General features: G+C 64.0%; 56 protein-coding genes and 5 tRNA genes (2 of these 61 only partly in view). 22 read left to right on the top strand and 39 right to left on the bottom strand.

Annotated elements, in window-relative coordinates:
- From CXK94_RS08730 to ttcA, 7 genes are all read right to left on the bottom strand, one after another.
- On the bottom strand, positions 1-548 hold the beginning of the coding sequence (locus CXK94_RS08730) for a cytochrome ubiquinol oxidase subunit I (protein WP_102894015.1). 1,036 nt of this gene lie to the left of the window's left edge; only the first 548 of its 1,584 coding nucleotides appear in the window; its start codon is at positions 546-548; the stop codon falls past the left edge of the window.
- On the bottom strand, positions 545-724 hold the full coding sequence (cydP, locus tag CXK94_RS08725) for a cytochrome oxidase putative small subunit CydP (RefSeq protein WP_037039697.1): 180 nt from the start codon (positions 722-724) through the stop codon (positions 545-547). The genes CXK94_RS08730 and cydP overlap by 4 nt, the downstream gene beginning before the upstream one ends.
- A gap of 434 nt (positions 725-1,158) precedes the next feature.
- The gene (locus CXK94_RS08720) at positions 1,159-1,713 is read right to left on the bottom strand and encodes a putative natural product biosynthesis protein (protein WP_102894014.1); all 555 of its coding nucleotides are present in this window, start codon (positions 1,711-1,713) and stop codon (positions 1,159-1,161) included.
- A gap of 108 nt (positions 1,714-1,821) precedes the next feature.
- The gene (locus CXK94_RS08715) at positions 1,822-2,187 is read right to left on the bottom strand and encodes a DUF2946 domain-containing protein (RefSeq protein WP_102894013.1); all 366 of its coding nucleotides are present in this window, start codon (positions 2,185-2,187) and stop codon (positions 1,822-1,824) included.
- 58 nt (positions 2,188-2,245) lie between these two features.
- Complete coding sequence (locus CXK94_RS08710) at positions 2,246-2,917, bottom strand: DNA-3-methyladenine glycosylase I (protein WP_102894012.1); 672 nt, start codon at positions 2,915-2,917, stop codon at positions 2,246-2,248.
- 78 nt (positions 2,918-2,995) lie between these two features.
- Positions 2,996-4,090 carry a 3-deoxy-7-phosphoheptulonate synthase gene (locus CXK94_RS08705; protein ID WP_102894011.1) on the bottom strand — a complete coding sequence of 365 codons (1,095 nt, stop codon included), beginning with the start codon at positions 4,088-4,090 and terminating at the stop codon, positions 2,996-2,998.
- 593 nt (positions 4,091-4,683) lie between these two features.
- Complete coding sequence (ttcA, locus tag CXK94_RS08695) at positions 4,684-5,508, bottom strand: tRNA 2-thiocytidine(32) synthetase TtcA (RefSeq protein ID WP_102894010.1); 825 nt, start codon at positions 5,506-5,508, stop codon at positions 4,684-4,686.
- A 136-nt stretch (positions 5,509-5,644) separates the two neighbouring features.
- Here ttcA and CXK94_RS08690 point away from each other — a divergent pair, with 136 nt between their 5' ends.
- The 4 genes from CXK94_RS08690 to CXK94_RS08675 all read left to right on the top strand — a co-directional run bounded on the left by CXK94_RS08690 (position 5,645) and on the right by CXK94_RS08675 (position 8,360).
- Positions 5,645-6,241: a DNA-J related domain-containing protein gene (locus tag CXK94_RS08690; protein ID WP_102894009.1), complete on the top strand. Its 597-nt coding sequence runs from the start codon at positions 5,645-5,647 to the stop codon at positions 6,239-6,241.
- Positions 6,242-6,381: 140 nt separating this feature from the next.
- Entirely contained in the window at positions 6,382-6,981 is a 600-nt protein-coding gene (locus tag CXK94_RS08685) for a Yip1 family protein (RefSeq protein WP_037039710.1), read from the top strand.
- 170 nt (positions 6,982-7,151) lie between these two features.
- Positions 7,152-7,823 (top strand): Yip1 family protein, encoded by a 672-nt coding sequence (locus CXK94_RS08680; RefSeq protein WP_037039713.1) that lies wholly within the window; start codon positions 7,152-7,154, stop codon positions 7,821-7,823.
- Between the two features lie 42 nt (positions 7,824-7,865).
- Positions 7,866-8,360 carry a SprT family zinc-dependent metalloprotease gene (locus CXK94_RS08675; protein ID WP_037039715.1) on the top strand — a complete coding sequence of 165 codons (495 nt, stop codon included), beginning with the start codon at positions 7,866-7,868 and terminating at the stop codon, positions 8,358-8,360.
- A 167-nt stretch (positions 8,361-8,527) separates the two neighbouring features.
- Here the strand turns inward: CXK94_RS08675 and CXK94_RS08670 are convergent, their stop codons facing one another.
- The gene (locus tag CXK94_RS08670) at positions 8,528-9,715 is read right to left on the bottom strand and encodes an MFS transporter (protein ID WP_102894008.1); all 1,188 of its coding nucleotides are present in this window, start codon (positions 9,713-9,715) and stop codon (positions 8,528-8,530) included.
- Positions 9,716-9,983: 268 nt separating this feature from the next.
- Between CXK94_RS08670 and napE the strand changes: the two genes are divergently transcribed.
- The 8 genes from napE to CXK94_RS08630 all read left to right on the top strand — a co-directional run bounded on the left by napE (position 9,984) and on the right by CXK94_RS08630 (position 16,241).
- Positions 9,984-10,163: a periplasmic nitrate reductase, NapE protein gene (napE, locus tag CXK94_RS08665; protein ID WP_037039719.1), complete on the top strand. Its 180-nt coding sequence runs from the start codon at positions 9,984-9,986 to the stop codon at positions 10,161-10,163.
- Positions 10,164-10,223: 60 nt separating this feature from the next.
- A complete protein-coding gene (locus CXK94_RS08660) occupies positions 10,224-10,478 on the top strand; it encodes a chaperone NapD (RefSeq protein ID WP_102894007.1) in 255 nt (84 codons plus the stop codon).
- Positions 10,478-12,985 (top strand): nitrate reductase catalytic subunit NapA, encoded by a 2,508-nt coding sequence (gene napA, locus CXK94_RS08655; protein WP_102894006.1) that lies wholly within the window; start codon positions 10,478-10,480, stop codon positions 12,983-12,985. The genes CXK94_RS08660 and napA overlap by 1 nt, the downstream gene beginning before the upstream one ends.
- An 11-nt stretch (positions 12,986-12,996) precedes the next feature.
- Positions 12,997-13,485, top strand: coding sequence for a nitrate reductase cytochrome c-type subunit (locus CXK94_RS08650; protein WP_037039725.1), 489 nt, complete (start codon positions 12,997-12,999; stop codon positions 13,483-13,485).
- Positions 13,486-13,495: 10 nt separating this feature from the next.
- Positions 13,496-14,092: a cytochrome c3 family protein gene (locus tag CXK94_RS08645; RefSeq protein ID WP_102894005.1), complete on the top strand. Its 597-nt coding sequence runs from the start codon at positions 13,496-13,498 to the stop codon at positions 14,090-14,092.
- Positions 14,093-14,438: 346 nt separating this feature from the next.
- Complete coding sequence (locus CXK94_RS08640; RefSeq protein WP_102894004.1) at positions 14,439-15,224, top strand: dienelactone hydrolase family protein; 786 nt, start codon at positions 14,439-14,441, stop codon at positions 15,222-15,224.
- A gap of 184 nt (positions 15,225-15,408) precedes the next feature.
- Complete coding sequence (locus CXK94_RS08635) at positions 15,409-15,846, top strand: hypothetical protein (RefSeq protein WP_102894003.1); 438 nt, start codon at positions 15,409-15,411, stop codon at positions 15,844-15,846.
- On the top strand, positions 15,843-16,241 hold the full coding sequence (locus tag CXK94_RS08630; protein ID WP_102894002.1) for an META domain-containing protein: 399 nt from the start codon (positions 15,843-15,845) through the stop codon (positions 16,239-16,241). Before CXK94_RS08635 ends, CXK94_RS08630 begins: the two co-directional genes overlap by 4 nt.
- A gap of 315 nt (positions 16,242-16,556) precedes the next feature.
- On the opposite strand, the gene CXK94_RS08625 is transcribed toward CXK94_RS08630, so the two are convergent.
- The 17 genes from CXK94_RS08625 to dinB form a co-directional block, all read right to left on the bottom strand.
- Positions 16,557-20,276 (bottom strand): DUF6701 domain-containing protein, encoded by a 3,720-nt coding sequence (locus tag CXK94_RS08625; protein WP_102894001.1) that lies wholly within the window; start codon positions 20,274-20,276, stop codon positions 16,557-16,559.
- Entirely contained in the window at positions 20,273-20,680 is a 408-nt protein-coding gene (locus CXK94_RS08620; RefSeq protein WP_256046150.1) for a pilus assembly protein MshP, read from the bottom strand. Before CXK94_RS08620 ends, CXK94_RS08625 begins: the two co-directional genes overlap by 4 nt.
- A 124-nt stretch (positions 20,681-20,804) precedes the next feature.
- Positions 20,805-21,632, bottom strand: coding sequence for a PilW family protein (locus tag CXK94_RS08615; RefSeq protein ID WP_102893999.1), 828 nt, complete (start codon positions 21,630-21,632; stop codon positions 20,805-20,807).
- Complete coding sequence (locus CXK94_RS08610) at positions 21,632-22,024, bottom strand: prepilin-type N-terminal cleavage/methylation domain-containing protein (RefSeq protein ID WP_037039740.1); 393 nt, start codon at positions 22,022-22,024, stop codon at positions 21,632-21,634. The genes CXK94_RS08615 and CXK94_RS08610 overlap by 1 nt, the downstream gene beginning before the upstream one ends.
- A 166-nt stretch (positions 22,025-22,190) precedes the next feature.
- Positions 22,191-22,646 carry a pilus assembly FimT family protein gene (locus CXK94_RS08605; protein WP_051497103.1) on the bottom strand — a complete coding sequence of 152 codons (456 nt, stop codon included), beginning with the start codon at positions 22,644-22,646 and terminating at the stop codon, positions 22,191-22,193.
- A gap of 162 nt (positions 22,647-22,808) precedes the next feature.
- A complete protein-coding gene (locus CXK94_RS08600; protein ID WP_102893998.1) occupies positions 22,809-23,258 on the bottom strand; it encodes a type II secretion system protein in 450 nt (149 codons plus the stop codon).
- A gap of 21 nt (positions 23,259-23,279) precedes the next feature.
- On the bottom strand, positions 23,280-23,804 hold the full coding sequence (locus CXK94_RS08595; RefSeq protein ID WP_037039743.1) for a prepilin-type N-terminal cleavage/methylation domain-containing protein: 525 nt from the start codon (positions 23,802-23,804) through the stop codon (positions 23,280-23,282).
- Positions 23,805-23,848: 44 nt separating this feature from the next.
- Positions 23,849-25,087 (bottom strand): type II secretion system F family protein, encoded by a 1,239-nt coding sequence (locus CXK94_RS08590; protein WP_102893997.1) that lies wholly within the window; start codon positions 25,085-25,087, stop codon positions 23,849-23,851.
- 462 nt (positions 25,088-25,549) lie between these two features.
- Positions 25,550-27,277, bottom strand: a complete 1,728-nt coding sequence (locus CXK94_RS08585; RefSeq protein ID WP_102893996.1) for a GspE/PulE family protein — start codon at positions 27,275-27,277, stop codon at positions 25,550-25,552.
- Positions 27,274-28,647, bottom strand: a complete 1,374-nt coding sequence (locus CXK94_RS08580; protein ID WP_102893995.1) for a tetratricopeptide repeat protein — start codon at positions 28,645-28,647, stop codon at positions 27,274-27,276. The genes CXK94_RS08585 and CXK94_RS08580 overlap by 4 nt, the downstream gene beginning before the upstream one ends.
- A complete protein-coding gene (locus CXK94_RS08575) occupies positions 28,644-29,573 on the bottom strand; it encodes an ExeA family protein (RefSeq protein WP_102893994.1) in 930 nt (309 codons plus the stop codon). Before CXK94_RS08575 ends, CXK94_RS08580 begins: the two co-directional genes overlap by 4 nt.
- A 7-nt stretch (positions 29,574-29,580) precedes the next feature.
- Positions 29,581-31,182 carry a pilus (MSHA type) biogenesis protein MshL gene (mshL, locus tag CXK94_RS08570; protein WP_102893993.1) on the bottom strand — a complete coding sequence of 534 codons (1,602 nt, stop codon included), beginning with the start codon at positions 31,180-31,182 and terminating at the stop codon, positions 29,581-29,583.
- Positions 31,179-31,505 (bottom strand): Type II secretory pathway component, encoded by a 327-nt coding sequence (locus tag CXK94_RS08565; protein ID WP_256046170.1) that lies wholly within the window; start codon positions 31,503-31,505, stop codon positions 31,179-31,181. The genes mshL and CXK94_RS08565 overlap by 4 nt, the downstream gene beginning before the upstream one ends.
- Positions 31,498-32,163 (bottom strand): MSHA biogenesis protein MshJ, encoded by a 666-nt coding sequence (locus tag CXK94_RS08560; RefSeq protein WP_102893992.1) that lies wholly within the window; start codon positions 32,161-32,163, stop codon positions 31,498-31,500. The genes CXK94_RS08565 and CXK94_RS08560 overlap by 8 nt, the downstream gene beginning before the upstream one ends.
- Entirely contained in the window at positions 32,156-32,761 is a 606-nt protein-coding gene (locus CXK94_RS08555) for a PilN domain-containing protein (RefSeq protein WP_102893991.1), read from the bottom strand. The genes CXK94_RS08560 and CXK94_RS08555 overlap by 8 nt, the downstream gene beginning before the upstream one ends.
- Positions 32,761-33,639 carry an MSHA biogenesis protein MshI gene (locus CXK94_RS08550; protein WP_256046169.1) on the bottom strand — a complete coding sequence of 293 codons (879 nt, stop codon included), beginning with the start codon at positions 33,637-33,639 and terminating at the stop codon, positions 32,761-32,763. Before CXK94_RS08550 ends, CXK94_RS08555 begins: the two co-directional genes overlap by 1 nt.
- A gap of 389 nt (positions 33,640-34,028) precedes the next feature.
- Positions 34,029-35,084, bottom strand: coding sequence for a DNA polymerase IV (dinB, locus tag CXK94_RS08545; protein ID WP_102893989.1), 1,056 nt, complete (start codon positions 35,082-35,084; stop codon positions 34,029-34,031).
- Positions 35,085-35,266: 182 nt separating this feature from the next.
- On the opposite strand from dinB, the gene CXK94_RS08540 reads away from it, so the two are divergent.
- Positions 35,267-35,455: a hypothetical protein gene (locus tag CXK94_RS08540; RefSeq protein WP_102893988.1), complete on the top strand. Its 189-nt coding sequence runs from the start codon at positions 35,267-35,269 to the stop codon at positions 35,453-35,455.
- Positions 35,456-35,546: 91 nt separating this feature from the next.
- Here CXK94_RS08540 and CXK94_RS08535 read toward each other — a convergent pair whose 3' ends face one another.
- From CXK94_RS08535 to gltX, 6 genes are all read right to left on the bottom strand, one after another.
- On the bottom strand, positions 35,547-35,996 hold the full coding sequence (locus CXK94_RS08535) for an acyl-CoA thioesterase (protein WP_037039769.1): 450 nt from the start codon (positions 35,994-35,996) through the stop codon (positions 35,547-35,549).
- A 324-nt stretch (positions 35,997-36,320) separates the two neighbouring features.
- Positions 36,321-36,396 (bottom strand) — tRNA-Glu (locus tag CXK94_RS08530).
- A 45-nt stretch (positions 36,397-36,441) separates the two neighbouring features.
- Positions 36,442-36,517: transfer RNA gene (locus CXK94_RS08525), tRNA-Ala, on the bottom strand.
- A gap of 49 nt (positions 36,518-36,566) precedes the next feature.
- A tRNA-Glu gene (locus CXK94_RS08520) sits at positions 36,567-36,642 on the bottom strand.
- A 51-nt stretch (positions 36,643-36,693) separates the two neighbouring features.
- Positions 36,694-36,769 (bottom strand) — tRNA-Ala (locus tag CXK94_RS08515).
- A 216-nt stretch (positions 36,770-36,985) separates the two neighbouring features.
- Positions 36,986-38,485: a glutamate--tRNA ligase gene (gene gltX / locus CXK94_RS08510; protein WP_102893987.1), complete on the bottom strand. Its 1,500-nt coding sequence runs from the start codon at positions 38,483-38,485 to the stop codon at positions 36,986-36,988.
- Between the two features lie 264 nt (positions 38,486-38,749).
- Here gltX and CXK94_RS08505 point away from each other — a divergent pair, with 264 nt between their 5' ends.
- A complete protein-coding gene (locus CXK94_RS08505; RefSeq protein ID WP_102893986.1) occupies positions 38,750-39,784 on the top strand; it encodes an HlyD family secretion protein in 1,035 nt (344 codons plus the stop codon).
- A complete protein-coding gene (locus tag CXK94_RS08500) occupies positions 39,774-41,327 on the top strand; it encodes an MDR family MFS transporter (protein WP_102893985.1) in 1,554 nt (517 codons plus the stop codon). Before CXK94_RS08505 ends, CXK94_RS08500 begins: the two co-directional genes overlap by 11 nt.
- A gap of 348 nt (positions 41,328-41,675) precedes the next feature.
- Here CXK94_RS08500 and uvrB read toward each other — a convergent pair whose 3' ends face one another.
- Positions 41,676-43,691, bottom strand: a complete 2,016-nt coding sequence (uvrB, locus tag CXK94_RS08495; RefSeq protein WP_102893984.1) for an excinuclease ABC subunit UvrB — start codon at positions 43,689-43,691, stop codon at positions 41,676-41,678.
- A gap of 192 nt (positions 43,692-43,883) precedes the next feature.
- Here uvrB and CXK94_RS08490 point away from each other — a divergent pair, with 192 nt between their 5' ends.
- Together CXK94_RS08490 and CXK94_RS08485 are read left to right on the top strand one after the other, a co-directional pair.
- Positions 43,884-45,080 carry an amino acid aminotransferase gene (locus tag CXK94_RS08490; protein ID WP_102893983.1) on the top strand — a complete coding sequence of 399 codons (1,197 nt, stop codon included), beginning with the start codon at positions 43,884-43,886 and terminating at the stop codon, positions 45,078-45,080.
- Positions 45,081-45,184: 104 nt separating this feature from the next.
- Positions 45,185-45,260 (top strand) — tRNA-Asn (locus CXK94_RS08485).
- Positions 45,261-45,423: 163 nt separating this feature from the next.
- On the opposite strand, the gene CXK94_RS08480 is transcribed toward CXK94_RS08485, so the two are convergent.
- Positions 45,424-46,323 carry a LysR family transcriptional regulator gene (locus CXK94_RS08480; protein ID WP_102894073.1) on the bottom strand — a complete coding sequence of 300 codons (900 nt, stop codon included), beginning with the start codon at positions 46,321-46,323 and terminating at the stop codon, positions 45,424-45,426.
- Positions 46,324-46,447: 124 nt separating this feature from the next.
- Between CXK94_RS08480 and CXK94_RS08475 the strand changes: the two genes are divergently transcribed.
- From CXK94_RS08475 to CXK94_RS08465, 3 genes are read left to right on the top strand one after another with little or no spacing between them, the layout of a single operon-like run.
- Positions 46,448-47,527 (top strand): alkene reductase, encoded by a 1,080-nt coding sequence (locus tag CXK94_RS08475; protein ID WP_102893982.1) that lies wholly within the window; start codon positions 46,448-46,450, stop codon positions 47,525-47,527.
- Positions 47,528-47,566: 39 nt separating this feature from the next.
- A complete protein-coding gene (locus CXK94_RS08470; protein ID WP_102894072.1) occupies positions 47,567-47,986 on the top strand; it encodes a cupin domain-containing protein in 420 nt (139 codons plus the stop codon).
- 17 nt (positions 47,987-48,003) lie between these two features.
- A complete protein-coding gene (locus tag CXK94_RS08465; protein ID WP_102894071.1) occupies positions 48,004-48,459 on the top strand; it encodes a carboxymuconolactone decarboxylase family protein in 456 nt (151 codons plus the stop codon).
- A gap of 164 nt (positions 48,460-48,623) precedes the next feature.
- Here CXK94_RS08465 and CXK94_RS08460 read toward each other — a convergent pair whose 3' ends face one another.
- Together CXK94_RS08460 and grxD are read right to left on the bottom strand one after the other, a co-directional pair.
- Positions 48,624-48,986, bottom strand: a complete 363-nt coding sequence (locus CXK94_RS08460; protein WP_102893981.1) for a VanZ family protein — start codon at positions 48,984-48,986, stop codon at positions 48,624-48,626.
- Between the two features lie 244 nt (positions 48,987-49,230).
- Positions 49,231-49,557 (bottom strand): Grx4 family monothiol glutaredoxin, encoded by a 327-nt coding sequence (grxD, locus tag CXK94_RS08455; protein WP_102893980.1) that lies wholly within the window; start codon positions 49,555-49,557, stop codon positions 49,231-49,233.
- Positions 49,558-49,831: 274 nt separating this feature from the next.
- Here grxD and argF point away from each other — a divergent pair, with 274 nt between their 5' ends.
- Both argF and CXK94_RS08445 read left to right on the top strand, forming a co-directional pair.
- Entirely contained in the window at positions 49,832-50,752 is a 921-nt protein-coding gene (gene argF, locus CXK94_RS08450) for an ornithine carbamoyltransferase (RefSeq protein ID WP_102893979.1), read from the top strand.
- Positions 50,749-51,846 carry an ABC transporter ATP-binding protein gene (locus CXK94_RS08445; RefSeq protein ID WP_102893978.1) on the top strand — a complete coding sequence of 366 codons (1,098 nt, stop codon included), beginning with the start codon at positions 50,749-50,751 and terminating at the stop codon, positions 51,844-51,846. Before argF ends, CXK94_RS08445 begins: the two co-directional genes overlap by 4 nt.
- A 135-nt stretch (positions 51,847-51,981) precedes the next feature.
- Here CXK94_RS08445 and tadA read toward each other — a convergent pair whose 3' ends face one another.
- The 4 genes from tadA to CXK94_RS08425 all read right to left on the bottom strand — a co-directional run.
- Complete coding sequence (tadA, locus tag CXK94_RS08440) at positions 51,982-52,488, bottom strand: tRNA adenosine(34) deaminase TadA (protein WP_102893977.1); 507 nt, start codon at positions 52,486-52,488, stop codon at positions 51,982-51,984.
- Between the two features lie 22 nt (positions 52,489-52,510).
- On the bottom strand, positions 52,511-53,881 hold the full coding sequence (locus CXK94_RS08435; protein WP_102893976.1) for a multicopper oxidase family protein: 1,371 nt from the start codon (positions 53,879-53,881) through the stop codon (positions 52,511-52,513).
- Positions 53,882-54,010: 129 nt separating this feature from the next.
- Entirely contained in the window at positions 54,011-54,772 is a 762-nt protein-coding gene (locus tag CXK94_RS08430; RefSeq protein WP_102893975.1) for a DUF2182 domain-containing protein, read from the bottom strand.
- A protein-coding gene (locus tag CXK94_RS08425; protein WP_102893974.1) for a DUF1326 domain-containing protein crosses the window boundary here: on the bottom strand, positions 54,753-54,935 show its end. Its footprint extends 456 nt past the window's final position; the window shows 183 of its 639 coding nt (coding positions 457-639); its start codon lies off the right edge, out of view; its stop codon occupies positions 54,753-54,755. Before CXK94_RS08425 ends, CXK94_RS08430 begins: the two co-directional genes overlap by 20 nt.

The following is a 54,935-nucleotide window of genomic DNA, read 5'->3' as shown; positions in this document are numbered from 1 at the left end:
TGTGCCACCGGGTTGAACAGCAGCGCGGCGAAGTCGACCAGTTCCATGCGCATGGTTTCGAAGTTGAACTCCGAACCCACCGGATACTGCATCCAGCCGTTGGCGATGAGAATCCACAGCGCCGAGAGGTTCGAGCCCAGCGCCACCAGCCAGGTGATGGACAGGTGCTGCACCTTGCTCAAGCGATCCCAGCCGAAGAAGAACAGGCCGATGAAGGTGGACTCGAGGAAGAAGGCCATCAGCCCCTCGATGGCCAGCGGCGCCCCGAAGATGTCACCGACGTAGTGGCTGTAATAGGCCCAGTTGGTACCGAACTGGAACTCCATGGTCAGCCCGGTGGTGACGCCGAGGGCGAAGTTGATGCCGAACAACTTGCCCCAGAATTGGGTCATGTCCTTGTAGACCTGCTTGCCGGTCATGACGTAGACCGACTCCATGATGGCAAGCAGGAAGGACAGCCCCAACGTCAGCGGCACGAACAGAAAGTGATACATCGCCGTCATGGCGAATTGCAGGCGTGATAGATCGACAACGCTTTCCGAGATCATCTCGGCCCTCCCTCGGGGATCGAACCCCGCGAATCAAGCAAATATCCGGCAACCCGCGCCGAACCGTTCTCGGGAATGCTGGGAGCATCGAACCAGATGTTTTTTATGATTATGAGGATCGCGACCTTGACCAGCAGTACCAGCACGACATCCCGTCTGAGCGACGACTTGAACATGCCTACCTCCTCTTGCTCGCCTGCCCGAGCGCTTCCCGCTCCGGCGGCATGCTGCGATTGAAGGCCCCCGTTGGGGCGGGGGCCGGAACCCGGGCATTGCGGCCCGGGCTCAATCGCTCCACCTCGAATCCACCCGTGGAAGCGCTGCTCGGATTCGAGGCCTGCAAAGTGTCCCGCCCACCTCCAGCGGCGACAACTGCGACAGCCTGCCCCACCCCGCCTCCGCTGGCGCTTGCAGCCCTGTCGCTTCGCTTGAAGAGCATAGCTGCTGGCCGAGCCCTGCTGCGAAACACCGGCACGCCCCCTGCAGTCGGGCAGAACATCCCGCCCGGGCCTGTCCTGCTCCGGTTGCGGGGCGAGTGCGGCCATCGCTGCCGGCCTTGTGTCATGCTCCACCAAGGATGGCAGTACGACACTGTGGCGGGCTGTCGCAGTCAGGGCACCCTGAGCCAGCGACGAAAACCGTTGCCAGCGGTGCTCGAAAGCGGGCTCCAGGCGAAATCCCAGGGCGCCGGCGGCAGTTCCTCGGCCTCGGCCGCGAGCGGGCGCCCGCCCTGGCGCACCCGTGGTTTCCAGTCGAAGACGTGGTCGCCACCGCCCTGCCAGCCGAGCACGATGCCAAGCGCCGGGCTGTCGTCGCTGGCGACCCAGCGCGCCGCCGCGGCGATCATCATGGCTTCGATATGATCCGGCTCGACCAGCTCGCGGTAGCCCGAGACCAGCAACCAACGACAGACGCTGAGGTGGAAGGTCCAGTCGAGCGCCAGTTGGCAGCCGTAGGCCCAGGTCATGAACTGGCGGAAGATCTTCAGGCCGTCCGGCGGGTCCAGCTTGAGCAGCTGCGGGCAGACATCGAACAAGGCGTGCCAGTACGGCAGCAGCTTGGCATCCAGGTGCACGAAGCTGCGAGCGTTGCTGGGGTAATCCGGGAAGGGCAGCCGATAGCGGGTGTGGCTCTCGGCGCGGGTGAAGCGCTCCATCATGGTCATGTTGGAAATCCCCTGTTTGAGCGTGCCGTCGGAAGGCTCCGACAGTTGCCGTCCAGCGCGCAGCTCAGGGCCGCGGCGCATGGACACCGTGGTCTGCGGTCAGGGGATTCAGGGTGCGCGCGGGTTCAGCGCCGGCCAGTGGTGGCGCGGACCGAGCCGCTCCGGTTGCCGCAGCCGCGGCGCGACCGTCGCCCCCTGGCCCAGCCAGGCCAGGGCGAGCAGTACGACGATGCCGAGGAACACCGAGCTGCACAGCGGGCAGTCGAACGCGTGCTCGGACAAGCCGTGAACATCCGCGGGAAGTGCGCTAGCGCCGGAGGAGGAGTCGTCGCTGAGGCAGAAGGCATCCTGCCCCATGGCCAGGCCGAAGCCCACGTGGGTGGCATGGTTCAGGCTGCAAACGAAGGCATTGATCAGGATGCAGGTGAGCAGCACCCATACGATCCGCGCGCGTTTGTCTTTGACGATGGTCATGATTCGACTTTACACCGCAGGCGCAACGCCGGCGCTGCGCCAAACCGTCGCAGCAGCGTCAGTGGTTGACGGTGAAAGCCAGCATCGCCGAGAGCTGGCACAGCGGTCGGCCGCTTTCGGCCTGCCACTGGTTGAAGACGGCCTGCATCGCGGCCTGGTCGCGCTGGCTGCTGGGCGTCTTGTCGATGACTTCCTGCGCCTTCAGTGCGGCGACCACGTCGTTGCTGGGGACGAAGGTATCCTTGCCGGCCATGCGCAGCAGGCGCGGCGCCGACGCCCCGCCGAGCTGGTTGCCGTGCTTGGCCAGGTAGCGCCACAAGCCGACGATGTCGCTGCTCGGCCAGTCGGCGAGCAGGTTGCCGAAACCGCCCTTCTCTCTCGCCACGTCGAGTACGAACTGGGCGTTGCGCGGCACGCTCTTGAGCTTGCCGAGGTGACGGATCAGCTGTGTGTTGTGCATCAGCCGCTCGATGTGCTCGCCGCCCATGAGCACCACCTTCTGCGGGTCGAAGCCGAAGAAGGCCTGCTCGAAGGCCGGCCACTTGGCATCCACCAGGCTGTGCTTGAGCCCGGCGCGGAAGATGCGCAGGGCGATCAGCGACAGGTAGCGGTCATCGGGCATCGCCCGCAGCTGTTCGGCGCTGGACGGCTGCGGCAGGCGCGCCTCCAGCGCGGCCGCCGAGCCGAAGCGGTTGAGGCAGTACTCGTGCAGCCATTTGTAGTCACGCATGGTCGGTCCATCCGATCGGGAAAGGCAGCGGCACAGGGTGCCGCCGAGTGGGCGGCCCCGCAAGCCCGTCCACCGCCTTCAGCCGCGCAGGCGCCGGGCAGCGTCGCGCAGCAGCTGCTCGGTGCTGCTCCAGCCCAGGCAGCCATCGGTGATCGACACGCCGTAGCGCAGCTCGCCACCCAGCGGCTGGCAGCCGTCGAACAGATGGCTCTCCAGCATCACGCCGCGCAGGCTGCTATCGCCGGCCAGACGCTGTGCGAGCACGCTGCCGAGCACTTCCGGCTGGCGCAGCGGGTCCTTGCCGCTGTTGGCGTGGCTGCAATCGACCATGATCCGCGGGGCGATGCCCTGCTTCTCCAGCGCGGCGCGCGCGGCAGCGACGCTGGCGGCATCGTAGTTGGGCGCGCCATGGCCGCCCCGCAGCACCAGGTGGGTATCCGGGTTGCCGTGGGTTTCCAGCAGGGCCGGATGGCCCAGCGCGTCCATGCCGAAATGCCGGTGCGGATGCGCCGCCGAGCGCATGGCGTCGCAGGCGATGCCCAGGCTGCCGTCGGTGCCGTTCTTGAAGCCCACCGGCAGGTCCAGCCCGCTGACCATCTCGCGGTGGATCTGCGACTCGCTGGTACGTGCGCCGATGGCGGCCCAGCCGAGCAGGTCGTCGAAGTAGCCGGCGGCCAGCGGTTGCAACAGCTCGCTGGCGAGCGGCAGGCCGGTGGCGAGGATGTCCAGCATCAGCCGGCGCGACAGGCGCAGGCCTTCGGCCATGTCGCCGCTGCCGTCCAGCTGCGGATCGTAGACCAGGCCCTTCCAGCCGACGGTGGTGCGCGGTTTCTCCACGTAGGCGCGCATCACCAGCAGCAGCTGGTCGTCGACTTCAGGCGCGAGATCGGCCAGACGCTCGGCGTATTCCAGCGCGGCGACCGGATCGTGCAGCGAACAGGGGCCGACGACCACCAGCAGACGCGGATCGCGACCGTCGAGCACGGCGCGGATGGCATTGCGGTCGTTGTGGATGCGTTCGGCCAGCGCGGCGTCGAGCGGCAGGCGCTGGCGCAATACGGCGGGGCTGGGCAGCGGCTGGGCGGTGCGGCGGGCGGGAAGCGAGTCGAGCGGAGCGGATTCGCTGATGGCGAGCTGGAGAGCGGTGTGCTGGGCGGTGGCGGATGCATTCATGATCTGGCGGTTCCTTCTGCCGGCGCGGGTGGTCCCGCGACGGCGCTAGTCGAGTGTTCGTTCGCGTGGTGTCAGGGCGGCGTCGAAGCGGCTAAATCGCCAGTCGTAGCGGTAATAGCGGTCGGTGCGGTAAGTGCTCATGCGTATTTTCCTCGTTGCGTTCGGCCGCAGGCGGCCGGAAAAAACAAAACCCCCGGTCGGGTGGCCGACCGGGGGTTCGAAAACTGCTCTGGTGGCGACCCTGCTTGCTAGGGGCGCCTGTGGGGTATCAGGCGCGCCCGTGGCTAAACCAGTACCCGAAGTAATAACCGCCAGCCGCGACCACCCGGCCACGCAGCCGCGCGGCGCATGCGGCACCGGCGTGGGCGAGGGACAGGGAAGCGAGGCTGAGGGACATGCTGTTCTCCGAAAGATGTCCGAACCATACTCCAGCGCACCGCCGGGTTTCAACCGCAATATCCGGCGGGGTGGTGTCGGTTGGGTTGGGCGCACGTGTGACGTTGGGCTTCGGCGCCATGCGCCTCAACCCAACCTACGGTCATCGCGCCGAGCCTCGGCGCTACACGCCCCAACGGAGCGCCGCCCGCCCCGCCCTACAGGCTCATCACGTCGACGAAGCGCGGCGTGGCGTCGTTGTCGATGCGCAGGCTCTTGAAGTCGAACAGGTTGCGGTCGGCCAGTTGCGACGGCACCACGTTCTGCAGCGCGCGGAACATGATCTCGGTGCGCCCCGGCGACTTGCGCTCCCACTCCTGCAGCATCTCCTTGACCACCTGACGCTGCAGGTTCTCCTGCGAGCCGCAGAGGTTGCAGGGGATGATCGGGAACTCCTTCATCTTCGCGTAGGCCTCGATGTCGACCTCGCTGCAGTAGGCCAGCGGGCGGATCACCACGTTGCGGCCGTCGTCGGAGAGCAGCTTGGGCGGCATCGCCTTGAGCGTGCCGCCGTAGAACATGTTGAGGAAGAAGGTCTCGAGGATGTCGTCGCGATGGTGCCCGAGCGCCATCTTGGTCGCGCCGATCTCGTCGGCGAAGGTGTACAGCGTGCCGCGGCGCAGGCGCGAGCACAGCGAACAGGTGGTCTTGCCTTCCGGGATCTTCTCCTTGACCACCGAATAGGTGTCCTTCTCGACGATGTGGTACTCGACGCCGATGGACTGCAGGTAGTCAGGCAGCACGTGCTCGGGGAAGCCCGGCTGCTTCTGGTCCATGTTCACCGCCACGATCTCGAACTGGATCGGCGCAACCTTCTGCAGGTACAGCAGCACGTCGAGCATGGTGTAGCTGTCCTTGCCGCCGGACAGGCAGACCATCACCTTGTCGCCATCCTCGATCATGTTGAAGTCGGTGACGGCCTCGCCGGCCAGGCGGCGCAGGCGCTTCTGCAGTTTGTTCTGGTTGACCGAAAGGGTACCCATGGCGAAAGTCCGGAAGAGATGTACGAAAGCCGGGCATTTTACGCGCAAAGCGCGGCCGGCCCCAGCCCGTTCGCCGCCCGCTCGTTAATGTGACGCGCAGCCGGGTCGCGTGCTGGCGCTGTGATAGGGTCTGGCGATGACCGAAGACCTCTCCCCAGCCCTGGATCTGCCCGAACAGCTGCTGACCCTGTTGCGCGAGCACCCCGCAGGCTGCAGCGAATATCAGCTGATCCAGCTACTCAAGGGCCGTCACAGCACGCATATCCCGAACCTGCCGCTGACCGACAAGCTGGTGCTGTTCCGCACCCATTTCCTGGTGTTCAACGCGCTCTACCTGCTGCGCGACCGCCTCTGGGAGCAGGCCAGCGGCCATCTGCAGATCAATCCGCTGTGCATCCGCCTGCACCCCTACGTGGCGGGCGAGCGGGCACTCAGCGAGCAGGACGCCCTGCGTGACTACTACCTGGACCTCGGCAACCTCAAGGACACCGGCGAGGACGACGTCGAGCGGCTGTTGGCCAGCTTCTGGACGCGCATGCAGGGCAGCGACGAGAAGCGCGCCGCGCTGGAGCTGTTCGAGCTGGACCGTCACGCGCAACCGCTCACCCTGGCGGTGATCAAGCACCGCTACCGGCAGTTGGTCGGCCTGCATCATCCCGACCGTGGCGGCAGCACCCAGCGCCTGCAATCGATCAACCTGGCCATGGAAATTCTCCAGCGCTATTACCGCTGATTGCCTAGCTTCGAATTACTCTAAACCGGTGGATGTAAGCCGACGGCCTATTCCTATACTGCGACATAAGGTCGCACGCGCCGTCCTCGATGACGACCCGCCAGGCGAAGCGACCCTCCATAAGCAGAGGAGACGCTGGCATGATCAATCACGTTTGGGGCCTGTTCACTCATCCCGGTCAGGAATGGAGAGAAATCCGCGGCGAAGAAGAAACCGTCAGCCACATGTACCTGACGCATGTCCTGCTGTTGGCGGCGATTCCAGCCATATCCGCCTACATCGGCGCCACCCAGGTCGGCTGGAGCATCAACGGCGGCGAGCCGGTCAGGCTGACCCAGGCCAGTTGCATGCAACTGGCGATCCTCTCGTACTTCGCCATGCTCGCCGGGGTCGCCGTGATGGGTGGTTTCATCCACTGGATGGCACGCACCTACGACGCCAGCCCGACCCTCACCCAGTGCATCGTGTTCGCCGCGTATACCGCGACGCCGTTGTTCATCGGCGGCTTGGCCGGACTCTATCCGCACCTGTGGCTGGGCATGCTGGTGGGCACCGCGGCGGTCTGCTACACGGCCTACCTGCTCTATGTCGGCCTGCCGAAGTTCATGAACATTCCCGAAGAAGAAGGCTTCATGTTCTCCAGTTCGGTGCTGGCGGTGGGGCTGGTGGTGCTGGTGGCGATCATCGCGCTGTCGGTGATCACCTGGGGTATGGGCATCGGCCCGGTCTACGTACGCTGACCCCTTGCCCGCCACCCGAGGCCGCCTTGCAGGGCGGCCTTTTCATTTCCCGCCGTGGCCAAACGCCTACGGTCGCAGGCGAAACCCTCGTCACATCTGCCGCTCTAAAACCATGACGCCACTTGTTTTGCAGCCATGGCCAGCCCTCGAAAGGCAGATGGAGACTCGTTATGACCTCGCACCTTGTCACCCTGTTGACCCGCCCCGACCAGGCATGGGCCGACATCCGCCGCGAAGAAGAAAGAAACAGCTCCAACTACCTCGTCCACCTGCTGCTCTGGGCCCTGCTGCCTGCCGTGTGCATGTTCATCGGCACCCGCTACGTGGGCTGGAGCCTGGTGGAAGACGAGCGGATCCGGCTCGATACCCGCAGTGCCGTGCAACTCTGCGTGCTGATCTATTTCACCATCATCCTTGGCACCTTCATCATGGGCTTCTTCCTGCGCTGGATGTCGCGCACCTTCGAGGCCCGCCCCACGTTCAACCAGTGCGTGGGGTTCGTCGCCTATATGATCACGCCGTTCTTCATCGCCGGCCTCGGCGCGCTCTACCCGACCCGCTTCATCGCCATCGCGGTCCTGGTGGCGGCGGGCATCTACACGACCTACCTGCTGTTCGTCGGCCTGCCCACCTTCATGCGCATCGACAGCCGCAATACCTTCCTCTATGGCGCCAGCACCTGGGCCGTGGGGCTGCTGGTGCTGGTCAACCTCAAGGTGCCGATGATCCTGTTCTGGATGCTCGTGCTGAACCCCACCTACGAGCGCGACATCCTCCAGGACCAGAGCTACGGCACCCAGCAGGAACGTCCGCAGGAGGAGCCAGGCGGTCTGCAGCGCTGAGCGCGCCTTTGGCATAATGCGGCGCTCTTTCTGGAGTGCCCCATGCCCGAGCGACTCAATGCCCGCGTCGAAGCCTGCTACCAACTGGCCGAAGCGTTCTTCCAGCAACGCTTCGAACGACCGCGGGTGAGCTTCAAGCTTCGCGGCCAGAAGGCCGGCGTGGCACACCTGAACGACAACCTGCTGCGCTTCAACCCGCAGCTGTATCGGGAAAACCGCGAGCACTTCCTGCAGCAGACCGTGGCCCACGAAGTGGCGCACCTGATCGCCCATCGCCTGTTCGGCCCACGCATCCAGCCCCATGGCGAGGAATGGCAATTGATCATGCGCGGCGTCTACGAGCTGACGCCGGAGCGCTGCCACAGCTACGCGATCGAACGCCGGCCGAGCACCCGTTATGTCTATCGCTGCCGCTGCGACGAGCAGGATTTCGCCTTCACCGCCCAGCGCCACGCCCTGGTCGGCAAGGGCCGCCGCTACTTCTGCCGCCGCTGCAAGGGCACGCTGGTCTTCACCGGCGAGCAGCGCATCGAATAGCCCCCCCCTGGCAATCGCCGCGCAGGTATGCACCGGGACCTGCAGGAGCGGCGTTCGCGAGCATGGCTCGCGCCTACGCTATCGAAAGCCGCCCGTGTAAGAGCCCGCCCTCTGCTGCGGACCACCCCGCACCGGAACGCGTGGAAAACGCTTCGCGGTTTTCCACCCTACAGGCTCCGCGCACGCCAGCCGGCGATGACGAACAACCCCGCCAGCACCACCATCAGCGGCAGCCAGCCGGCATGCTGCCAGACATAGCCCGCCACGTAGCCCACCAGGCTGGAGCCAAGATAGTAGGCGCACAGGTAAAGCGCGGAAGCCTGGGCCTTGGCGCCCCTGGCGTGATAGCCGACCTGCCCGCTGGCCACCGCGTGGGCAGCGAAGAACCCCAGGGTGAAGAGTGCGAGCCCGCAGATGATGACCGCCAGCCAGGGACTGGCACATAGCGCCACCCCCAGCAGCATCAGCGCCACCCCGCCCTGCAGCACCTGGCGCGCACCGAAGCGCGGCACCAGTCGCCCCGCCCAGCCGGCACTGAAGATGCCGGCCAGGTAGACGATGAAGAGCATGCCGATCACCGTCGCGGACAGCCCGAACGGCGCGCCGGCCAGGCGGAAGCCGATGTAGTTGAACAGCGCGACGAAGCCGCCCATCAGCAGGAACGCCTGCAGGAACAGCCCGCGCAGCACCGGATTGCCCAGATGCCGGCGGAAGTTGCCGAGCAGCACGCCCGGCGACAGCGGTTGGGCCTTGAAATGGCGCGACGGCGGCAGCAACCAGAGGAACAGCAGCAGCGCCAGCAACCCCATCGACGCGATGCCGCCCAGCGCCAGTTCCCAGCCACCCAGGTCGCTCAGCAGGCCGGACAGCAGCCGCCCGAGCAGCCCGCCCAGCGCAGTCCCGCCGATATACAGCCCCATCGCCGCCGGCAGCGATTCGGGTTCGAACTCCTCGCCGACATAGGCCATGGCCAGTGCCGGCAGCCCGCTCAGGGCCAGGCCGAGCGAGGCGCGCAGCGCCAGCAGCAGGTTCCATGACTCGGCCAGCACGCAGGCCAGGCCCAGCAGGCTGGCCAGGCCAAGCGCCGCCGCCATGACCGGCTTGCGCCCCCAGCTCTCGGCCAGCGCGCCGGAAAGCAGCAGGCACAACGCCAGGCTCAGGGTGGTCAGCGACAACGCCAGGCTGCTGCTGGCGGCGGATACCGAGAAATGCGCCGCCAGCATCGGCAGCAACGGTTGCACGCAATACAGCAGTGCGAAGGTGGCGAAACCCGCGCAGAACAGTGCCAGCGTGGCCCGCCGATAAGCCGGGGTGCCGCGGCGCAGATGAGTGAAAGCATGCTCTGGAGTGCTCATATCGCCGTTCCGGATCGGCCCACGGCCGCAAAAAGCGGCGAAGGCTAGCACAACCTGCCGGCCGCCATGCGGCTCTTCCTGCAACGAGCCGGCGGTCGCTAAAAACCGGCCTCGCGGTGATTTCCTTACGAATCGCGTTGGTTATTGCGAAGTTCCCTGTCTAGGCTCTCTATGGACGTTCCATTGCGTGCCGGCGTTGCAACGGCAGGAAGATATCCCGGCCACGCCGAGCCTGGGCGACGCCTCATATGCCAGTCGGAGTAGAAGAATGAAAGTAGCGCCGAATGACATCGACCCCAGCGGAAGTTCGAGCAAACGGGACGAAACCCGTCTTTTCGTCTTTCTCATCGTCTTCCTGTTTCCCATCCTCAGCGTCCTGCTGGTCTCGGGCTACGGCTTCGCCGTCTGGATCGTGCAGATGATCTTCGGCCCGCCGGGACCATCCTGATCGTTCCAGCGAACCGAAAAGCACACCATCGCTCCCCTGTCCCGAGACGGAACCCTATCGATGGACACAACCCTGCATATCGCCAGCCTGTTGGTGCATTGCCGCCCGGAACTGCTGGCCGCGGTGAAGGCCAACCTGATCCTGCTGCCCGGCCTGGAACTGCACCAGCAAAGCCCCAGCGGCAAGCTGGTGGTGGTCCTGGAAGCCGAACATGAAAGCCGCATCCTCGATGCGATCGAGCACATCCAGCAGTTGCCCGGCGTACTCAATGCCGCATTGATCTACCACGAAGAACTCCTCGAAGGAGACGTCTGATGAGCCTGACCCGACGCCAATTCGCCAAGGCCAATGCCGCCGCCATCGCCGCGACCGTGGCCGGCCTGCCGATCGCCAGCAACGCCGCCAGCAACTTGATCACCGAAGCCGATGCCACCAACCTCAAGTGGGACAAGGCGCCCTGCCGCTTCTGCGGCACCGGCTGCAGCGTCATGGTGGCGACCCGCGAGAACCGCGTCGTGGCGACCCACGGCGACGTCAAGGCCGAGGTCAACCGCGGCATCAACTGCGTCAAGGGCTACTTCCTGTCGAAGATCATGTACGGCTCGGATCGCCTGACCCGGCCGCTGCTGCGCATGAAGGACGGCCAGTACGACAAGCAGGGCGAGTTCCAGCCGGTCAGCTGGGACCAGGCCTTCGACATCATGGCCGAGAAGTACAAGGCCGCACTCAAGGAAGGCGGCCCGGAAGCGGTGGGCATGTTCGGCTCCGGGCAATGGACCATCTGGGAAGGCTACGCGGCCAACAAGCTGATGAAGGGCGGCTTCCGCTCCAACAACATCGACCCCAACGCCCGCCACTGCATGGCCTCGGCAGCCTTCGGCTTCATGCGCACCTTCGGCATGGACGAGCCGATGGGCTGCTACGACGACATCGAGGCCGCCGATGCCTTCGTGCTCTGGGGCTCGAACATGGCCGAGATGCACCCGGTGCTCTGGACCCGGGTCACCGACCGCCGCCTCAGCGCGCCGCACGTGAAGGTCGCGGTGATGTCCACCTTCGAGCACCGCAGCTTCGAGCTGGCCGACATCCCGATGGTCTTCAACCCGCAGACCGACCTGGTGATCCTCAACTACATCGCCAACCACATCATCCAGAGCGGCGCGGTGAACAGGGATTTCGTCGACAAGCACACCCGCTTCGCCCAGGGCGCGGCCAATATCGGCTACGGCCTGCGCCCGACCGACCCGCTGGAGCTCAAGGCGGAAAACCGTGGGGTGGCCAACACCTGGACCGATATCGGCTTCGACGACTACGCCAAATTCCTCGAGCCCTACACCCTCGAACACGCCGCGCAGGAAAGCGGCGTGCCGGCCGAGCGCCTCAAGGCACTGGCCGAACTCTATGCCGACCCGAAGACCAAGGTCATGTCGTTCTGGACCATGGGGTTCAACCAGCACACCCGCGGTGTCTGGGCCAACAACATGATCTACAACATCCACCTGCTCACCGGGAAGATCAGCGAGCCGGGCAACAGCCCGTTCTCCCTCACCGGTCAGCCCTCGGCCTGCGGCACAGCGCGGGAAGTCGGCACCTTCTCCCACCGCCTGCCGGCGGACATGGCGGTCACCAATCCCAAGCACCGCGCCACCACCGAGAAGATCTGGAAGCTGCCGCCCGGCACCATCCAGGAGAAACCCGGCTTCCATGCCGTCGAGCAGAGCCGCATGCTCAAGGACGGCGTGCTCAAGGTCTACTGGACCCAGGTCACCAACAACATGCAGGCCGGCCCCAACGTCATGCAGGAAATCCTCCCCGGCTGGCGCAACCCGGACGCCTTCGTCATCGTTTCGGACGTGTACCCCACGGTATCCGCCCAGGCCGCCGACCTGATCCTGCCCGCCGCCATGTGGGTGGAGAAGGAAGGCGCCTACGGCAACGCCGAGCGGCGCACGCACTTCTGGCACCAGCTGGTAAGCGCGCCGGGCGAGGCACGCTCCGACCTCTGGCAACTGGTCGAGTTTTCCAAGCGCTTCACCACCGACGAGGTCTGGCCGGCGGAGCTGCTGGGCAAGGCACCGGAACTCAAGGGCAAGACGTTGTTCGAGGTGCTGTTCAGGAACGGCCAGGTCGACCGCTTCCCCAACAGCGACATCACCCAGGGCTACACCAACCAGGAGGCCGAGGCCTTCGGCTTCTACCTGCAGAAGGGGCTGTTCGAGGAATACGCCGAATTCGGCCGCGGCCATGGCCACGACCTTGCCGACTTCGATCGCTACCACCAGGAACGCGGCCTGCGCTGGCCGGTGGTGGATGGCAAGGAGACTCGCTGGCGCTACCGCGAAGGCTATGACCCCTACGTGGAAAAAGGCAGCGGGGTGCAGTTCTACGGCTACCCGGACAAGAAGGCGATCATCTTCGCCCTGCCCTACGAAGTCCCGGCGGAGGTCCCGGACCAGGACTATCCGTTCTGGCTCAGCACCGGGCGCGTGCTGGAGCACTGGCACACCGGCAGCATGACCCAGCGCGTCGACGAGCTGCATCGCGCCATTCCCGATGCCCTCGTCTACATGCATCCCGAGGATGCCCGCAAGCTCAACGCCCGGCGTGGCAGCGTGGTCAAGGTGATCAGCCGGCGCGGCGAGATGCAGGCGCGGGTGGAGACCCGCGGGCGCAACAGGCCGCCGATGGGGCTGGTCTTCGTGCCCTTCTTCGACGCCAACAAGCTGATCAACAAAGTCACCCTCGACGCCACCGACCCGATCTCCAAGCAGACCGATTACAAGAAATGCGCCGTGAAGATCGAAGTGGTCAGCATCGCCTGAGGAGAGCCGCCATGACATTCCGCTTACTGCCGCTGGTCCTGCTCGCGGTGTTCGGCCTGGCCATCGCCGCCGAAACCGACTATCCGCTGGACGCCCCCGCCCCCGATGGCCGCCGCCCGGGCGGCACCATCAGCCGAGAATTCACTCCCCCGCCACTGCACGATGAGGAAAACAAGGACATCAGGCGCGAACGCAACTACCCCGAGCAACCGCCGACCATCCCCCACACCATCCGTGGCTACCAGGTCGACAAGAACGGCAACCGCTGCCTCACCTGCCACAGCCGCGCCAACAGCGCCCGGGCCCAGGCACCGATGATCAGCATCACCCACTACACCGACCGCGACAGCCAGACCCTGGCCGCCGTCGCGCCCCGGCGCTACTTCTGCACCCAGTGCCATGTGCCGCAGCAGGATGTGAAACCACTGGTGGAAAACCAGTTCAAGAACATCGACGAGCTGCTGTACCGGGAAACCTCGCCATCCACCGACGGAAATTGAGGGGGCCCGGATGAAGTCGCTACTGTCATTCCTCAAACGCTACTGGGACGTACTGCGCCGGCCCAGCGTGCACTTCAGCCTGGGCGTGCTCGCCCTGGGCGGATTCATCGCCGGCATCGTCTTCTGGGGCGGTTTCAACACCGCCCTGGAAGCGACCAATACCGAAACCTTCTGCATCTCCTGCCACGAGATGGAAGACAACGTGTTCATGGAACTCAAGGAGACCATCCACTACAGCAACCGCTCCGGTGTGCGCGCCACCTGCCCGGACTGCCACGTGCCGCACCAGTGGACCGACAAGATCGCGCGCAAGATGCAGGCCTCCAAGGAGGTCTGGGGCAAGATCTTCGGCACCATCAGCACCCGCGAGAAGTTCCTCGGCAAGCGCCGCGAGCTGGCCGAACACGAGTGGGCGCGGCTGAAGGCCAACGACTCGCTGGAATGCCGCAACTGCCATGCCTTCGACTTCATGGACTTCACCCGCCAGAGCAAGCGCGCCGCGCAGTTCCACTCCACCGCCCTGGCCAGCGGCGAGGCCACCTGCATCGACTGCCACAAAGGCATCGCCCACAAGCTGCCGGACATGCGTGGCGTGCCGGGCTGGTAACCCGGAGCCCGGCCACGCGGCAATGCCGTTCGTAGGGTGGAAAACCGCGAAGCGTTTTCCACCAGGTCCCGGCCGCCAGACGCTTGATCCGGCGAGCCGTGGACAGCAGCGAGCCCGACGCGTGGATGAGGCTGCGCCGTCATCCACCCTACACGCCGAAAAGCACCGCCCCGGCCAGTAACAATGCCAAACCCGGTGGGCGCGCCCTCGCGGCGATTGCAGGCCGCAGGCCTGCCCTGACCGATCGATGCCCAGAACCGTTCTCCTGCCGGCGGGTCGAAGAACCGCTATCCTTCCGTGACCTATTACTCATTCGCCCGCCGTATTGCCCGTCAAGGAGACCCCGATGCGCCACTGCCTGTTCGGCCTGCTCATGGCTGCCAGCGTCGCTGCCAACGCCGAAATCCAGACCCAGGAAATCCCCTACACCGCCGCCGACGGCACCCAGATGGTGGGTTACTACGCCTACGACGATGCCATCGAGGGCAAGCGCCCCGGCATCGTCGTGGTCCATGAATGGTGGGGCCTGAACGACTATGCCAAGCAACGCGCCCGCGACCTCGCCGGGCTGGGCTACAGCGCCCTGGCCATCGACATGTACGGCGAAGGCAAGCACACCGAGCATCCCAAGGACGCCATGGGCTTCATGCAGGCCGCGCTGAAGGACGCCGACGCCGCCAAGGGCCGCTTCAACGCCGGCCTGGACCTGCTCAAGGCACAACCGCAGACCGACGACGCCAAGCTGGGCGCAGTCGGCTACTGCTTCGGCGGCAAGGTGGTGCTGGACATGGCCCGCCAGGGCGTACCGCTGGAAGGCGTGGTCAGCTTCCACGGTGCCCTGGCCACCGAAACCCGCGCCGCGCCGGGCAGCGTCAAGGCGCGCGTGCTGGTCGAGCACGGCAGCGAAGACAGCATGATCAGCACCGACGACATCGCCGCGCTGAACGTCGAGATGGTCAAGGCCGGCGCCGACTACCAGTTCGTCAGCCTGCCCGGCGCCAAGCACGGCTTCACCAACCCCGGGGCCGACAAATTCCAGGAACAGGGCATGGACCTGGCCTACCAGAAGCAAGCCGACGAACGCTCCTGGCGCGACATGCAGCGCTTCTTCAAGGAAACGTTCGACCGATAGGCAGACGCCGGGCTTCGGCACGCGCCTCGACCACAACCTGCGGTCACCACACGGTAGGTTGCGGTTGAGCGCAGCGAAGCCCAACGAGCGCCCATGCCCTCATGCATCTCGACACACGCCCCGACCGCAACCGTTCCCTTCATCGTGCTAGCATGCGCACATTTTCCAGCCGTCGAATCCAGACATGGCCGAACACGATTTCCGCTACACCCTGCTCAACCCCGCCCACACCCTCACGGAATGCCGCGCACTGGCACCGGGCCGCTACCAGGTCACCGGCAATGGCGGCTCAATCCGCACCGGCGACGTCCTGATCGTCACCCTCAAAGGCAGCCGCGACCTGTCCCAGCGCCTGACCGTCGAGAAAGTGCGCCACCTGATCAACCCGCCCGGGCAATGGATGGCGGTGGCCAGCGGGCCGGTGTTCCGCGAACTGGCGATTCTCAACTGGCAGGTCGACTGCGACGGTTGCGGCAAGCAGCTGGACTTCGAATTCGCCGTCGATGCCAAGCTGGGCGAGCCCGCTCGTGCACCGGCGGCCGAGGCGCGCATCGCCGAACTCGGCTGGGCCAGCCAGAACGGCCGCCACCTCTGCCCGAGCTGCCAGGAGAATAACGCATGACGCCCCGCATCCTGCCCGCAGTCGTGGCTCTCGGCCTCGCCGGCTGCGCGACCGAGCCCATGTTGCTGCAGCACGACGTCACCTACATCGCCGAATGGGTCGGCAACGATCCGGTGATCGGCCGCAACCCGGTTTCCCTGACCCTCAGCACGGACCGCGTCTACGGCAATGCCGGCTGCAACCACTGGTTCGGCAGCTACGAGCTCGACGGCCAGCAGATCCGCTTCAGCAACCTCGGCAGCACCCGCAAGCTGTGCGCCGAGCAGATCATGGACCAGGAACACCACTTCCTCGACCTCCTCACCCGGGTCGAGCGCTGGGACGTTTCCAAGATCGACCAGCTGCGGCTATGGCCAAGCGAAGGCGCGCCTATCCGCCTCTGGCCCGAACAGTAACCTTCCGCGCCAAATGTGCGCATGCCACCCGGCGTGCGCACTGCTATCAGGCGTCATGTACTTGCGCGGGCCCCGCCCTGGACCACCGGGCACATCCCTTTCTCGGGCTCCAAGTCAGACTGGCACTGGCAATGCCCCCATTTACAAGGCCTGCAGCGCAATTCTTGCTCGCCAACGCCTGTCATACCGAAACTGGCACATGCAGTGCATAGACTGCCTCGAACCAGTTTCGGGGACCTCGGTACAGGCAGGCCGGGAATCCCCTCTTTTATTCGCGAAGCAAAAGGGCCGCTCGGTGAGCGGCCCTTTTGCTTTCTATCGATAGACTTCGCGGCGGAAGATCAGGGGCTTGGGGTCTTGGTAAATGCCGAAGGTGGCTGTGGCATCTGCTCGCGCCTCACTACCGCGCTCGAAGGTGCATACACCACCTTTCACCGGAGAGCCCTCCTGACAAAGCCAAGTTGCTGCAATCCCCTTGGAAGCCAATAAGCTCTTGACCTGCACACTACCCCAAAGCGGAACGGGGCTTTTTCCTTTTACCATAACAAGTTTTTCATTCGGCCACTTATCTTCCACTTCTGCACTAGAAAGACCACCTGGTTTTGTTTTATCAGGATAATCGGATATTTCAGACAAGACATCTGTACACTCATCTACAGCCGAAACCCATGCAAGACCATTCCAATGGTCCAGACGAAGAGGTATTTGCCCGTTTTGCCCAGTTGCAATGATGACATTTTCATTACGTAGACGCCCCAAACGAATCTCACTATTTTCTATATTCATTTCATAAGGAAGACATGTCAACCCGCCATCCCCACTATAGCAAACCCTATCTTTATCTCGTAATTCATTGACGGTATATCGCTGTTGAAGCGAGAACAATAAATCATCAGCAGTTGGCGGGAAGCGCCGCTCGTAGGTCAACTCGCCACTCCAGATATATGTACGCGCCCCATCACCAGAAATCTCTTGATCATTGGTTATAATAAAATCCGCATTCAACCGATCTTTAATTTCCATATTGCGCTCTTGTGCATACCACGCCTCTTGTGGCCGGCCATCGAATCTCCAGAAACCGGGGAAGTCATAATTTCGGGTGACATATTCGCCCACACCTAATGATTGACCATAACCTGTTATTGTCAATTTTGGCGGATTGGAACCCGCAACGCTGATCGGCTGACCCTGATAACTGAATACCTTGCAAGCGGGATCAAGTGCGCCAGTACCCTCGACTTTTAAATGGGTCGGGTAAAAACGGCCGATCGGGCCCGAGGCACTGGAAGACACAGTCACCCCGAAATACGCATCAGAGGGCGGTACAACTTGCAGACGAAACACGCCAACTTCCGAAAACGCCACGCTCTGGCTGACCTCGCCATTCCAACCGGCGGCAGCACCAGAAGGCATGTGATTATAGCTACGAGAAGCCGGCGTAAGTACTTTTCCACTATGCCCCCCAACCGGCGCCACCAATACCGGCTCAAGCGTCAGACTGTCCTGTCGGTAATTACGAGTAGTCGTTCCCGTACAGATGTTGCTGTCAGAGCTCCATGCAACTGGCCTAATGGTCGCATCAAAAGAATTCCCTACTCGGCGGAAAGCCGGACAGTCACTGTCTCCGGAAGGACAGCTTTCCTCCGGAGTAATGCAAAAGCCTGCCGGTGAAGAGACAAAATCATCACTGCCAATCATCAGGCCGCTATCGCCCTCAATGCCACTGCCAGCGTAGTGAGCATTCAGCTGCATCTTCCCGGCTTCACGATATTTCACGTCAATGTGAGAAATTCCATCACCATTGAAATACAGCGACAGTGGCTCAGCTGCAGCAAAGCTCTGCGCCACCGCCTCACCATTCACCCAAACCCTCTCGGAACTGACTGCCAACTCGCTCCCGGCCGGGCTAATGAACTCGCTCCAGAACTTTATGTTGCGCGGCACGTCTTCATCAGTGAATGCCGGTTCGCACTTAGGGCTACCTGGATTCCCTCTGTCGATTACTGCCCTGATAGGAACTTTTTGAACGCCCTGAGAAGCCACCATGTTCGGCACATCGAAAATGAAGCCACTCTGCGAAAAATTCAAAATACATGCGGATGACGGCGGCGCATCGCCAATCAGGCAGAGTGTCTGACTAGCGGATGGAGGATTCGAAGAAGAGAGTCCGAGCGGCATCTGAAGTTGCAGCCCTTGAAGTTTGAAACTACCGATACCATTAATCAAAGACTTGCTGCTACCACCAACCCAGCCGTTGCCCGTCAAGGTCACCGATACGGTACCAGGATAGAGTTGGCATGCAGCCGAAGCGGCATTGGTGCAAGCCTTGAGCGTAACCGTGTGCGGACTGCAGGTATGCGCACCTTCGCCGGTGACGAACTCGAAATGATCAATCGCCGAAGAGCTGCCACACCAATGCCTCGCTCTGGCCTGTCGGCTGAATTCGATTGCCCCCCAGAGCGCTCTGTCAAGACGAACTTCATCCATCAAGCCCCGCAAACCCTTGCTGCCATTGCCCCCAATACTCAGGGCCGTGCTATTGGTCGAAAGTCCCCAACCTGCTAGAAGAGTCTCCGAATCACTGGCTTTCAATTCGCCATTGACATAAAGCTTTGCATTGATAGTAGGGAAGAGCACTAGTAAAGATTGATACTCAAGAGTGAAACCCACATGATTCCATCCTCCACCGATCTCAGTGGTTATCACCAGATCCCTACTTAAAAGAAGACCGAACATGCGGGTTGTCAAAACCAGACGCCCCGCTGCATTAAGTTCGAGACGGTAATTATCTCCCTTACCAAGCAGGATGACCGAACCACTTGCCGGTAGCTCGCTCACATTCAACCAGAAACTTACACTGAGCTTATCGTTGAAGTTCAACGTACTATGATGAGGCACGCTGATCCGGCCACTGCCAGCAAACTCCCCATAACGACAGGTTCCCCACGTACCGGGCAACGCAGGGTTCAGACCAGCCGTTACCGCCGCGCCACTGGCGGTAACGGTCACACCAAGTGTTCCGCCATTATGCACGATTGAGTTGAGCCAGCTCGCCTCATCGAAGCGCAGATATAATGGCAGTATTTCGTTTATATCCGTGGAGTCGCTGCATAAGCTCGTTGGGGACAAACCACTATAGGCACATTGACCGTATATTCGACTGAGGCCAGTACCTTGTATTGTCACCTGACTCCCCCAGCCAGTCGCAGCCAATACATCGCCATATACAACCGAATCATTCAGATAAATCCGGTTCGTATTGCTGACCGTCCCCACAACATCGGAATCATTCAGCTCGATAGGATTCCCCGGCGCAGAAATATTTCCTACTATCGAGGATGAATTCACAGTTATCTTGCAGCAGTTACTCGCCACATTACCCGTGATACTTGCGCTTGAGATCAATATCGTATTGGCCGAGGAAATATTTCCTTCCACCGCCGTGCCATCAATGAAAACCCCTCTACCGCCGGAGCTGGTTATGTCCCCACCTATGCGACCTCCAGTCAGAGTTATCTCTCGATTTGCGCTACTGACAAAACCATTTACCGTCGTATCGACCAGAGTTATTTCATTGCTGAACTCGACATTTCCCTCAATCGAGCTACGCACCATCATTGCATTACCAGAACCGGAAACGCCTCCCTTCACCGTCGTATCAACGAGGTCTACATTTGCGCCTATGACGGAACCGTAAACCACACTTTTGGCATTGCTTGACCCCGATATCTGGATATCTCCATAAGAAGCACGCAGTACCATGCCATTCCCTACAGAGCCAATAGTGCTTGCATGGATAGTGAATCCACTTTCCGCCCAGAGAATAGCTTGTGTGCTGGCAATAACCGTATCGCCCGCCTTCAGCGTGATTCTTCCGTAATTACAAGTGTAGGTTGTACCGCTTACCGTCCAGTTGTTGCTCGAACAGGGTGGGTATTGGCCATTGCTCAGATTATATGTTGCAGCTTGGACAGAAGTGCTGAGCACAAACGCGGCGAGAGCCAAACAACGCATGATGGCGGTGGTTGCTTTCATTCCTCCTCCCCAGGGGCAACGGTTATTTCCCCAGACTTTTCCACCACTGCCGAAAGCTGCCGATATGCATAATCAGAACTTCCGGCATTCGAATATTCTGCCGTAGCGAGGATGTTCTGAATTTCGATATTCCGTGGCCCTTCCTCAAGCAGATCATCGCGTTCCACCCACTGACTGGAGGGGCACTCGACCTTAACCACGAAGCCATCGAACCCTGGCACGGCAAAAGGCGACGCGGTACAAACTTCATCGTTCAGAAAACGGGAAATTCCCCACTCCAATCCCGCCCGCGCAACCTGATAAGCACGAGCTTGTTGCAAGGAAAGACTGCTGGTAGCGGTTTGAGTGACCGATATACGCCACATGGCAGCGATGACACCGGCAATCACGATGATCAGGAACATCGCCGCGACAAGGCCGAAACCACACTGCTTGCGGCCTTGTAGGAGCGGGCCATGCCCGCGATGTTTCTGCGCAGCCTGGACTCGCGGGCATGGCCCGCTCCTACGAAGTGCGTCGTGGTGGGATTCAGGGCACATTGTCGACGTGGACCTGTTGCAGCAGGGTAATGGTTTCCCCACCTTTGGTGAGTAACAACTTCAGAGTGACGAGACCATTACGAGTGTTGTTGGCGGGTTCGTAGATGAAGCTACTCTGATCGCAATCGACATTGTTCACCGACATAGATGCGTTTGAATAATCGCTTTCATCAAGAGCGGAGAACTCTTTACGTAGAAGTTTGCCACCACTACAGCGATACCCAACAACCTTATTGGCTAGAAAAAACCGATGTTGGGGAGATGCATACTTGAATCTAAAGTCGGAAAGACTAGCGCTAAGAACCCCATCTGCCCAAGTGAAAACTTTGGGTGAGATGGCGGAAACATCTCCATCTGTAGGCTCAGTCCGATCTATAAGCGCTTCGGTGTTGTAAATGATCAACCAGTGTTCAAGTGTGCTGCTCACCGGCACGATGGGACTGAGGACATCAATCGTGCACGAGCCGACTGATTGCGTGCAGGCAGGTGGATCTTGGCGCGGCCCGTCAGGATCTGGTTGGTTGGCGCGATATCGTCCGGCTGCAGCAATGGAGACGAATCGGATTTCATCCCCGCTATCGGCGACCGCCACTGAATTCGGTACCGCCAGCTGGATATCCCGTGCCATGCGGTTGAGCGCGCTGGCGGCGAGGTCGGTCAGTTCGGCGCGGCGGCTCTGATCGACGAAGCCTTGCAAAGGCCGGGACATGACGGTTGAGATCATCACCGCAACGATGCCAGCCAGGGCGATGACCATGATCAGTTCGACCAGGGTGAAGCCGGATTGTCGAGATTTTCTACAGGAAAGAACTTTCATCAGTAGTCCGTCCTGTATCCGGTCAGGGTAAGGGTTTGTCCTGCCGGGTCTGTCACGGAAACATCGATGCGCACGGCATCCACCTGATTTCCTGCTGGCCCAAGCTCGGCATCGCCCACTACCGCTGTCACCCTATAAGCAGAAAGCTCCTTATCGATACCCTTGGGTTCCTCATCGCTCGGGATCAGATCGGGATAACTAGCGAGATCGGCAACCAGCAGCGCCTCCAGATAACTCTCCGCGATCATCAAACTCTGCTGTCGTAGCATCGGATCGGAGGAGCGAGCGGTAATGGAGGCGATGGCGGAAAACAGCGCTGCGGCTGCGATGCCGATGATGACTATGGATATGACCAACTCGACCAAGGTCATGCCGCGTTGAGAGCGGATCATGACAGGCCCCTCGGTGCCGTGACAGCCTCCCGTAGGTTGCGGCTGAGGCGCATCGCGCCGAAGCCCAACGTGCATCGAGGCGACGCCCCAGGCGTACCAATGTGGTGATCGACACACCGCTCGTTGGGCTTCGCGGGCTCAACCCAACCTACGATTCGGGTCCGGGTCATTGGCCCACCTCGATAAAGCCGGTGGCGGCGTGGACGGTAAAGACATGGCCGCCCACGTCTGCCGTATCCGTGCCACTGGTTGAACATATGGAAGGCGTTGCAATATCTACCACAAGGCAGCCGAGGGAATTGAAAGTGATATCAAGACCATTGTTAAGCGTTATGCCCGACGGGATCTTTTTTGGGTAATCCTCAGCAATCACAGAAGTACAATCGCTCCCACGATAGCTCAGTGCATAGCCGTTACCATCGAGTACAAATCGGACCGGGCAACCACTCGCCACCGCCAACTTCTGCGCATAGCGAACAGCCGAAAGAATCTCTTCGAAATAAAAGCGCTCATCGAAGACTTTACGATCGAAAAAGCGCGGGACGGCCACGGCGGAAATAATGCCGAGGATCACGATCACCATGATCAACTCGACGATTGTAAAACCGCGCTGTTTAATCATTGGCCGATCCTTTTTTAAGCTGGCCGAAGCTGAAGTCAGCCCAAGCCCCCGACACCCAAACTGGACGCAAGCAATTGCGGTATTACATGTAGAAATGGGTGAAACTCGCCGAACCATGATGATCGCGAATTAGCACCCACCTCACATGATCACATCATCTAATCAACAACCTTCCGAATCAACACTAACTTCGGCATACCCACTGGAAAGAGTGTATTCGGCATAGCACTTAGCCGAATTACTGGCGGAGCTATCCGTCACTTTCCCTGCCGCAATAGTAAAGTTATCGCCATCAATCTGCGCCGCCGCAATAATTCCATCAGCATCCGCAGTAGCATATCCGTTTGAGTTCACAGTAATCTTCTTACCTTCCAGCTCTACATAATCCGGATCACCAGAGCCACCATCATTATTTTTTTTACCTGCAAGGTATGCAGAATGAACAATTGCTGACGCAGACTTCATTGATCCGGCTACAGCTTCGATCGAGGCTTTTCTAGCATCAGCCCCAAAATCCGCAAACCGTGGCAACGCAAACGCCGCCAAAATCCCCAAAATCACAATCACCATGATCAATTCGATCAAGGTAAAACCGCTTTGTTGTTTCTTCATGGTGTCGCTCCTTGTTGATACTCAGTTGAAGTTGACGAAGATTTCGCCAGTGTTGGCGTTGTACTCGATGACGTCGTCGCCGCCGTCGAGGTTGTAGGTGTACAGGCAGCGGGTGCCGTTGGCCGTGGCGGTGAAGGCCGGGTTGGTGCCGGTGAGGCTCTGGGCCGAGGCCTGTAGCAGGTTGCTCCAGAGGTTGCGGCATTCGTCGGCGGTCATGCTGGTGTTGGCCAGGGGATTGCCGCTGCGCTCGGTGCCGATGGGCCAGCCATCGGCGTTGACGTCGATGGCGCCGTTGCCGTAGCCCTGCACGTTGATCTGGCAGTTGCCGGCCAGGCAGGCGTTGCTGCCGCCGCCGCGGTTGAGCTCGTACTGGCCGCGCACCAGCGACACCGCCGAGGTCAGCGCGCCGCCGGCGCTGCGCACGCTGGCGCGGTGGGCGTCCTTGGTCGAGTCGATGAAGTGCGGCAGCGCCACTGCGGCGAGGATGCCGAGGATGGCGATGACCACCACCAGTTCGATCATGGTGAAACCCTGGTTTCGTTGCATGTCGGCTACACGCCTCCCATTGAATGTCGCGTTTCGAATAGTCATCAGCCGCGCCCCTGCGCCGCGCTGCCCAGTTCCCACATGGGCAGGAACACACCCAGCGCCAGCACCAGCACCATGGCGCCCATGGCGACGATGAGGATCGGCTCGATGGCGTCGGCCAGTTGCTTGAGGTCGTAGTCGACTTCCTGCTCGTAGAAGTCGGCGACCTCGACGAACAGGTCGTCCAGCGCGCCGGTTTCCTCGCCGACGGCCATCATCTGCAGCACCAGGGGGGTGAACAGGCCTGAGTTGTGCGCCGAGCGGGTCAGCGCTTCGCCGCGCTCGACGCTTTCACGGATCGCCAGGATCGCCTCGCCGATATGCCGGTTGCCGACGCTGGCGCTGTTGATCGAGAGGGTCTGCAGCAGCGGCACGCCGGCGCGGTACATCATCGCGAAGGTGCGGGTGAAGCGCGCCAGGGCGATGCGCTCGAAGATGCCGCCGACGATGGGCAGGCGCAGCTTGATGCGGTCCCATTTCAAGGCGCCGGCATCGGTCTCGATCCATTTGAAGAAGCCGTAGAGCCCGCCGACGATGCCGAGCAGCAACAGCCACCACCATTCGCGCATGAAGCTGGAGGTGCCGATAAGCACGCGCGTGGGCAGCGGCAGCTGGGCATGGAACTGGGCGAAGACCTTGGCGAAGGCCGGGATCACCAGCAGGTTGATCACCGCCAGCGCGACGCCCATGGCGACCAGCACGAAGATCGGGTAGCGGGTGGCCTGCTTGATGCGCTTGCGGGTCTCGCGCTCCAGCTCCAGGTAGGCGGACAGCTGCTTGAAGGCCTGGTCCAGCTGGCCGGTGTTCTCGCCGACGCTGACCATGCTGACGAACAGGTTGTTGAACACCTTGGGATGCGCATTGAGCGCCACGGCCATGGACTGCCCGCTTTCCAGGCTGGCGCGCACGTCCTGCAGGATCCCCCGGAAATACAGATTGCGATTGGACTCGGCCAGACCACCGATGGCGCGGATGATCGGCACGCCGGCCTTGTTCAGGCTGTACATCTGCCGGCTGAAGATGATCAGCTCGTCCAGGTCGACACGCTTGCGCCGCAGTTTGTCGCGCAGCACGGCGAACGCATCGGCGCCACTATCCTGTGCGCTTTCGGCTTCGATGGTCAGCGGGGTGATCTGGCGCGCCAGCAGTTCGCTAGCCACGGCGTCGGCACTGATGCCTTCCACGGCACCATTGACGCGTGCGCCGTGCAGGTCGCGGCCGGTGTAGCGGAAGCTAGGCATTGGCGCGGGCCTCCCTGTCGCCACGAGCCATCGCGAGTCTGCCTACGTGCAATGGCCGCGCGGGTTTCATCCACCCCGCAATGCCAAAAGCATCGCCCCGAGGGCGGGCCTCCCACAAAAGCAGGCTGTGCACACCGAACCCTGTGGGAGGCGCGCCCTCGCGGCGATTGCAGGCGTTGGATCGTGTGTGAGAGGCCGGGTAGCGGGCGTCAAAAGCATTGCCCCGAGGGCAGACCTCCCACAAAAGCAGGCTGCGCACACCGAACCCTGTGGGAGGCGCGCCCTCGCGGCGATTGCAGGCGTTGGATCGTGTGTGAGAGGCCGGGTAGCGGGCGTCAAAAGCATTGCCCCGAGGGCAGACCTCCCACAAAAGCAGGTTGTGCACACCGAACCCTGTGGGAGGCGCGCCCTCGCGGCGATTGCAGGCGTTGGATCGTGTGTGAGAGGCCGGGTAGCGGGCGTTCACGCGCTCACCTCGTCGTCGGCCAGGGTGGCGCAGACTTTCAGCACTTCGTCGACGCTGGTGATGCCGGAGATGGCGTAGTCCAGGGCGCAGGCCGCCAGCGGGCGGTAGTGCGGTTGCTGGCGCGCGGCTTCGGCGAAGCCCTGCGGGTCGCCGCGGCGCAGGGCGGCGATCATCGGTTCGTCCAGTTCCAGCAGTTCGTAGACGCCGACGCGGCCGGCATAGCCGGTGTTGTGGCAATGGTGGCAACCGCTGCCACGCTTGAAGCCGCGGCCTTCCAGCGAGCCGCCGTGCAACGCTTCCAGCCAGGCCAGCTGGCGCGGATCGGGCTGGTGCTCTTCCAGGCAGTTCTCGCAGACCCGGCGCACCAGGCGCTGGGCCAGCACGGCGTTGAGCGCGGTGGCCACCAGGAAGGGCTCGACGCCCATGTCGATCAGGCGCATGGCCGAGGTCAGGGCGTCGTTGGTGTGCAGGGTCGAGAGCACCAGGTGGCCGGTGAGCGCGGCGCGCAGGCCGATCTCGGCGGTTTCCTGGTCGCGGATCTCGCCGACCAGGACGATGTCCGGGTCCTGGCGCAGGGCAGCGCGCAGCACGCGGGCGAAGGTCAGTTCGATCCTGGCGTTGACCTGCACCTGGTTGATCCGCGGCAGCCGGTATTCCACCGGGTCTTCCACGGTGATGATCTTCTTCTCCGGGCTGTTCAGCTCGGACAGCCCGGCATAGAGCGTGGTGGTCTTGCCCGAGCCGGTGGGGCCGGTGACCAGCACCATGCCGTGCGGGCGCTGCAGCAGGCGGCGGAAGCGTTCGAGCATGACCGCCGGCATGCCGGTGCCGTCGAGCTGGAACATCGCCCCGCTCTGGTCGAGCAGGCGCATCACCACCGATTCGCCGAACTGCACCGGCATGGTCGAGACGCGCACGTCGAGGTTGCGGTTCTTCACCCGGATGTTGAAGCGGCCGTCCTGCGGCAGGCGCTTCTCGGAGATGTCCAGGCCGGACATGATCTTCAGCCGCATGACCAGCGCCGAGGCGACCCGGTGCTCCTTCATCACCTGTTCGTTGAGCACGCCGTCGATGCGCTGGCGGATGCGCACCACGCCCTCGTCCGGCTCGATGTGGATGTCCGAGGCCTTCATCTGCACCGCGTCCTCGAACAGCGTCTGCAGCAGGCGCACCACCGGCGCATCGCTGTTGCTCTCGGCGCCCAGGCGCGACAGGTCGAAGTCGCTGTCCTGCAACTCGCCTTCGAGCTCGCCGGCCAGCGAGGCGATCTCGCTGGTGCGCCGGTAGAGCTGGTCGAGCGCGCCGAGCAGTTCGCTTTCGCGCACCACCGCGGGGTGCACGCGCTTGCCCAGCAGGCGCTCCATCTCGTCCTGGGCGAACAGGTCGAGCGGGTCGGTCATGCCCACCAGCAGGCCGTCGCCCTGGCGCGACAGCACGATCACCCGGAAGCGCCGGGCCACGGCTTCGGGCAGGCTCTGGGTCAGCTGGTTGTCGAACTTGTAGTGCTTGAGTTCGACGAAGGGAATCTGCAGCTGTTCGGACAGCGCGCGCAGCAGTCGCCCTTCGTCGATGAAGCCGAGGTCGAGCACCGTGCGTCCGAGCTTGGAGCCGGTGCGCTTCTGGTCTTGCAGTGCCTGCTGCAGCTGGGCCTCGCTGATCAGGCCGGCCTGGACCAGCAGATCGCCGAGACGGATCTTGCGCTGGCGCATGTCCTGCGGTGTCATCGTTTACCTCCCAGGGCGCCGGCCCGTTCTTCGGCGAAGCTCCGGGCGCTGCCGTCCAGCCCCTGCCCCTGCAGCGCCAGGCGATAATGCCGGGCCGCCTGCAGCGGCTGGTCGAGTTGTTCGTAGGCGATGGCCAGCCCCAGCTGCCAGGCCGCCTGCTGTCCATGGACATTGACCAGCTGCCGGTAAACCGCGGCGCTGCCCGCCCAGTCGCCGACCTGCTGGTACAGCGCGGCGAGCAAGGCGTGATAGGCCGGATCGCTCGCCAGCGCCGGCGGGTTCTGTTTCAGCGTGGAGAGCGCGCCGGCGTTGTCGCCGCCGAGCAACTGGCCGCGGGCCAGCAGCATGCGCAGCTCGGCATCGAATGGTCGCGCCTGCAGCTGGGCCGGCAGCCAGCCGAGCAGCGTCGTGCTGTCGCCAGCGGCGAGGTAGGCGCGGGCCAGCCAGCGGGTCGTCTCGGGATTGTCCGGCTGCGCCTTGTGCAGCCCCTGCAGCTGCTCGATGGCGCGCGGGAAGTCGCCCTGGCGCAGTGCCTCGCGTGCCTGGTCCAGGGCATCCGGGCGATGGCTGCCGATCTGCATGGACGGCCTGGCCGAGGCAGGCGACTGCACGGCTTGCGGCGCTGCCGGCACGGCTTGGCGTTCGGCGTCGCGCACGGTCGGGGGCGCCGGAGCCTGCTCGGCGGGCGCCGTGCGGGTCACCCACTCGGGCAATGCCGCTTCGTCCAGCACCGGCTCGGCGAGCGGCAGGTCCTGCAGGTCGACGGCCTCGTCGGTCGAGGCCGCACCCAGCTCGGTTTCCAGCCATAGCTGCCAATGGCCGCCGGCCGGCTCGAGTCGATCGCGGATGTCGAGGCGCTCGGTCATGCCGATCAGCAGCACCTGGACCTGTTCGCCCTGCTGCTCCACACGCCAGGAGAGGCTCAGGCCGTCGTGCTCGATACGGCCGCTACGCGCCTCGCCGGCCAGTTCCACGCCCGGCAGGCGCAGGCTGACCGCACCGCCTTCGTCGGTGCGCTGGTAGCCGACCGAACGGTCCAGCAGCAGTTGCAGCACGAAGCGCCTGCCGTCCTGCTGCGGCAGCACGTCGAGCAAACGGGTCGCGGCAGGGGCCACGGGCGCCGGAACGCCGACCGGCGTCTCGACCACTTCGGCGCCGGCACCCAGTTGCCGCTCGACGAACACGCCCAGTGGAATCGCCATCAGCGCACCCGCCACCGCCACCAGCAGCCAACGACGCATGCGCTCGAAGCGTTCTCGGCGCGCGGCGGCGGCCTCGTCCACCGCGTACATGCCTGCAAGCCGCTCGCGCTCGACCGGCGTGGCGCGGCGCGTTTCGAGGTCGCGCAGCATGTCGTTGACCAGGCTCATGGCAGCACCTCGGAGAGCCGGCCAAGCCAGGGCCAGGCGCCCAGCAGCAGGCTCAGCGACAAGGCCCCCGCCCAGACGGCCCAGCGCAGCGGCGAAGCGCCGCGCAGGAACGGACGCGCGCCCTCGGTATCGCTCAACGCCCGCCGCACATGACGCCCTTCGACCCGGCGCCGGCCCTCGCCGAAGGCGGCCATCAGGCATTTGTTGGCGAGGATGTTGAGCAAGCGAGGGATGCCGCCGCTGCCCTTGACCAGCAGGCGCACCGCAGCCGGCTTGAACAGCGGCTCGCCCTGGTAGCCGGCCGCGGCCATGCGCTCCTGCAGGTAGCGGCGGGTGTCGGCGACGTCCAGCGGGCGCAGCCGATAGGAAAAGGTGATGCGCTGGCGCAGCTGGCGGAAATCCTCGCGGGCCAGGGTGGCATCCAGTTCCGGCTGGCCGAACAGCACCACCTGCAGCAGCTTGCGCTGCTCGGTTTCGAGGTTGGTCAGCAGGCGCAGGGCTTCCAGCGTTGCCGGCGGCAGGGCCTGCGCCTCGTCGATCAGCAGCACGGTGCTCTTGCCCATGCCGGCCAGCTCGATCAAGCGCCGGTGCAGTGCGGCGAGCAGGCCATGGTTGTCCAGCTGCTCGACGTCCGCCACGTGCAGCTCGTGCGCCAGCGCCTGGCGCAGCACCATCGGCCCGAGCGCCGGGTTCGGCAGCCAGGCGAGCTGGTAGTGCTCGGCATCCAGCTGCTTGAGCAGTGCCCGACAAAGCAGGGTCTTGCCGGTGCCCACCTCGCCGGTCACCTTGATGAAGCCCTCCCCCTCGGCCAGCGCCACGCGCAGCAGGTTCAGGCAGGCCTGATAAGGCGGCAGCTGCACCATGAACCCGGTGTTGGGCGTCAGCGCGAAAGGCTTCTCGCGCAGGCCGAAGAATGCTTCGTACATCTGCCGACTACCTCACCTGCCGGAACGACTCGGCGCTGCGGCGCAGTTCGTCGAGCCAGACCTGGTCATCGATCACCTGCGGGCGCATGAGGATGACCAGCTCGGTCTGCTGGAGCGCCTTGCGCTGCTGCTGGAACAGCCCACCGACGATCGGCAGCTTGGAAGCCCAGGGGATGTTGGCGTCGTTGTTGGTGTTGCGGTTCTCCAGCAGGCCGCCGATGACCACCACCTGGCCGCTGCGCGCACGCACGATGGAGTCCGACTGGCGCGTGGTGGACAGCGCCAGCGGCAGGTTGAAGACGTTGTCGGCGCCGCCCAGCTGGATGCTCTTGTTCTGGTCCTGCACGCGGCTGACGGTGGGCCGCACGTGCAGGGTGACCTGGTCGTTCTCGTCGATCTGCGGCGTCACGTCCAGCGAGATGCCGGAGAAGAACGGCGTCAGGGTGATATCCAGGTCCGGCGCGGTGGTGCCGCCGGCCAGCGAGGTGGTGGTGGTGGAAACATCGGTGACGAAGAATTCGTCGGTGCCGACCTTGATCACCGCCTTCTGGTTGTTCAGCGTGGAGATACGCGGGCTGGAGAGCACGCGCACATCGCCCTGGGTTTCCAGCAGCTGGAGCATGCCGGCGAAGTCGCCAACACTGACCGCCGCGCTGAACACACCGCCAACATTGTCCACTCCGGTCAGCGCGTCGCCTTGCACACCCAGGGAGAAGTCGGCATTGCCCATGCTGCCGAGCTGCGCCCAGTTGATCCCCGCCTGGAAACCATCGGACAGGTTCACTTCGAGAATCTTGGTCTCCAGGATGACCTGGCGCTGCAGGTTGCGCTGGGCCTGCTGCAGGAAGTGCTCGACGTTCTGCTGGTCGGCGCTCGATGCACGGACCACCAGCAGGCCGGCCTGCGGGTTGACCACCACGCTGTTGCCTTGCTCGTTGCCGATCATCATTGCCACCACGTCGCGCACTTCGCTCCAGAAGTCCATGTTGCTGCTGGTCAGCAGCTGGCTGGCGTTGACCGTGCTGGACGTCGTGCTGGTGGTGGTGCCGCTCGCCGCCGTGCCGGTGTTGTCGCTGGTGGTGACCTGCCCGGAACTGACCCGGGTATCGCTCATGCCCTGGCGCTGGACGTTCAGGTAGTTCAGGTCGTAGGTGCGGGTCACCGCCAGGTTCGGCTGGATCTGGTAGCCGTAGCTGGTGCGGCGGTAGTCGTAGCCGTAGCTGTCGCGCACCGCCGCGAGCACTTCCTCCAGCGTCACGTTGCGCAGGCTGAAGGTGATGTTGCCGGTCACGCCGGGGTGCACCAGCAGGTTCTGCCCGGCGCTGTCCATCAGGCTGAGGAAGAACTCGCGGGCCGGCATGTCGCTGACCGCCACGTCGAAGCGCGGCCCGCTGGCGCCCGGCGCGGCATCGAGGCTCATCGGCGGAATCAGTGCCGCCTGCACCGAGGGCGGCGGCACGGCCTTGGCCTGGCTCTGCTCGAGGCTTTCCTCGAACAGCCGGTTGCTCTGCTCGTACAGGCGCTTGTCGCCATCTTCGAAGGTCTGGCAGGCGGTCAGCAGACAGAACAGGCTCAGGAAGCCGAGGCGCGGCAAAAGGATCGGCATCATGGTGTGGTTCGGCTCGAAGTGATAACCGGCGCGGCCAGACGCAACAGCTGTCGCTGCCCATCGCGCTCGATCAGGACGGAATTCGGATTGATCGCCAGCACGCGGGCGCCGGCCAGGCCGTCGCCGACCCGCAGCGACGCGCCATTGACCACGGCACGCGCGACCTTGCCGGTACGGATGATGGCCTGCAGGTGCAAGGCCACCGACGCCTGCCGCTCGGCGGGCGCGGGAGTGAGGGCGGCGGGCGGCCGGGTCGGGTCGATGGCGAACGCCGAAGCCGGCAGAAGCAACGCAAGCCAGGCGGCACGGAACGATCTAGACACCCACCCACCCCGCTTCGCGACTCAAGGTATGCAGCTCGAGGGTAATCCGTGCCGCGTCCGGCCCGGCCTCCTCGATCTGGTAGTCGAGGTTGTCCCAGTGCAGGCGCCAGCCGCTGTTCTGAACCGAGTGCAGGTAGTCGAGCAGTTCGAAATAGCCGCCCTGCAGCGTCAGCCGCAGGCCGTGACGATAGAAGCCCGGCGCCGCTGGCTTGGCCTCCTCCGCCGCGGCGGGCAATTCCAGCGGTGTGCTGAAGCTTTCCAGCTGCACCAGCTGCAGGCGCGGCTGGGTGCGCAGCAGGTCCTGCAACAGCGCTTTCATCCGGGCCGGCGAAACCAGCGCGCTGGTCTCCTCGTCGATGCGCCGGAGAATCCGCTCCCGCTCGTTTTGCGCGGCCTGCAGGGCCTCCCGATAGCTGCGATTGGGATCGGCGGCAAGCCGTGCCTGCAGCTCGAGCAGCGTATTGTGCGCCTCCGAGCGGTGGGCCTCGGCGAGCTGACGCTGGTTCTCCTGCGCGACAATACGCTGGCCGAGCGGATCGGCGACCAGCAGCACGTAGAGCATGGCCAGCAGGGCCAGGCCGACCAGATAGCCCAGCCACTGCTCGCGGGGCGCCAGCGTCCCCCAGCGTTGCACGACCGCCTTCACGGCACTATTCATCGGCGGTTTCCTTGTCGAGGCGCGACGACAGACGGAAACGCAGCAGGCCGTCGTCGTCGCGCTGCAGATCGAAACTGGCGAACTCGCGCCCACGCAATGCCTCGCTGCGCCCCAGGCTTTCCAGGTAAAGCGGCAGCAGCTCCTGGTCCTGGCTGAAACCGCGCAACAGCAGGTCGCTGCCACCTGCCTGCAGGCGGATGCGCGTCAACCACAACCCACTCGGCGGATGCCGATCGGCCAGCGCGGCGAGCACTGGCGCGAAGCCGCCACGCAGCTGGTTGTCGAGGCGCTGCAAGTGACTGGCCAGGCGCTGCAGCTGGCGGTTCTCCGCCTCGCGCTCGGCCAGTTGGACCGGCAATTGCGCATCCAGCTGTGGCTCGCGGTAATCGGCCTTGAAGGCAGCAAGTCGTGCCTCGTTCGCCGCCGCCTGGGCCTCGGCCTGCTGCCGGGCTTCGGCCGCTTGACGCAGCTGCCAGCCCTGCGCGACTCCATGCAACAGCATCAGCAGCGCCAGCGCACCCACGCCGAGCAGCATCTGCCGCGGCCGCGGGCCGCCCGTGCGACGACGTTCGTGCTGGTAGAGATTGATGTTCTGCATCAGCAGGCTTCCTGACGCAGTGCGGCACCGACCGCGCCGAAACAGAAGGCCTGCCGCGCCTCGGGCAGCTCGGCGACCGGTTGGCCGGGAAACAGCTCGCGCAGGTCGAGCCGCTGCAGGTTCACCGCCAGGCCGGAGGCCAGGGCCTGATGGGTTCGCTCGCTGTCCTGCTTCATCGGCAGCAGCATCAACCGGTTGATGTAGCCCTTGCCGAGCTGGCTCTCGAAGTAGTCCAGCGAACGCTGGATTTCCAGGGTCATGCTGCCCAGGTCCTGGGCGGCGCGGGCCAGGCCATGTTCGATATGCCGCGCCATGTAGATGTCGGCGCCGTTCTGGATGCAGATCAGGCCTTCGCTGGTGCGCAGCCGCAGCAAGGCGAGGTTCACGCCCTCGGCACCGGCGAGCAGGCCGAGGTTGCGAAAGGCCATTTCGGTGATGTCGATACTCGCCAGGCGCAGACCGGCGCGCTGCATGAGCCGGGCATAATGCTGCATCCGGCTTTTCTCGAGGACTGCGCAATAGACCATGCGGGTGCGCCCGCGGTAGGCGTCCTCCGGCAGCGCGAAGCAGTCGAGCACCACGTTATCGAGTGGCTGGCTGATCATGTCCTTGACGCGCCAGCGCATGGCGTCGCGCAACTCCTCGGATGGCACATCGGGCGCTTCGAGCAGGAAGATCTGGTATTCGGAGGGATGCAGCAGCACGTTCACCGGCAGGCCCTGCAGGTCGCGCTCGGCCACGAGCCTTTCGAGCAGTTGCGCATGCGCCTCGACCGGCGCCTCGTGATATTCGCAGCACAGCAAGGCCGGCTGCTGCCCGGGCACACGCGACACCTGCGCCAGGGCGATGCCATGCGGATCGACTTCGATTCCAAGCACACCGGCCGCTCTGGATTTCTTGGTTCTGGAAAACAGACCCACTACTGGCTCCCTCGCCAAGAATGTTCGTGCTAAAGCTGTGCAACGAGGCTCGACATTGCGGTCACGGACAGATAGCAAATTGCCATCTAGCCGAGGACTCTAACAATATTGGTTTTACGTGTCCAAATATTGTCGGAGATCAATTCATGCGCCATTAAAGCGTCAAATTAACAACGTCAAATATGTTGCGCGGGTTCTCAAGTAAATACATCGTCACGCGCTATGGATCCTTGCGACCACTCGTCGCTCGAACAGGTCACAAAAACAGACATCGGACGAACGGCTCGTCGGAGACGGGAGGAAAGGCTCTATCCAGGGGCAGACAGCGCGCGCCGGTCCTGCGCCACTCAGAACAGACTCAGTTGCTCGAAGCCGCCACGCAGATCGATCAGACGCACCCCCACACCGATCAGGCGGACCGGCTTGCCGCCGCGAGAGAAGGCATTGCCGAGCAGCTCGGCATAGTCGGCCAGCTCGAGGCCCGCACCGGCCTGCTCGAGAGTCGTCTGGGTGAAGTCATGGAACTTGAGTTTCACGAAGGGCTTTGCAGGGCGGTAGCCGCCATCCAGCCTCGCCATGCGCACGCCAAGCTGCTGCAGCAATTCCGGCAGCCGTTCCAGGCAGGCCGCCAGATCAGGCAGGTCGCGGTCGTAGGTCTGCTCGACACTGACCGACTGGCGCCGGCTCTCCACCTGCACCGGCCGCTCGTCGATGCCCCGCGCCAAGCCCCAGAGGCGCTCACCGAAGGCACCGAACTCGCGAACCAGCTCCAGCTTGCCCCACTCGCGCAGGTCACCACAGGTGCGAATGCCCAGGCGCGCCAGCTTCTCGGCCGTGACCCGGCCGACACCGTGCAGCCGCTTGACCTCGAGGGCCTCGACGAAGCCATCCACCTGCGCCGGTGTGATGACGCACAGGCCGTCGGGCTTGTTCCAGTCGCTGGCGATCTTGGCGAGAAACTTGTTGGGCGCCACGCCGGCCGATACCGTGATGCGCAGCTGCTGCCAGACCCGCCGACGAATGTCCTCGGCGATGCGGGTGGCACTACCGGCGAAATGCTCGCAGGCGGAAACGTCGAGATAGGCCTCGTCCAGCGACAGCGGCTCGATCTGCTCGGTGTAGGTACGGAAGATGTTGTGAATCTCCCGCGATGCCTCTTTGTAGGCATCCATCCGCGGGCGCAGGATCAGCAGGTCCGGACACAGCTTGAGCGCATGCGCCGAGGCCATGGCCGAACGCACGCCATAAGCCCGCGCCTCGTAATTACAGGTGGCGATCACCCCACGTCGATCCGCGGCACCGCCGACGGCGATCGGGCGGCGCGCCAGGCTCGGGTCGTCGCGCATCTCGATCGCCGCATAGAAGCAGTCGCAATCGATATGGATGATCTTGCGCGGGCGCACACTCGTCACCGCAGCCACGCCCCACAAGGAACGAAGCACGAGCGCCGGGAGTCATCAATACTGACGACGAGCGGGCCACTCGCCCGCAGGCAGAACAACCGGAGGTTCACATGAGATTCCTAAACATTGGAGCAGCGGCGCTTGCCGTATTTTTCTGCACCGCCGTCACGGCGGACCAGGACATGATGAATACACAGCCCCAGGGCATGCAGACCCAACCCAGCCAGGACAAGGCCAGCAACCCCCATATCGAAGCCCGCGAAGAAGCCAAGCGCAAGCACATGAAGAAGCAGAACGAGGAACAGTGGCGCAAGGACGCCGAGCAGCGCAAGGAAAGCGAGATGAAACGCCCCGAACAGTCCGGCAACTAAGGGCTTTCGCGGCGCGGGCGAGGACGCCGAGCCCGCGCCGCGATACCCTGCACGAGCAGTTCGCGCACCGGGGCTCAGCGAATAGCGCGCCCTACAACTCCAAGGGATAGGGCTGCACCAGCGCCCGGCCATAACCCTCAACGAACTCCGTCGGCATCCGCTTGGGCTTGCCGCTGGAGAGTTCGATACAGACGAAAGTCGTCTGCGCCCGCAGCAGGGTCGCGCCATCGGCCGGCCTGATCAGCTGGAAACTGCGCTTCATCTTCAAACGCTGATCGGACTCGGAAATCCAGGTGCCCAACTGCAGCAGATCGCCTTCGTAGGCTGCCGCGAGGTAGTCGATCTCGTGTCGCAGCACCGCCATGGCGCGATCCAGGCGACGATAATCGCCCACCCCGAGCCCCAGGCTCTGGGAATGCTGCCAGGCGCACTGCTCCAGCCACGTCACGTAGACCGCGTTGTTGGCGTGACCGAGTTCGTCGATGTGCCCGGGCAGCACCTGAAGATCGATGATGAATGCTTGCGCTTGATCCCAGCTCATTGCTCGTAGCTCCCGACCGATTGTTTGCGACGCCCTATGAGACCGCAGACAGCCCAGCGAGTCACGCCCGTTGTTGCGCGCGATGGCGAAGCATTCAGCAACCCAAGGGCGAGCCCTCGACCCTCAGCAGGCCTGCCTGCAATCGTCGCGAGAGCGCACCTCCCACAGGGTCCGGTGTGCACCGATTGCTTTCGTGGGAGGCCCGACCTCGGGGCGATGTCTCTGAATATTCCAGCCAGCTCTAGCCGGCTTTCCATACAGGCAAAACAAAAAGGGCCATCTCATGAGAGATGGCCCCTTGATGCCCAAGACGGGCAATAAAAATGGCGTCCCCTAGGGGACTCGAACCCCTGTTACCGCCGTGAAAGGGCGGTGTCCTAGGCCACTAGACGAAGGGGACGAAACCTTCGTACGAACCGCAATGCTTCTGCAGATCGCTGGAAATTGGTGGAGCTAGACGGGATCGAACCGTCGACCTCTTGCATGCCATGCAAGCGCTCTCCCAGCTGAGCTATAGCCCCGGATTTAGCGTCTCGCGACGTGCGATGCGCAGTACGCATCGCGAAATAGTGGCGTCCCCTAGGGGACTCGAACCCCTGTTACCGCCGTGAAAGGGCGGTGTCCTAGGCCACTAGACGAAGGGGACGCAAGCCCTTCAAAGGCGACCGATCGAAGCGACCGGTGTGGCGATCGAGATTGGTGGAGCTAGACGGGATCGAACCGTCGACCTCTTGCATGCCATGCAAGCGCTCTCCCAGCTGAGCTATAGCCCCATCTCGAGGACGGGGCGCATATTAGGGGCGCCCCTGGGCAGTGTCAACAATATTTTCGACCGCAGCCGAAGTTTTTTGGCATTAGGAACAACTACTTACCGCCGACGAATGGCGCCTGCGAAGCCCGCTCGCGCCCTGCTCCACCCGTCGGCCGGCTCAGGTTAGGGTCTGTTCCCGTTTCGTTCGCGGCCGCGCCGGAGCCTGTTTTTGCGCGGCTCACGACGAAATGGGAGCAGACTCTAGGGTCGCCAGCAGCTTTTCCCACTCCTTGGTTTCCTTCTTCGACGCGCCACCCAGCAATTCCAGCGCGTTGCGCAGGCGGAAGCGGGTCAGGTCCGGCCCGAGGATTTCCATGGCGTCGAGCACCGACACCGAGCTGGCCTGGCCGGTGATGGCGGCGAACATCAACGGCATCGCATCACGCAGCTTGAGGCCCAGATGCTCCGCCACCTGGGTGATGCAGGCGGTGATGCGCTCCTTCTCCCACTGGCGCAGGGCTTCGAGCTTCCAGAGGATCAGCTGCAGCACCTGGCGCACCTGGGTTGCATCCAGCTTCTTGTGGGCGAACAGGGCCGGATCGAGGTTCAGCGCACCGGAGAAGAAAAAGCCGGCCAGCGGCGCGATCTGGCTGAAGGTTTCCACCCGCTGCTGCACGTGCGGCGCGATCTTCATCAGGTATTCGGGATTCAGCGCCCAGCGCTGCACTTCGGCAGCGAACTGCTCCAGCGACAGCTCGCGCAGCCACTGGCCGTTGAGCCAGGAAAGCTTCTCCAGGTCGAAGATCGGCCCGCCGAGGGAAACGCGGTTGATGTCGAAGTGCTCGATCATTTCCGCCAGGGTGAACTTCTCGCGCTCGTCCGGCATCGACCAGCCCATGCGGCCGATGTAGTTGAGCATCGCCTGCGGCAGGAAGCCCATGCGCTCGTAGAAGGTCACCGAGGTGGGATTCTTGCGCTTGGACAGCTTGCTCTTGTCCGGATTGCGCAGCAGCGGCATGTAGCACAGCTGCGGCTGTTCCCAGCCGAAGTACTCGTAGAGCTTGATCAGCTTCGGTGCCGACGGCAGCCATTCCTCGCCGCGCAACACGTGGGTGATGCCCATCAGGTGGTCGTCGACGACGTTGGCGAGGAAGTAGGTCGGCAGGCCGTCGGCCTTCATCAGCACCTGCATGTCCATGCGGTCCCAGCCGATCTCGACGGTGCCGCGCAGCATGTCCGGCACCTGGCAGACGCCCTCGCTCGGCACCTTCATGCGCACCACGTGGGACTCGCCGGCGGCAACGCGGCGCTGCGCTTCGGCCGGATCGAGGTGCATGCAGTGCCCGTCGTAGCGCGGGGTTTCCTTGTTGGCCATCTGCTCGGCGCGCACTTGTTCGAGGCGTTCGGCGCTGCAGAAGCAGGGGAAGGCATGGCCCTTGGCGACCAGTTCGTCCGAGTACTTCCTGTAGATCGCGCCACGCTCGCTCTGCCGGTACGGGCCGTGCGGGCCGCCGACGTCGGGGCCCTCGTCCCACTCGATACCCAACCAGCGCAGCGCGTCGTAGATCTGCTGTTCCGATTCGCGGGTCGAGCGCAACTGGTCGGTGTCCTCGATGCGCAGGATGAACTGGCCGCCGTGCTGCCGGGCGAAGCACAGGTTGAACAGCGCGATATAGGCGGTGCCGACGTGGGGGTCGCCGGTCGGCGACGGCGCGATACGGGTACGGACGGTGGTCATGTTGGTCTCGAATCCAGGCCACTGAAAAACACGGCGACCGGCAGATGAGCAGGTCGGTACGCGGAAAGACGCGATGTTAGCAGGCGGACCTCCTCCGGCTCTACCAAGCGGCCACTCATCACCGGCAGCGCTGGCCGCCGCGCCGGGAACGACGCGAGCCGACGTTTCCTGAATGCAGCGAAATTCCCGTACCTGTAACAGTTTATTTCCAAGGCTGAACGCTGCTAGATTGCCTGGCCGACCGCCATGGCAACGAGCCTCGACATGCCCGCCACGCTGAAACGCCGACTGTTCCTCTTCGTGACCGTTGTACTGCTGGCCGCGGCCGCCCTGCTCGCCCACTGGTTCTTCATCGACCGCCATTACGAGCACACCGACAATGCCTACGTGCAGGGCGAGATCACCCGTATCGCCAGTCAACTGGCCGCGCGCATCGAGCGGGTGCACGTGGAGGACAACCAGCATGTCGCCGCCGGCGACCTGCTGGTGACGCTCGAAGCCGGGGATTTCCGCCTTGCGCTCGAACAGGCCCGCGCCAGCCTGGCGACACACGAGGCCGAGCTCGTCCAGGCGCGCAGCCGCCTGGCCCAGCAGAACAGCCTGATCGCCGCCAGCCAGGCCGCCCTGGGCGCCGCACAGGCGAACCTGGAACGCAGCCAGCTCGATCTGTCTCGCGCCGAGGCGCTGCGCAAGCCCGGCTTCGTCTCGGAGGAGCGCGTGACGACACTCTCGGCCGATGCCCGCGTGGCCCGCTCGCAGCAGCAGAAGGCCGAGGCAGACCTGAGCGCCCAGCGCCAGCAGGTCGACACGCTCGAGGCAGAACTGCAGCGCCTGCAAGCGCAGATCGACAGCGCCCGCGCACAGATCGCACAGGCCGCGCTGAATCTCGGGCGCACCGAGATCCGCTCGCCCATCGGCGGCATCGTCGGCCAGCGCTCGGCGCGCACCGGGCAATACGTGGCGGTCGGCGCCTACCTGATGTCGGTGGTCCCGGACGAGGACATCTGGGTCCAGGCCAACTTCAAGGAAACCCAGATCGGCCACATGCACGAGGGCCAGACGGCCGAGCTGACCTTCGACAGCTTTCCCGATACCCCCATCGCAGGCCGCGTGGCGAGCCTCTTCCCGGCGTCCGGCGCGCAGTTCAGCCTGCTGCCGCCGGACAACGCGACCGGCAACTTCACCAAGGTGGTCCAGCGCATTCCGGTCAAGCTGACCTTCGCCCGCGACAACCCGCTCGGGGGTCGCATCCGCCCCGGCATGTCGGTGGACGTCAGGGTCGACCTCCGTGGCCGCTGATGCGCTGATCCGCCCCGAGGGCGAGCCCAGCCGACGCGACTGGATCGCGGTGATGAGCGCCATGCTCGGCGCCTTCATGGCGGTACTGGATATCCAGATCACCAACTCGTCGCTCAAGGACATCCAGGGCGCACTCTCGGCCACGCTGGAGGAAGGCTCGTGGATCTCCACCTCCTACCTGGTAGCGGAGATCATCATGATTCCGCTGACCGCCTGGCTGGTACAGCTGCTCTCGGCTCGTCGGCTGGCGGTCTGGGTGTCGATCGGCTTCCTGATCTCTTCGCTGCTCTGCTCACTGGCCTGGAACCTGGAAAGCATGATCGTCTTCCGTGCCTTGCAGGGCTTCACCGGTGGCGCATTGATTCCGCTGGCCTTCACCCTGACGCTGATCAAGCTGCCGGAGCACCACCGCGCCAAGGGCATGGCGCTGTTCGCCATCACCGCGACCTTCGCCCCGTCGATCGGTCCGACGCTCGGCGGCTGGCTCACCGAGAACTGGGGCTGGGAGTACATCTTCTACATCAACGTGCCGCCGGGGCTGGTGATGATCGCCGGCCTGCTCTATGGCCTGGAAAAGAAACCACCGCACTGGGAACTGCTGAAGAGCACCGACTACGCCGGCATCGTCACGCTGGCGGCCGGCCTCGGCTGCCTGCAGGTATTTCTCGAAGAAGGCCATCGCAAGGACTGGCTCGAGTCGAGCCTGATCGTCGAACTGGGCGTGATCGCCCTGCTCAGCCTGATCCTGTTCGTGATCCTGCAGCTGTCGCGACCCAACCCGCTGATCAACCTGGGCATCCTGCGCGAGCGCAACTTCGGCCTGAGCAGCATCGCCAGCCTCGGCATGGGCCTCGGGCTCTACGGTTCGATCTACCTGCTGCCGCTGTACCTGGCGCAGATCCAGCAGTACAACGCCCTGCAGATCGGCCAGGTAATCATGTGGATGGGCATTCCGCAGCTGTTCCTGATTCCGCTGGTGCCCAAGCTGATGAAGGTCGTCGCGCCGAAATGGCTGTGCGCCGTGGGCTTCGCCCTGTTCGGCCTGTCCAGCTTCGCCTCGGGTGTGCTCAACCCCGATTTCGCCGGCGACCAGTTCCATCCGATCCAGATCATCCGTGCCTTCGGCCAGCCGCTGATCATGGTGACCGTCTCGCTGATCGCCACGGCCTATGTGCAACCCCAGGACGCGGGATCGGCGTCCAGCCTGTTCAACATCCTGCGCAACCTGGGCGGCGCCATCGGCATCGCCCTGCTGGCGACCCTGCTGGACAGCCGCAGCAAGGTCTATTTCGACTACCTGCGCGAAGCGCTGGTGCCGACCAACCCGGCGGTCGCCGAGCGCCTGGCCGCCCTGGCCGCGCAGCTGGGCAGCGAGCAGGCGGCGCTGGGCCGGCTCAGCGAGATCACCCACCAGCAGGCGCTGATCATGGCCTACAACGATGCCTTCCATTTCGTCGGCATCGCCCTGGCGATCAGCATGCTTGCCGTGGTGCTGACCCGCCCGCTACCGCAGAACAGGCAGGCCGGTGCCGGCGGCCATTAGCGTGGCAACACAGCCCGAATTGCCACGCGTATTCGCTCGGTGCCGAGAGCGCAGGATATGGATTTCGGCATACGGGAGGCCGGCCTTGGTCCGTGTGCTGTTGGGCTTCGCCGCTACGCGGCTCAACCCAACCTACGGTCCGGCGGCCACCCTCCCAGCCGTCGAAGCGTCCGTAGGTTGGGTTGAGCAAAGCGAAGCCCAACATGGCGGACCATCAGGTGGCACATCCGCCATGGCGTTCCCACGGGAAATGCCTGTGCACAGCCTTGAGCCCGTACGACGTCGAGCTTCGCCGCTACGCGGCTCAACCCAACCTACGGGGCTGGCCGCTAGCAGTATGCCGAGCTGTCAGACCTGCAACAGCCGCTCGCGCAGCTTGTGGATTTCGTCACGCGCCTCGGCGGCGGCCTCGAATTCCAGGTCGCGCGCCAGCAGCAGCATCTTCTCTTCCAGCTGGCGGATGCGCTTAGTGATCTCGCTCGGCGAGCGCAGCTCGTTCTCGTAGCGCGCGCTTTCCTCCGCCGTCTTGGCCTCGCTGCGCCGCTTGCGGCTGCGTGAGCCGGGCACGGTGGCGCCTTCGAGGATGTCCTGCACATCCTTCTTCACGCCCTTGGGCACGATGCCATGCGCCTCGTTGAAGGCGATCTGCTTGGCGCGCCGACGTTCGGTCTCGTCGATGGCGCGTTGCATGGAACCGGTGATGTTGTCCGCATAGAGGATCGCCCGGCCGTTGAGGTTGCGCGCGGCGCGGCCGATGGTCTGGATCAGCGAGCGCTCGGAGCGCAGGAAGCCTTCCTTGTCGGCATCGAGCACGGCCACCAGCGACACTTCCGGCATATCCAGGCCCTCGCGCAGCAGGTTGATGCCCACCAGCACGTCGAAGGTGCCCAGGCGCAGGTCGCGAATGATCTCGACCCGTTCCACCGTATCGATGTCCGAGTGCAGGTAGCGCACCCGCACGTCGTGGTCGCCGAGGTAGTCGGTGAGGTCCTCGGCCATGCGCTTGGTCAGGGTGGTGACCAGCACGCGCTCTTCCTTGGCCACGCACTTGCGGATTTCCGACAGCAGGTCGTCGACCTGGGTCAGCGCCGGGCGCACCTCGATCTGCGGGTCGACCAGCCCCGTCGGGCGCACCACCTGCTCGACCACCCGCCCGGCATGCTCGGCCTCGTACGGTCCCGGTGTGGCGGAAACGAAGATGGTCTGCGGGCAGATCGCCTCCCATTCGTCGAAGCGCATCGGCCGGTTGTCCAGCGCCGACGGCAGGCGGAAGCCGTATTCGACCAGGGTTTCCTTGCGCGAACGGTCGCCCTTGTACATGGCCCCGACCTGCGGCACCGAGACGTGGGACTCGTCGATCACCAGCAGCGCATCGGCCGGCAGGTAGTCGAACAGCGTCGGCGGCGGCTCGCCCTCCTCGCGCCCGGACAGGTAGCGCGAGTAGTTCTCGATGCCGTTGCAGTAGCCCAGTTCCATGATCATTTCCAGATCGAAACGGGTGCGCTGCTCCAGCCGCTGAGCCTCCACCAGCTTGTTCTGGCTGCGCAGGTAGTCGAGGCGCTGGCGCAGCTCGTCCTTGATCTTTTCGATGGCCTCGAGCAGCGTCTCGCGCGGCGTCACGTAGTGGCTCTTGGGGTAGAAGGTGAAGCGCGGCAACTTGCGGATCACCTCGCCGGTCAGCGGGTCGAAGGCGGACAGGCTTTCCACCTCGTCGTCGAACAGCTCGATGCGCACCGCCTCCAGGTCCGATTCGGCCGGGAACACGTCGATCACGTCGCCGCGCACGCGGAAGGTGGCGCGGGCGAAATCCATGTCGTTGCGGGTGTACTGCAGGCCGGTCAGGCGCCGCAGCAGTTCGCGCTGGTCGAGACGGTCGCCGCGGTCGATGTGCAGCACCATCTTCAGGTAGGACTGCGGATCACCCAGGCCGTAGATGCACGACACCGTGGTGACGATGATCGCGTCCGGCCGCTCCAGCAGCGCCTTGGTCGCCGACAGGCGCATCTGCTCGATGTGGTCGTTGATCGAGGCATCCTTCTCGATGAAGGTGTCCGACGACGGCACGTAGGCTTCCGGCTGGTAATAGTCGTAGTAGGAGACGAAATACTCCACCGCGTTGTGCGGGAAGAACGCCTTGAACTCACCGTAGAGCTGCGCGGCCAGGGTCTTGTTCGGCGCCAGCACCAGCGTCGGCCGCTGCACGTGGGCGATGACGTTGGCGATGCTGAAGGTCTTGCCCGAGCCGGTCACGCCCAGCAGCGTCTGGTGCGACAGCCCGGCCTCGATGCCCTCGATCATCTGCCGGATGGCCTCCGGCTGGTCGCCGGCCGGCTTGAAACGCGTGACCAGTTCGAACTGAGACATATCGATCCTCTGAAAGGCGCGAAACCCCGGATTTTCGCCCACGGCGAAGTCGACGAAGCCCGCGATAAATCCGCACTAGCATATCGCAGGCGACAGGCATGACCGCTATACTACCGCCCCGTTTGCGCATCACCCTGCGCGCCGACGCGAGGGGTGATGAATCTGTCACTCTTCCCTTCGAGCCCCCTCACCATGAGTTTGTTCTCCGCTGTCGAAATGGCGCCGCGCGACCCCATCCTCGGCCTCACTGAAGCCTTCAACGCCGACACGCGGCCGAACAAGGTCAACCTCGGGGTCGGTGTCTACTACAACGAAGAAGGTCGCATTCCCCTGCTGCGCGCCGTCGCCGAGGCCGAACAGGCCCGCCTCGCCGCCCATGCGCCCCGCGGCTACCTGCCGATCGAAGGTATTGCCGCCTACGACGCCGCCGTGCAGAAGCTGCTGTTCGGCGACGACTCCGCCCTGATCGCCGAGGGCCGCGTCGTCACCGCCCAGGCGCTCGGCGGTACCGGCGCGCTCAAGGTCGGCGCGGATTTCCTCAAGCGCCTGCTGCCCGATGCGGTGGTCGCCATCAGCAACCCGAGCTGGGAGAACCACCGCGCGCTGTTCGAGTCCGCCGGCTTCCCGGTGCGCCACTACGGCTACTACGACGCGGCCAGCCACGGCATCGACCGCGCCGGCATGCTCGCCGACCTGCGCAACCTGCCGGCGCGCTCCATCGTCGTGCTGCACGCCTGCTGCCACAACCCCACCGGCGTCGACCTGGCCCTGGACGACTGGAAGCAGATCCTCGACGTGCTCAGGGAGCGCGACCACGTTCCGTTCATCGACATCGCCTACCAGGGTTTCGGCGACGGCATCGAGCAAGACGCCGCCGCGGTGCGCCTGTTCGCCGAATCGGGCATGACCTTCTTCGTCTCCAGCTCGTTCTCCAAGTCCTTCTCGCTGTACGGCGAGCGGGTCGGCGCGCTGTCGATGGTCACCCAGAACCGCGACGAGTCGGCGCGCGTGCTGTCGCAGGTCAAGCGCGTGATCCGCACCAACTACTCCAACCCGCCGACCCATGGCGCCATCATCGTCTCCAGCGTGCTCAGCAGCCCGGAACTGCGCGCCCTGTGGGAAGCCGAGCTGGGCGAGATGCGCGATCGCATCCGCGAGATGCGCCTGAGCATGGTCGAGCAACTGGCGGCCAAGGGCGCCAAGCAGGACTTCGGCTTCGTCGCCGCCCAGCGTGGCATGTTCTCCTACTCCGGCCTCAGCGCCGAACAGGTCGAGCGCCTGCGCGTCGAGTTCGGCGTCTACGCCATCGCCACCGGCCGCATCTGCGCCGCCGCCCTGAACCGCAACAACATCGGCCACGTGACCGACGCCATCGTCCAGGTCCTCTGATCGCCGCCGCCAACGGGGCCTCGGCCCCGCCTGGCGGACCTGCTGCCGGAAAGGCTCGAAGGGGTTGACTTCTCCTTTCCAAACAGTAGGATACGCACCGTTGTTCCGCGATAGCTCAGTCGGTAGAGCAAATGACTGTTAATCATTGGGTCCCTGGTTCGAGTCCAGGTCGCGGAGCCAGATTCGAAAGCCTCGGTTAATACCGGGGCTTTTTATTGCCCGTCGGACTCTCACCAGGGACTGCGTCCCAGGTTATTCGGCCTCCGGCCCCACCCCTCCGGGGCCGCGCTGAAGCGCGTTCTGCTACACAGTCGAGTCCAGGTCGCGGAGCCAGACTCGAGACTTAAGGCAACTCAATACCCGACAGGGTATGTGTTGGAAACGCGTTGCGCAGGTATTCCATAAAGGCGGTCACCTTGGTACTGACCAGGCGGCGGGAATTGTGAAGTGCCCAAAGCTCGATGGGGCGGTCCAGCATGCGCCCCCATATGACGAGGCCATTTCTGGCCACCGCACTTTCCACCAATGACCTGGGAAGCAGTGCCGCACCGGCTCCAGCCAGAACCGCATCACGCATCATCAGCAGTGACGACATTTGGATTCTGATGTCGGGCATGACACTGTTCAGCGTATCGCCATCCTGATAGCGCCATAGGCCGCCATCGTATTTGCTCGAAAAGGTGATCGCAGGGACGGACGGCGTCTCCCCCCCGACCGCTATGGTCGGGCGCTTGAGCGAGGGAGATGCGACCAGCAGCATTTCATCTCGGGCAAAGCAGCGCCCCACGAGCCCCACATCAGGACTGGGGTTGACTCGTATGACGACGTCGAAGCCGTCTTCCACCAGATCGATGTTGCGGTCATCGGCCACGATGTCCAGCCGCACGTCCGGGTAGGCCTGCGCGAAACCAGCCGCCAGACGGCCCAGCAGGGTCATCGAAAACAACACCGGCGCACTGACGCGCAGACGACCTCGCGGGGTAGACAACCCCGAGGCCACCAGATCCCCGGCTTCGACGATTTCAGCTAGCGGCCCCTGGACGCGCTCCAGCAGGGCCTGCCCTTCCTCGGTCAAACGCAGCGCGCGTGCACCGCGCTCGAGCAGCCGTATTCCAAGGCTGCGCTCCAAGTCCATCACACGCCTGGATAACGTGGCCTTGGGCCGTCCACTGAGTCGGCTGGCTTTGCCGAATCCGCCTTGAGAAGCAACCAGTTGGAAATCTGCTAATGAGGACAAATCCATAAAGCGATCCATATATGAGACGAACCGTCCACATAATACAGTCTTCACACCATATATGGACCCATCTACTGTGTTGGTCACGCGCTTCCCCGCGCTCCAAAAACCCTTCGCGAAGGAGAACACCATGACTACTCTCTGGGATCCGATCCGTATCGGTCGCATGAACCTTCCGCATCGCCTGGCGATGTCGCCGCTGACCCGCAGCCGCGCACTGCCGGATGGCACCCCGGGCGAATTCGCCGCGGAATACTATTCGCAGCGTGCCTCGCTGGGCCTGCTGATTTCCGAAGGCACCCAGCCGTCGGAGGACGGCCAGGGGTTCCTCAATTCCCCGGGTATCCACACCGACGCTCATGTCGCCGGCTGGCGCCAGATCACCGATGCCGTACATGCCGAGGGTGGCCACCTGTTCATTCAGATCATGCATGCCGGGCGTATGTCCCACCCCGACAACACGCTGCATGGCCGCCAGGCGGTTGCGCCGTCGGCCATCGCACCTGACGCGCAGATCTACACGCCTACTGGTATCCAGCAAGCACTCCAGCCGCGGGCACTGTCGCTGGACGAAATCCAGGCCACCGTGGAGGACTTCCGTCTGGCGGCCGCCCGGGCGATTGCGGCGGGCGCGGACGGCGTGGAGATCCATGCCGCCAATGGCTACCTTATCCAGCAGTTCCTTTCGCCCAATGCCAACACTCGCGAGGATCGCTATGGCGGCTCGATCGCCAACCGCATCCGTTTCGCCCTGGAAGTCGCTACCGCCGTGGCCGGCGAGATCGGCGCCGATCGCACGGGCATCCGCCTGTCGCCCGGCTCGCGCCTGGGCGGCATCGACGAAGGCAAGAACTACGGCGAGCTGTATCGCACGCTGGTGGCCGAGCTGGCGCAACTGGATCTGGCCTACCTGCATGTTGCCCACAACGGCGATGAGCCCCTGCTCAAGGATATCCGAGCCCTGTGGCCTGGCGTGCTACTGGTGAACCGCGTAAATCGGCCTTTGGAACTGATCGGGCAGGACGTCGAGTCCGGCCTGGCGGATGTATCCCCCGTCGGCCGGTGGGCGCTGTCCAATCCGGACTTCGTGCAGCGCCTACGTACCGGCCAACCTCTTAACGAGCCCGACCCGCAGACCTTCTACGGCGGCGGTGCGCGCGGCTATACGGACTACCCGCGACTGCCGGACCGGATGCAGCCAGCCGGCTGAGCCATGGATTCCTTCCCATTCATCAAAGAGCAAACCGCCATGAAGTTACGATCCCTGGCCTCGGCCATCTACGCCACCCTCGCCGTTATAGGCGCGCCCCCAGTCCTGGCCCATGACGACCAGACGGAAACCGTCACGAAAAACTTCGAGGCCGCCATCCCCAACATTCCGGGCAAGTCGTTGCATGCAGTGGAAGTCGAGTATGCGCCGGGCGCAGCCTCTCCGTCCCACACCCACGCGAGCTCGGCTTTCATTTACGCCTATGTCATCTCGGGTGCGATTGAATCGAAGGTGAATGACGGCGAGACGCGCATCTATCAGGCGGGCGAAAGCTGGTCCGAGCCGCCGAAAGCGGTTCATTCAGTGAGCCGCAACGCAAGCAAGACCCAGCCGGCGAAGCTGCTCGCTGTCTTTGTTCTCGATAGCGGCGACAACCCGCTGACCACCCCCATCGAATAACCTTGAAGGATGACATCATGAGCAAGCGTATTGACTACAACCAAGTCTCCCCGAATGGCGCCAAGGCTCTTGGCGGCGTGTATGGCTACGTCATGCAGAGCGACCTGCCCGCCGAACTGGTGGAACTGGTGTATCTGCGCGTCTCACAGATCAATAACTGCGCCTATTGCCTCGACATGCACACCCGAGACCTTGTGAAGAAGGGCGTGCCGGTCGAGAAACTTGCCCTGGTTCAGGCCTGGGAGGAAGGTGGCAACCTTTTCAGCGAGACCGAGCGCGCTGCCTTTGCCTGGGCCGAGACGGTGACGTGCGTGGCGCAGACCGGAGTGCCGGATGACGCCTATCAGGCTGCGCGTGAGATTTTCGGTGAAAAAGAGCTGGTCGACCTCACGATCGCGGTCAGCCTGATGAACGCCTACAATCGCTTGGCGATCAGCTTCCGCAATACGCCGCAGGCGGCAATCACGGATTAAGGACATCGCGCACCAGCTCAACCATGCGAGCCCGCCAGCGGCGGGCTCTGGTTACCCGGGAGCGTGGGAGAACGGAGCGCTATCTACATTGCAGGATCGAGTCATCAGGCTGGGTTGAGACGCGGTGCGCCAACCTACGGTAGGACGCATACAAAGAGCCGCGATCATTCGACCAACGGCTCGCTGAAGCGCTGGCGCAACCAGCCCTGCGCCAACAACGAACACCCCCATCCCAGCAACACCCCAAGCACGTTCGCCAACATGTCCCAGCGGGACGCCATCCGGTTCGGCAGGAAGCCCTGCCCCATCTCGATCAGCAGCGCAGCCGCCACCGTCAGCAACAAGCCCCAGAGAAAGGAACCCCGGGGAAAGGCCAGACGCAAGGTGAAGGCCAGAGCGGCGAATCCGAGCAGGTGGTGCAGCTTGTCCTGCTGATCGAAAAGTTGCGGAACAGGCTCGGGTTTCAAGCCATTGAACAGCACGACCGCCAACACGATCAGAAAGGGCACGGCACGCAGATACGGTATAAGGCGGACTACTCTCGTTCAAGGCACACCCACGGCAGGCGGCGCAGTAGGACAGGGGCGAGGAGCCCGGCGAAAACGCCGGGCTCCTTCGCCACGCGGCCAATAGACAAACGAAACGGCACAAAGATCGCGGGCCGTTCGCCACTCGTCCTTGTCGGCATATTTCAGGAGCAATAAAAATGCCCGCATCTCTCGATGCGGGCATTCGTTACAACGGGACTCGCGAAACGGGCGAAACCGCGGCTCAGGCGTCGGTCTTACCCACCGCCGACTTGATCAGTGCCTGCAGTTCGCCCTTCTCGAACATCTCGAGAATGATGTCGCTGCCGCCGACCAGCTCGCCGTTGACCCACAGTTGCGGGAAGGTCGGCCAGTTGGCGTACTTCGGCAGGTTGGCGCGAATTTCCGGGTTCTGCAGGATGTCCACGTAGGCAAACTTCTCGCCGCAGCCCATCACCGCCTGGGTAGCGCGCGCGGAGAACCCGCACTGCGGGGCATTGGGCGAGCCTTTCATGTACAGCAGCACCGGGTTGTTGGCGATCTGTTCTTTGATGGTTTCGATGATATCCATGGAGTACCTCGGCTAGACACGGTTGCCGCGCATTGTAACGGAAATCCTTCCCGAAAGCCGAGCGAAGGACTCAGCTTTAATGACGCTGCAAAGGCCGCCAATGCTGCGATTCAGGGCATTGCACCAGGCCGGGGCGAGATTTGCGCCTGCGCTTGGTTTCTGGATAAGATCGCGCCTTTCCCGTTTCGTCGCTCCCCGTGCGACCCCCAGTCGTCGGTCCCTCTTTTCCCCGGAAATCCCAGGACTGCACGCTGTGGCAATAAAGGTAGTTGATATGAGCGCAAGGCATTTTCTCTCACTCATGGACTGCACGCCCCAGGAGCTGATCGACCTGGTCCGCCGCGGCATCGAGCTGAAGGATCTGCGCGAGCGTGGCATGCTGTTCGAACCCCTGAAGAACCGCGTACTGGGCATGATCTTCGAAAAGGCCTCGACCCGCACCCGGCTGTCCTTCGAAGCCGGCATGATCCAGCTCGGCGGCCAGGCGATCTTCTTGTCGCCGCGCGACACTCAGCTTGGCCGCGGCGAGCCGATCAGCGATTCGGCCATCGTCATGTCGCGCATGCTGGACGCGGTGATGATCCGCACCTTCGCTCACTCGACCCTGACCGATTTCGCCGCGCACTCCAGCGTGCCGGTCATCAACGGCCTGTCGGACGACCTGCACCCCTGCCAGTTGCTGGCCGACATGCAGACCTTCCACGAGCACCGCGGCAGCATCACCGGCAAGACGGTGGCCTGGATCGGCGACGGCAACAACATGTGCAACACCTATATAGAAGCGGCGATCCAGTTCGATTTCCAGCTGAAGGTCGCCTGCCCCGAGGGCTACGAGCCTGACGCCGCGCTGCTGGCCCGTGCCGGCGACCGCGTGCAGGTGATGCGCGATCCACGCGAGGCCGCCGCTGGCGCGCACCTGATCAGCACCGATGTCTGGGCTTCGATGGGCCAGGAGGACGAAGTCGCCGCGCGCCTCGCCACCTTCCGTCCGTACCAGGTCGACCGCGCCCTGCTCGATTGCGCCGCCGAGGACGTGCTGTTCATGCACTGCCTGCCGGCGCATCGTGGCGAGGAGATCAGCGAAGACCTGCTCGACGACCCCCGCTCGGTCGCTTGGGACCAGGCGGAGAATCGCCTGCATGTACAGAAGGCGCTGCTCGAATTTCTCGTCGAGCCCGCCTACCACCACGCATGAGAAGCGAACCGCCGCTACTGCAACTGCGTGACCTGGCCTGCGGCTATGGTACGCAGAGCATCGTGCAGCACCTGAGCCTGCACCTGAATCGCGGCGATATCGGCTGCCTGCTGGGCCCCTCGGGTTGCGGCAAGACCACCACCCTGCGCGCCATTGCCGGCTTCGAGCCGGTGCATCAGGGCGAAATACAGCTGACGGACACGGTGATTTCCCGCGCCGGCTTCACCCTGGCGCCGGAGAAGCGCCGCATCGGCATGGTATTCCAGGACTACGCCCTGTTCCCGCACCTCAGCGTGGCGGAAAACATCGCCTTCGGCATCCGCAAGCACCCAGATTGCCAACGCATCGTCGCCGAGATGCTCGAACTGGTGCATCTGCCGGCGCTCGGCAAGCGCTACCCGCACGAACTGTCCGGCGGCCAGCAGCAACGCGTGGCGCTGGCTCGCGCTCTGGCCCCCGAACCGGCCCTGCTGCTGCTCGACGAGCCCTTCTCCAATCTCGACGTGGAGTTGCGCCGGCGCCTCAGCCATGAGGTGCGCGAGATTCTCAAGGCACGCAATACCAGCGCGATCCTGGTCACCCACGATCAGGAAGAGGCCTTCGCGGTCAGCGATCAGGTCGGCGTGTTCAAGGATGGCCGCCTGCAGCAGTGGGACACGCCCTTCAACCTCTATCACGAGCCGCTGACGCCCTTCGTCGCCAGCTTCATCGGTCAGGGCTACTTCATTCGCGGCCAGTTGCTCGACCCGGAAACCGTGCAGACCGAGCTCGGCATCATCCACGGCAACCGCGCCTACAACTGGCCGACGGGCAGCTCGGTGGACGTCCTGCTGCGCCCGGACGACATCGTCTATCGGCCGGACAGCCCGTTGCGCGCCCTGATCATCGGCAAGACGTTCCTCGGCGCCTCGACGCTCTACCGGCTGCAGCTGCCCACCGGCAATCAGTTGGTGGCCATCTTCCCCAGCCATGCCGACTACCCCACCGGCCAGGATGTGGGCATCGCCATTGCCGCCGATCATCTGGTGATATTCCCGGCCCAGGGCAGCGTCGCCGCACGCGACACACTCCCGGCAGCCGCTGCGGCTCACTGAGCGCGATTCACGCCCCTACGGCTTCGGACAGGCACGGCAAGCCCGCACGCGTCCTGTAGGAGCCAGCTTGCTGGCGATGCTCGCGGACGGCTCCGGGGTCGCCAGGCACAAAGGGGTATATGCGGCACGCCGGCATCAGCCGCCTGCCGAACCGTCCGCCCGCCCCTTCTGCCGCCGCAGCCGAAAGAACTCGCTGAGCGCCGCGCCACACTCCTGCGCCAGCACCCCGCCCTCGACCAGTACCCGATGGTTGAGGAATTCCTGCGCGAAGAACTGCCCACGGCTGACCACCACGCCGGCCTTCGGCTCGGTGGTGCCGTACACCACGCGCCGGATGCGCGAATGCACGATGAGCCCGGCGCACATGCTGCAGGGCTCCAGCGTCACGTACAGCGTGCTGCCCGGCAGACGATAGTTCTCCATGCTCAGCGCGGCCTCGCGGATCGCCACCATTTCCGCGTGGGCGCTGGGGTCGTGCCGGGAAATCGGGCAGTTGTAGCCGCGCCCGATGACCTGGCCATCCTGCACCAGCACCGCGCCCACGGGCACCTCTCCCAGCGCCGCGCCCTGCGCCGCCAGCGCCAGCGCCTCGCGCATGAAGCGCTCGTCCTGACCGCGATCGATGATCTGTGGTTTCTTCATGATTCCAACCATAGGGCCTGCGCTACACCACCTCGATCGCGGCCATCAGACCGGTTTCCATATGGTCGATGACATGGCAGTGGAACATCCAGACGCCGGGATTATCCGCCACCAGGGCGATTCGCGCCGTTTCGTTCTTGCCCAGCAGGTAGGTATCGGTGAACCAGGGATCGATCTTCCGGCGATTGGAGGCGAGAACCTTGAAGGCCATGCCGTGCAGATGGATCGGATGCTGATACTGGCTGAGGTTACGCAACTCGAAGATATAGTGGCCGTCCCGCTTGAGGGTCGCGATCGGCCGTTCGGCGCAGCTCTTGTCGTTGATGTCCCAGGCCTGGCCATTGATCTGCCAGAACGTGTAGGCGCCGCCCTGCTCGACGTCGGTCGACAGGTTGCCGGCCCATTCGAAATTGAAGCGCAGCGTCTCGGCGCGCTGCAGGTCCGGTTCGGCCACCGGATTGGCCGGCAGCGGCGGCGGCCAATCGCCTGCCGCCTCGCCGCTCGCCACCGAGCGCAGGGTCGCCAGGCGCAGCGGCCCGTTGCGCAGCGACAGCTCCGTGCCGGCCGCCGGCACCCGCAGCGCCAGTTCGATGCGCATACCCGGGCCCAGCCAGTACTCCTTGCCCAGCGGACGTGGCGCGACCGGATGGCCGTCCAGGGCATAGATGCGCGCCTCGCCATCCGGCAGGTTCAGCCGGTAGGTCAGCGTGTTGTCGAGGTTCAGCACGCGCAGGCGCACGATCTGCCCGGCCGGCAGATCCAGCGTCGGCCCGTGCTCGCCGTTCACCGTCGACAGCACGCCGGGCGTGCCACCACGCGCCGCCTCGCGGGGCACGCTGAATTCGGTGAAGGCACCCTGCTTGTCGACGTGCCAGCTCTTCAGGCTCAGCGTACGCTCATGGCGGAAACCACTCGGCTCGCGTTCCTCGACGATCAACGGACCGACCAGCCCGCGCCCCAGCTGCTCGCCACTGGCGGTGTGCGGGTGATACCAGAAGCTTCCGGCATCGTGCAGCAGGAAGCGGTAATCGAAGAATTCGCCGGGCAGTACCGGCAACTGCGACACATAGGGCACACCATCCATTTCCAGTGGCAGGCGGATGCCGTGCCAGTGGATGGTGGTCGGCTGCGGCAGGCGGTTGATGAAGCGCACCCGCAGCCAGTCGCCCTGGCGGCCGCGCAGTTCCAGGCCCGGTGCCTGGCCACCATAGGCCCAGGCGGGCGTCGAATGGCCAGGCACCAGCTCGACATCGAGCGGCGCGGCGATCAATTCATAGTCGTGCGTGGTGACATCGGCGGGACGCCCGAGCCAGTAGCGTACGCCCCCAACGCCTGCGCCGGCGACGCCCAGCCCGACCAGGCCAGTGAGTATCTGTCTGCGGGTAAACGGCATGATCCCCGGAAATCCCTTGCGATGAAGACGACATAGTTTCTCATTAACGCTTGGGATTGTGCGACCGTCGCCGCTCCGGAGGCTGTGTCCGATGGCCGCAACGAGACGTGCCACGCAGGAAGCGCCCGCTCAGGCGCGCGCCCAGAACAGCAACAGCAAGCCGGCGGCGATCAGCAGCGCACCGCTGCAGCGGCGCCAGCCCTCGCCCAGGGGCAGCAGCTTTTCCGCCAGCACCAGCAGGCTGAGCAGCGCCATGCCCCACAGACTCATGGCTCCCACCACCAACAGCACGAGCATCAACGCCCAGCAGCAGCCCAGGCAGTAAAGGCCATGCCGCAGGCCGGTCAGCCAGGCGCCGGCCAGCCCCGGACGGGCATGATGCTGCAGGAAGCCTAGCGGGCTCTGGCAATGCCGCAGGCAGGCGGCCTTGGCCCGACTCAGCTGGTACAGGCCGGCCACCAGCAGGACCAGGCCACCCAGCGCCGGCGGCAGGCGCAGGCGCATCGGATCGAGCACACCGGCATGCTCGCCGAGCGCCTGCAAGCCGCTCAGCAACAGGGCAAAGCCGGACCACACCAGCACGTAGGCGGCACAGAACAGCCAGAGCCGGGCGGTCCGCTGCCGGTCTCTCAGTACGCAGCGACGATAGAGCAGGATCATCGGCAGAGCCGCCGGCAACATCATCGCCTGCATCATCGTCAGCCACATGCCCAGGACGAACAGCCCCTGCGGGGAAAACCAGTCGGTAGGCGGCATCTGCATATCGCCCATGGCCGCCATGAGCGACGCCTCGCGCGCCGACCAATACCAGGCCAGCGCGCAGAGCGCGAGTATGCCGCTGCCGGCGGCCGCCGCGCCCCAATCGATGCGGCTAGGCGCGAATGATGCCATTGGGTCCCATATGCAGGTCGTAGAGCATGGCATTGCTGCCGGCATACTCCAGGGCGATGGCACCCGAGGTCTTGAACTCGGCGCTGGCGCAATCGGCCTCGCCGAATTCGAAGCCCTCCGGCAGCACCATCCGCGCCCGATGCGGCGAGCCGTCCACTGGATT

Source organism: Stutzerimonas stutzeri, assembly GCF_002890915.1.
Lineage (GTDB): Bacteria > Pseudomonadota > Gammaproteobacteria > Pseudomonadales > Pseudomonadaceae > Stutzerimonas > Stutzerimonas stutzeri_AF.
Note: the sequence above shows the minus strand (reverse complement) of the source record. Positions and strands in the feature narration are given on the sequence as shown.

What these genes read in the sequence shown, in the direction of transcription:
- cydP (WP_037039697.1), bottom strand. Translation starts at nt 724, where the DNA reads ATGTTCAAGTCGTCGCTCAGACGGGATGTCGTGCTGGTACTGCTGGTC.
- CXK94_RS08720 (WP_102894014.1), bottom strand. Translation starts at nt 1,713, where the DNA reads ATGACCATGATGGAGCGCTTCACCCGCGCCGAGAGCCACACCCGCTAT.
- CXK94_RS08715 (WP_102894013.1), bottom strand. Translation starts at nt 2,187, where the DNA reads ATGACCATCGTCAAAGACAAACGCGCGCGGATCGTATGGGTGCTGCTC.
- CXK94_RS08710 (WP_102894012.1), bottom strand. Translation starts at nt 2,917, where the DNA reads ATGCGTGACTACAAATGGCTGCACGAGTACTGCCTCAACCGCTTCGGC.
- CXK94_RS08705 (WP_102894011.1), bottom strand. Translation starts at nt 4,090, where the DNA reads ATGAATGCATCCGCCACCGCCCAGCACACCGCTCTCCAGCTCGCCATC.
- ttcA (WP_102894010.1), bottom strand. Translation starts at nt 5,508, where the DNA reads ATGGGTACCCTTTCGGTCAACCAGAACAAACTGCAGAAGCGCCTGCGC.
- CXK94_RS08690 (WP_102894009.1), top strand. Translation starts at nt 5,645, where the DNA reads ATGACCGAAGACCTCTCCCCAGCCCTGGATCTGCCCGAACAGCTGCTG.
- CXK94_RS08685 (WP_037039710.1), top strand. Translation starts at nt 6,382, where the DNA reads ATGATCAATCACGTTTGGGGCCTGTTCACTCATCCCGGTCAGGAATGG.
- CXK94_RS08680 (WP_037039713.1), top strand. Translation starts at nt 7,152, where the DNA reads ATGACCTCGCACCTTGTCACCCTGTTGACCCGCCCCGACCAGGCATGG.
- CXK94_RS08675 (WP_037039715.1), top strand. Translation starts at nt 7,866, where the DNA reads ATGCCCGAGCGACTCAATGCCCGCGTCGAAGCCTGCTACCAACTGGCC.
- CXK94_RS08670 (WP_102894008.1), bottom strand. Translation starts at nt 9,715, where the DNA reads ATGAGCACTCCAGAGCATGCTTTCACTCATCTGCGCCGCGGCACCCCG.
- napE (WP_037039719.1), top strand. Translation starts at nt 9,984, where the DNA reads ATGAAAGTAGCGCCGAATGACATCGACCCCAGCGGAAGTTCGAGCAAA.
- CXK94_RS08660 (WP_102894007.1), top strand. Translation starts at nt 10,224, where the DNA reads ATGGACACAACCCTGCATATCGCCAGCCTGTTGGTGCATTGCCGCCCG.
- napA (WP_102894006.1), top strand. Translation starts at nt 10,478, where the DNA reads ATGAGCCTGACCCGACGCCAATTCGCCAAGGCCAATGCCGCCGCCATC.
- CXK94_RS08650 (WP_037039725.1), top strand. Translation starts at nt 12,997, where the DNA reads ATGACATTCCGCTTACTGCCGCTGGTCCTGCTCGCGGTGTTCGGCCTG.
- CXK94_RS08645 (WP_102894005.1), top strand. Translation starts at nt 13,496, where the DNA reads ATGAAGTCGCTACTGTCATTCCTCAAACGCTACTGGGACGTACTGCGC.
- CXK94_RS08640 (WP_102894004.1), top strand. Translation starts at nt 14,439, where the DNA reads ATGCGCCACTGCCTGTTCGGCCTGCTCATGGCTGCCAGCGTCGCTGCC.
- CXK94_RS08635 (WP_102894003.1), top strand. Translation starts at nt 15,409, where the DNA reads ATGGCCGAACACGATTTCCGCTACACCCTGCTCAACCCCGCCCACACC.
- CXK94_RS08630 (WP_102894002.1), top strand. Translation starts at nt 15,843, where the DNA reads ATGACGCCCCGCATCCTGCCCGCAGTCGTGGCTCTCGGCCTCGCCGGC.
- CXK94_RS08625 (WP_102894001.1), bottom strand. Translation starts at nt 20,276, where the DNA reads ATGAAAGCAACCACCGCCATCATGCGTTGTTTGGCTCTCGCCGCGTTT.
- CXK94_RS08620 (WP_256046150.1), bottom strand. Translation starts at nt 20,680, where the DNA reads ATGTTCCTGATCATCGTGATTGCCGGTGTCATCGCTGCCATGTGGCGT.
- CXK94_RS08615 (WP_102893999.1), bottom strand. Translation starts at nt 21,632, where the DNA reads ATGAAAGTTCTTTCCTGTAGAAAATCTCGACAATCCGGCTTCACCCTG.
- CXK94_RS08610 (WP_037039740.1), bottom strand. Translation starts at nt 22,024, where the DNA reads ATGATCCGCTCTCAACGCGGCATGACCTTGGTCGAGTTGGTCATATCC.
- CXK94_RS08605 (WP_051497103.1), bottom strand. Translation starts at nt 22,646, where the DNA reads ATGATTAAACAGCGCGGTTTTACAATCGTCGAGTTGATCATGGTGATC.
- CXK94_RS08600 (WP_102893998.1), bottom strand. Translation starts at nt 23,258, where the DNA reads ATGAAGAAACAACAAAGCGGTTTTACCTTGATCGAATTGATCATGGTG.
- CXK94_RS08595 (WP_037039743.1), bottom strand. Translation starts at nt 23,804, where the DNA reads ATGCAACGAAACCAGGGTTTCACCATGATCGAACTGGTGGTGGTCATC.
- CXK94_RS08590 (WP_102893997.1), bottom strand. Translation starts at nt 25,087, where the DNA reads ATGCCTAGCTTCCGCTACACCGGCCGCGACCTGCACGGCGCACGCGTC.
- CXK94_RS08585 (WP_102893996.1), bottom strand. Translation starts at nt 27,277, where the DNA reads ATGACACCGCAGGACATGCGCCAGCGCAAGATCCGTCTCGGCGATCTG.
- CXK94_RS08580 (WP_102893995.1), bottom strand. Translation starts at nt 28,647, where the DNA reads ATGAGCCTGGTCAACGACATGCTGCGCGACCTCGAAACGCGCCGCGCC.
- CXK94_RS08575 (WP_102893994.1), bottom strand. Translation starts at nt 29,573, where the DNA reads ATGTACGAAGCATTCTTCGGCCTGCGCGAGAAGCCTTTCGCGCTGACG.
- mshL (WP_102893993.1), bottom strand. Translation starts at nt 31,182, where the DNA reads ATGATGCCGATCCTTTTGCCGCGCCTCGGCTTCCTGAGCCTGTTCTGT.
- CXK94_RS08560 (WP_102893992.1), bottom strand. Translation starts at nt 32,163, where the DNA reads ATGAATAGTGCCGTGAAGGCGGTCGTGCAACGCTGGGGGACGCTGGCG.
- CXK94_RS08555 (WP_102893991.1), bottom strand. Translation starts at nt 32,761, where the DNA reads ATGCAGAACATCAATCTCTACCAGCACGAACGTCGTCGCACGGGCGGC.
- CXK94_RS08540 (WP_102893988.1), top strand. Translation starts at nt 35,267, where the DNA reads ATGATGAATACACAGCCCCAGGGCATGCAGACCCAACCCAGCCAGGAC.
- CXK94_RS08535 (WP_037039769.1), bottom strand. Translation starts at nt 35,996, where the DNA reads ATGAGCTGGGATCAAGCGCAAGCATTCATCATCGATCTTCAGGTGCTG.
- gltX (WP_102893987.1), bottom strand. Translation starts at nt 38,485, where the DNA reads ATGACCACCGTCCGTACCCGTATCGCGCCGTCGCCGACCGGCGACCCC.
- CXK94_RS08505 (WP_102893986.1), top strand. Translation starts at nt 38,750, where the DNA reads ATGCCCGCCACGCTGAAACGCCGACTGTTCCTCTTCGTGACCGTTGTA.
- uvrB (WP_102893984.1), bottom strand. Translation starts at nt 43,691, where the DNA reads ATGTCTCAGTTCGAACTGGTCACGCGTTTCAAGCCGGCCGGCGACCAG.
- CXK94_RS08490 (WP_102893983.1), top strand. Translation starts at nt 43,884, where the DNA reads ATGAGTTTGTTCTCCGCTGTCGAAATGGCGCCGCGCGACCCCATCCTC.
- CXK94_RS08480 (WP_102894073.1), bottom strand. Translation starts at nt 46,323, where the DNA reads ATGGATTTGTCCTCATTAGCAGATTTCCAACTGGTTGCTTCTCAAGGC.
- CXK94_RS08475 (WP_102893982.1), top strand. Translation starts at nt 46,448, where the DNA reads ATGACTACTCTCTGGGATCCGATCCGTATCGGTCGCATGAACCTTCCG.
- CXK94_RS08470 (WP_102894072.1), top strand. Translation starts at nt 47,567, where the DNA reads ATGAAGTTACGATCCCTGGCCTCGGCCATCTACGCCACCCTCGCCGTT.
- CXK94_RS08465 (WP_102894071.1), top strand. Translation starts at nt 48,004, where the DNA reads ATGAGCAAGCGTATTGACTACAACCAAGTCTCCCCGAATGGCGCCAAG.
- grxD (WP_102893980.1), bottom strand. Translation starts at nt 49,557, where the DNA reads ATGGATATCATCGAAACCATCAAAGAACAGATCGCCAACAACCCGGTG.
- argF (WP_102893979.1), top strand. Translation starts at nt 49,832, where the DNA reads ATGAGCGCAAGGCATTTTCTCTCACTCATGGACTGCACGCCCCAGGAG.
- CXK94_RS08445 (WP_102893978.1), top strand. Translation starts at nt 50,749, where the DNA reads ATGAGAAGCGAACCGCCGCTACTGCAACTGCGTGACCTGGCCTGCGGC.
- tadA (WP_102893977.1), bottom strand. Translation starts at nt 52,488, where the DNA reads ATGAAGAAACCACAGATCATCGATCGCGGTCAGGACGAGCGCTTCATG.
- CXK94_RS08435 (WP_102893976.1), bottom strand. Translation starts at nt 53,881, where the DNA reads ATGCCGTTTACCCGCAGACAGATACTCACTGGCCTGGTCGGGCTGGGC.
- CXK94_RS08430 (WP_102893975.1), bottom strand. Translation starts at nt 54,772, where the DNA reads ATGGCATCATTCGCGCCTAGCCGCATCGATTGGGGCGCGGCGGCCGCC.